At 48.5% G+C, this 45,092-nt stretch carries 41 protein-coding genes, 1 tRNA gene and 1 rRNA gene; 31 read left to right on the forward strand and 12 right to left on the reverse strand.

What is annotated here, in order from left to right; all coding sequences use genetic code 11:
• From F452_RS0107330 to F452_RS0107350, 5 genes are all read left to right on the forward strand, one after another.
• Positions 1-549, forward strand: a 549-nt coding sequence (locus tag F452_RS0107330; protein ID WP_018965568.1) for a PepSY-like domain-containing protein, incomplete at its 5' end; no start/stop codon positions are given.
• Positions 550-941: 392 nt separating this feature from the next.
• On the forward strand, positions 942-1,862 hold the full coding sequence (locus F452_RS0107335) for a magnesium transporter CorA family protein (RefSeq protein ID WP_018965569.1): 921 nt from the start codon (positions 942-944) through the stop codon (positions 1,860-1,862).
• Positions 1,863-1,866: 4 nt separating this feature from the next.
• On the forward strand, positions 1,867-2,613 hold the full coding sequence (locus F452_RS0107340; protein WP_018965570.1) for a copper homeostasis protein CutC: 747 nt from the start codon (positions 1,867-1,869) through the stop codon (positions 2,611-2,613).
• Positions 2,614-2,788: 175 nt separating this feature from the next.
• A complete protein-coding gene (locus F452_RS0107345; RefSeq protein WP_018965571.1) occupies positions 2,789-3,385 on the forward strand; it encodes an anthranilate synthase component II in 597 nt (198 codons plus the stop codon).
• 21 nt (positions 3,386-3,406) lie between these two features.
• Positions 3,407-3,754 (forward strand): PAS domain-containing protein, encoded by a 348-nt coding sequence (locus F452_RS0107350; protein ID WP_018965572.1) that lies wholly within the window; start codon positions 3,407-3,409, stop codon positions 3,752-3,754.
• Positions 3,755-3,878: 124 nt separating this feature from the next.
• On the opposite strand, the gene F452_RS11130 is transcribed toward F452_RS0107350, so the two are convergent.
• Together F452_RS11130 and F452_RS10830 are read right to left on the reverse strand one after the other, a co-directional pair.
• Positions 3,879-6,071: a S8 family serine peptidase gene (locus F452_RS11130; protein WP_080637708.1), complete on the reverse strand. Its 2,193-nt coding sequence runs from the start codon at positions 6,069-6,071 to the stop codon at positions 3,879-3,881.
• Positions 6,072-6,929: 858 nt separating this feature from the next.
• Positions 6,930-9,260: a thiol protease/hemagglutinin PrtT gene (locus F452_RS10830; protein ID WP_018965574.1), complete on the reverse strand. Its 2,331-nt coding sequence runs from the start codon at positions 9,258-9,260 to the stop codon at positions 6,930-6,932.
• 322 nt (positions 9,261-9,582) lie between these two features.
• Between F452_RS10830 and F452_RS0107365 the strand changes: the two genes are divergently transcribed.
• The 4 genes from F452_RS0107365 (at position 9,583) to F452_RS0107380 (ending at position 14,530) form a co-directional block, all read left to right on the forward strand.
• Positions 9,583-10,170, forward strand: coding sequence for an FKBP-type peptidyl-prolyl cis-trans isomerase (locus F452_RS0107365; protein WP_018965575.1), 588 nt, complete (start codon positions 9,583-9,585; stop codon positions 10,168-10,170).
• Between the two features lie 17 nt (positions 10,171-10,187).
• Positions 10,188-10,961 carry an FKBP-type peptidyl-prolyl cis-trans isomerase gene (locus tag F452_RS0107370; RefSeq protein ID WP_018965576.1) on the forward strand — a complete coding sequence of 258 codons (774 nt, stop codon included), beginning with the start codon at positions 10,188-10,190 and terminating at the stop codon, positions 10,959-10,961.
• Positions 10,962-10,986: 25 nt separating this feature from the next.
• The gene (locus F452_RS0107375; protein WP_026292289.1) at positions 10,987-11,817 is read left to right on the forward strand and encodes an FKBP-type peptidyl-prolyl cis-trans isomerase; all 831 of its coding nucleotides are present in this window, start codon (positions 10,987-10,989) and stop codon (positions 11,815-11,817) included.
• Between the two features lie 166 nt (positions 11,818-11,983).
• Entirely contained in the window at positions 11,984-14,530 is a 2,547-nt protein-coding gene (locus F452_RS0107380; protein WP_018965578.1) for a TonB-dependent receptor, read from the forward strand.
• A gap of 245 nt (positions 14,531-14,775) precedes the next feature.
• On the opposite strand, the gene F452_RS0107385 is transcribed toward F452_RS0107380, so the two are convergent.
• From F452_RS0107385 to cobU, 6 genes are all read right to left on the reverse strand, one after another.
• The gene (locus tag F452_RS0107385; RefSeq protein WP_018965579.1) at positions 14,776-15,207 is read right to left on the reverse strand and encodes an META domain-containing protein; all 432 of its coding nucleotides are present in this window, start codon (positions 15,205-15,207) and stop codon (positions 14,776-14,778) included.
• A gap of 17 nt (positions 15,208-15,224) precedes the next feature.
• Entirely contained in the window at positions 15,225-16,049 is an 825-nt protein-coding gene (murI, locus tag F452_RS0107390; protein ID WP_018965580.1) for a glutamate racemase, read from the reverse strand.
• Positions 16,050-16,110: 61 nt separating this feature from the next.
• Positions 16,111-16,650 (reverse strand): alpha-ribazole phosphatase, encoded by a 540-nt coding sequence (gene cobC / locus F452_RS0107395; protein WP_018965581.1) that lies wholly within the window; start codon positions 16,648-16,650, stop codon positions 16,111-16,113.
• Between the two features lies 1 nt (position 16,651).
• Positions 16,652-17,434, reverse strand: coding sequence for an adenosylcobinamide-GDP ribazoletransferase (locus tag F452_RS0107400; protein ID WP_018965582.1), 783 nt, complete (start codon positions 17,432-17,434; stop codon positions 16,652-16,654).
• A 6-nt stretch (positions 17,435-17,440) separates the two neighbouring features.
• On the reverse strand, positions 17,441-18,478 hold the full coding sequence (gene cobT, locus F452_RS0107405; protein WP_018965583.1) for a nicotinate-nucleotide--dimethylbenzimidazole phosphoribosyltransferase: 1,038 nt from the start codon (positions 18,476-18,478) through the stop codon (positions 17,441-17,443).
• A gap of 53 nt (positions 18,479-18,531) precedes the next feature.
• Positions 18,532-19,068, reverse strand: coding sequence for a bifunctional adenosylcobinamide kinase/adenosylcobinamide-phosphate guanylyltransferase (cobU, locus tag F452_RS0107410; protein ID WP_018965584.1), 537 nt, complete (start codon positions 19,066-19,068; stop codon positions 18,532-18,534).
• A gap of 280 nt (positions 19,069-19,348) precedes the next feature.
• Here cobU and F452_RS13380 point away from each other — a divergent pair, with 280 nt between their 5' ends.
• The 5 genes from F452_RS13380 to F452_RS0107430 all read left to right on the forward strand — a co-directional run bounded on the left by F452_RS13380 (position 19,349) and on the right by F452_RS0107430 (position 25,042).
• Complete coding sequence (locus F452_RS13380) at positions 19,349-19,546, forward strand: DUF1661 domain-containing protein (RefSeq protein WP_152567105.1); 198 nt, start codon at positions 19,349-19,351, stop codon at positions 19,544-19,546.
• 164 nt (positions 19,547-19,710) lie between these two features.
• Positions 19,711-23,124: an isoleucine--tRNA ligase gene (gene ileS / locus F452_RS0107415; RefSeq protein WP_018965585.1), complete on the forward strand. Its 3,414-nt coding sequence runs from the start codon at positions 19,711-19,713 to the stop codon at positions 23,122-23,124.
• A gap of 68 nt (positions 23,125-23,192) precedes the next feature.
• Positions 23,193-23,573: a TraR/DksA family transcriptional regulator gene (locus F452_RS0107420; RefSeq protein WP_004584055.1), complete on the forward strand. Its 381-nt coding sequence runs from the start codon at positions 23,193-23,195 to the stop codon at positions 23,571-23,573.
• Between the two features lie 3 nt (positions 23,574-23,576).
• A complete protein-coding gene (locus F452_RS0107425) occupies positions 23,577-24,257 on the forward strand; it encodes a lipoprotein signal peptidase (protein ID WP_018965586.1) in 681 nt (226 codons plus the stop codon).
• Positions 24,254-25,042, forward strand: coding sequence for a DUF4296 domain-containing protein (locus F452_RS0107430; RefSeq protein WP_018965587.1), 789 nt, complete (start codon positions 24,254-24,256; stop codon positions 25,040-25,042). Before F452_RS0107425 ends, F452_RS0107430 begins: the two co-directional genes overlap by 4 nt.
• A gap of 36 nt (positions 25,043-25,078) precedes the next feature.
• Here F452_RS0107430 and F452_RS0107435 read toward each other — a convergent pair whose 3' ends face one another.
• The 3 genes from F452_RS0107435 to F452_RS0107445 are packed head-to-tail and all read right to left on the reverse strand — an operon-like array spanning position 25,079 to position 27,263.
• Entirely contained in the window at positions 25,079-26,104 is a 1,026-nt protein-coding gene (locus F452_RS0107435) for an acyltransferase family protein (protein WP_018965588.1), read from the reverse strand.
• Between the two features lie 33 nt (positions 26,105-26,137).
• Positions 26,138-26,911: a biotin--[acetyl-CoA-carboxylase] ligase gene (locus tag F452_RS0107440; RefSeq protein WP_018965589.1), complete on the reverse strand. Its 774-nt coding sequence runs from the start codon at positions 26,909-26,911 to the stop codon at positions 26,138-26,140.
• Positions 26,883-27,263, reverse strand: a complete 381-nt coding sequence (locus F452_RS0107445; RefSeq protein ID WP_018965590.1) for an MmcQ/YjbR family DNA-binding protein — start codon at positions 27,261-27,263, stop codon at positions 26,883-26,885. The genes F452_RS0107440 and F452_RS0107445 overlap by 29 nt, the downstream gene beginning before the upstream one ends.
• A gap of 70 nt (positions 27,264-27,333) precedes the next feature.
• Here F452_RS0107445 and F452_RS0107450 point away from each other — a divergent pair, with 70 nt between their 5' ends.
• The 17 genes from F452_RS0107450 to F452_RS0107530 all read left to right on the forward strand — a co-directional run bounded on the left by F452_RS0107450 (position 27,334) and on the right by F452_RS0107530 (position 44,797).
• A complete protein-coding gene (locus F452_RS0107450; RefSeq protein ID WP_018965591.1) occupies positions 27,334-27,918 on the forward strand; it encodes a non-canonical purine NTP diphosphatase in 585 nt (194 codons plus the stop codon).
• Complete coding sequence (gene porZ, locus F452_RS0107455; protein ID WP_018965592.1) at positions 27,906-30,236, forward strand: type IX secretion system anionic LPS delivery protein PorZ; 2,331 nt, start codon at positions 27,906-27,908, stop codon at positions 30,234-30,236. Before F452_RS0107450 ends, porZ begins: the two co-directional genes overlap by 13 nt.
• 51 nt (positions 30,237-30,287) lie before the next feature.
• Complete coding sequence (locus F452_RS0107460; RefSeq protein WP_018965593.1) at positions 30,288-31,688, forward strand: C1 family peptidase; 1,401 nt, start codon at positions 30,288-30,290, stop codon at positions 31,686-31,688.
• 290 nt (positions 31,689-31,978) lie between these two features.
• On the forward strand, positions 31,979-32,671 hold the full coding sequence (locus F452_RS0107465) for an energy transducer TonB (RefSeq protein ID WP_018965594.1): 693 nt from the start codon (positions 31,979-31,981) through the stop codon (positions 32,669-32,671).
• 171 nt (positions 32,672-32,842) lie between these two features.
• Positions 32,843-33,820: a polyprenyl synthetase family protein gene (locus F452_RS0107470; protein WP_018965595.1), complete on the forward strand. Its 978-nt coding sequence runs from the start codon at positions 32,843-32,845 to the stop codon at positions 33,818-33,820.
• Positions 33,821-33,889: 69 nt separating this feature from the next.
• Positions 33,890-34,693, forward strand: a complete 804-nt coding sequence (locus F452_RS0107475) for a TatD family hydrolase (protein ID WP_033317166.1) — start codon at positions 33,890-33,892, stop codon at positions 34,691-34,693.
• A 192-nt stretch (positions 34,694-34,885) separates the two neighbouring features.
• Positions 34,886-34,973 (forward strand) — tRNA-Ser (locus tag F452_RS0107480).
• Between the two features lie 64 nt (positions 34,974-35,037).
• Positions 35,038-35,850, forward strand: coding sequence for a MotA/TolQ/ExbB proton channel family protein (locus F452_RS0107485; protein ID WP_026292290.1), 813 nt, complete (start codon positions 35,038-35,040; stop codon positions 35,848-35,850).
• 8 nt (positions 35,851-35,858) lie between these two features.
• Positions 35,859-36,329: a hypothetical protein gene (locus F452_RS0107490; protein ID WP_018965598.1), complete on the forward strand. Its 471-nt coding sequence runs from the start codon at positions 35,859-35,861 to the stop codon at positions 36,327-36,329.
• Positions 36,330-36,365: 36 nt separating this feature from the next.
• Entirely contained in the window at positions 36,366-36,980 is a 615-nt protein-coding gene (locus F452_RS0107495; protein WP_026292291.1) for an ExbD/TolR family protein, read from the forward strand.
• A gap of 15 nt (positions 36,981-36,995) precedes the next feature.
• Positions 36,996-37,469 carry an ExbD/TolR family protein gene (locus F452_RS0107500; protein WP_026292292.1) on the forward strand — a complete coding sequence of 158 codons (474 nt, stop codon included), beginning with the start codon at positions 36,996-36,998 and terminating at the stop codon, positions 37,467-37,469.
• 232 nt (positions 37,470-37,701) lie between these two features.
• Positions 37,702-38,421: a tRNA (adenosine(37)-N6)-threonylcarbamoyltransferase complex dimerization subunit type 1 TsaB gene (gene tsaB, locus F452_RS0107505; protein WP_018965601.1), complete on the forward strand. Its 720-nt coding sequence runs from the start codon at positions 37,702-37,704 to the stop codon at positions 38,419-38,421.
• Between the two features lie 85 nt (positions 38,422-38,506).
• The gene (locus tag F452_RS0107510) at positions 38,507-39,373 is read left to right on the forward strand and encodes an electron transfer flavoprotein subunit beta/FixA family protein (RefSeq protein WP_018965602.1); all 867 of its coding nucleotides are present in this window, start codon (positions 38,507-38,509) and stop codon (positions 39,371-39,373) included.
• An 8-nt stretch (positions 39,374-39,381) separates the two neighbouring features.
• Positions 39,382-40,401 (forward strand): electron transfer flavoprotein subunit alpha/FixB family protein, encoded by a 1,020-nt coding sequence (locus F452_RS0107515; protein ID WP_018965603.1) that lies wholly within the window; start codon positions 39,382-39,384, stop codon positions 40,399-40,401.
• An 11-nt stretch (positions 40,402-40,412) separates the two neighbouring features.
• Entirely contained in the window at positions 40,413-42,134 is a 1,722-nt protein-coding gene (locus F452_RS0107520; protein ID WP_018965604.1) for an acyl-CoA dehydrogenase family protein, read from the forward strand.
• Between the two features lie 275 nt (positions 42,135-42,409).
• Positions 42,410-42,517: a DUF1661 domain-containing protein gene (locus F452_RS12840; RefSeq protein WP_235317520.1), complete on the forward strand. Its 108-nt coding sequence runs from the start codon at positions 42,410-42,412 to the stop codon at positions 42,515-42,517.
• A 150-nt stretch (positions 42,518-42,667) separates the two neighbouring features.
• Positions 42,668-44,797 (forward strand): RecQ family ATP-dependent DNA helicase, encoded by a 2,130-nt coding sequence (locus tag F452_RS0107530; RefSeq protein WP_018965606.1) that lies wholly within the window; start codon positions 42,668-42,670, stop codon positions 44,795-44,797.
• A gap of 131 nt (positions 44,798-44,928) precedes the next feature.
• On the opposite strand, the gene rrf is transcribed toward F452_RS0107530, so the two are convergent.
• Positions 44,929-45,039 (reverse strand): 5S ribosomal RNA (rrf, locus tag F452_RS0107535).
• Positions 45,040-45,092 lie beyond the last annotated feature (53 nt).

Here is a 45,092-nt window from a genome sequence, read left to right on the forward strand (position 1 = left end):
TATCCCGGTGCCTTTATCAAAGACATAGAAAGAAAGTCCAACGGCACATACAAGGCAGAGATCGTCTACAACAACAAGGAGTATGACTTGCTGTTCGATGCTCAGGGTAACTTCGTGAGCGGAAATGTAGATAATCAGGATGATGACGACAATATCCCTGCTCACATCAAGGCTAAGATCGTAAATTACATCAAGCAGAACTATCCCGGTGCCTTTATCAAAGACATAGAAAGAAAGTCCAACGGCACATACAAGGCAGAGATCGTCTACAACAATACTGAGTACGACCTGCTGTTCAATGCTCAGGGTAACTTTGTAAGCGCACACATCGATGGTTATGAGGATGATGATGACAACATTCCTGCTCACATCAAGGCTAAGATCATCAATTACATTAACCAGAACTATCCCGGTGCCATTATTAAGGACATCGAAAGAAAGTCCAATGGCAGATACGAGGCAGAGATTGTCTACAACAACAGGGAGTATGACCTGCTGTTCAACGCACAAGGCAATTTCATCAGTGCGAGTCTGGATGACAAAAAATAAAGTTATATGATCTCTGACGACGCTTCTTTCAGTGGCCGACAGCCCTGAACGAGGTTAGCATAAAGAACAGAGGGTGATCCAAATTATTCTTGGGTCGCCCTCTTCTTTTTGGCAGGATGAGTACACTTGCCGATAGCTTCAGCGCAAAAACAGTGGTCTCTGAAGGCAAAGCATCTTTTTCGTTTGCGTGATAATCTTACCTTTGTGGAGTCATTTTTCCGGCATTACCGATCGGTTGGCCGGATTTTAATTTCATCAAATCATAGTCAATGGAAGACCCATTCCCTCCGTCGAGCCGTAGAAAGATTAACTGACAGGCATTGCTGTGCTACCCGATAGACGGAGGTGGTACGGCGCAATGCCGTAACACATAAAGAAGAGGAAGTACAGCAATGAGAAAATACCTTTTCGCCGAACAGGGTTTTGTGGAAAAGCCCGATTTCGGAACAGACTGCTGGGTATGTGTCGAAACTCCCGATGCAGAGGATATGAAGTTTCTGATCGACACGCTCAATGTTCCCGAAGATTTTTTGTCCGATATAGCCGATGCTGATGAACGCCCTCGCGTAGAGCATGATGGCGACTGGCATCTGACGATCCTGCGGATTCCTATCGAAAGTCGCCTGAGCGGTGTGCCTTACGTTACCGTACCGATGGGGATAGCTACCCGATCGGATATAACGGTGAGCGTATGTTACCATCGTGCTCCCATGCTTGCCGACTTTCTACTTCATACCCGACGCAAACGAATCAAAGTCCTCAACCGGACAGAACTGGTACTAAGGCTCATCTATTCTTCTGCCGTTTGGTTCCTCAAGTACCTGAAACAGATCAACAATGAGGTGACCATCTCGGAGCGAGAACTCGAACGCAGTATTCGCAATGAAGACCTCATTCACCTGATGATGCTTCAGAAGACTCTCGTATACTTCAGCACTTCCATTCGCGGCAATGAAGCAGTACTCGGCAAAATAAGGGCTTCGGGAGAAAATCGGATCGACGAAGAGCTGGTGGAAGATGTACGAATAGAGCTGCGACAGGCCTATAATACGGTGAATATCTATAGCGACATCCTTTCCGGAACGACGGAAGCTCTGAGCGGAGTGATTTCGAATAACCTGAATACAATCATGAAGCGCATGACTACGATTTCCATCGTACTGATGCTCCCTACGCTGATCGCCAGTTTCTATGGGATGAATGTGCCTATTGCAGGCAGTGGGTTTCAGTATTCTTTTTTCATCATTGTGGGCGTGTCCGTCCTGCTTTCGATAATAGCCTTTGTCGTTTTCAGAAAAATAAAATGGTTCTAACAATATGGCGATGCAATTAGAAATTTGTGCCAATTCGGCTGCCAGCTGTCGGCAGGCTGAGTTGGGTGGGGCTACTCGTGTAGAGCTTTGTGCCGGTATTCCTGAGGGCGGTACTACGCCTTCGGCCGGAGAGATGGCCGTGGCTCGCAGTCTGATAGCCATTCCTATCCATGTCATAATACGTCCGCGTGCAGGGGATTTTGTTTACTCTTCGGAGGAAATAGAAGCCATGTGCTACGACATTCGTGTAGCTCGTAGTCTCGGTATGGAAGGCGTTGTCTTTGGATGTCTCACACCGGAGGGGGACTATGATGAGGAAGCAAATTCACGTCTTTTGAAAGAGGCGCAAGGGATGCAGCTCACTTTTCATCGAGCTTTCGATGTCTGTGCTGCTCCGTCTGATATGCTCGAAAAGCTGATTGCCGCAGGCTTCCACCGTGTACTTACGTCCGGCTGTGCCCCTACGGCATTGGAGGGTAAGGACATGATCGGAGCACTAAACAGACAAGCTGCCGGTCGAATCGGCATCATGGCCGGCTGCGGTATACGATTGGGCAATATAGAAGCGTTGGCTCGCCATACCGGAATCACCCAATTCCACAGCTCCTTGCGCCATGATATTCCGAGTAGCATGCGATTTCGGCGGCCTGAAGTCAGTATGGGCAGTATAGTGAAAATAGATGAATACAGCCGTCCCGAGACATCGGCCGACATGGTTCGTCAGGCTGTCGAGATATTACACGGAATATAAATACCTTATAAAAGAGAAATACCCCCTCTCAAGCCTGTAAAAAGGGTCAAAAAAGAATTCGGACGTCGTTTGCGCTGTGTAAATCAAACCAAAAACGGATTTTGAGCCTACGCACTTGGCCAAAGCCTTATCCTTGGGATGTCTCTGCAAGGACAAATGAATACCTTTGCCCCCGATGTTACGAGTATTAGTTCTTGACAACCGCGATTCGTTCGTTTACAATCTGGTACAGCTGCTTCGAGAATCTCCGAACTGTCGGTTCGATGTAGTCCGAGGAGACGCTATCCCTTGGGACAATTTGTCGGATTATCAAGGTATCCTGTTAAGCCCCGGGCCGGGGTTGCCTTCCGAAGCTTGCGGCCAAATGGAGCTGATCCAATCCGCAGCAAGCACCCACTCCATCTTGGGTGTCTGCTTGGGACATCAGGCTCTGGCAGAGTTTTTCGGCGGCCGACTACGGCGAATCGAACATCCTTTCCACGGGCATGACTCCCGAATACGACTGACCGAGCCGGACGAGCCTTTTTGGAAAGGTGTACCGAACAATGCCATTGTCGGGCGTTATCATAGCTGGGCGGTGCAGGATACCGACTTGCCGGACTGCCTGACCCCCACGGCTTGGAGCGATGATGACGGTGTGCTGATGGCCATGCGCCACAAGCTACTGCCGCACTATGGCGTTCAGTTCCATCCCGAAAGCATTATATCCGATTGTGGAGAACGACTGATCCGGAACTGGCTGGACATAGTGGCAGAAATCCGAAAAACATAATCCTATCACATAATCCGAAAAATGAAGTATTTCCAAGAGGCAGATATTGCCGTGACCGTTTGTGACAAAACGGGCAAAATCATTGATATGAACGAACAGTCCCGTCAGGTAAACCTCAAGCCAGGTCAGGAGCTGATCGGCTCGAATGTATTGGACTGTCATCCCGAACCGGCTCGCTCCATGCTCGAAGAGATGATGCGTCAGGAGCGAAAGCACGTCTATACGATAGAGAAGAATGGGCGAAAGAAGCTGATCTATCAGATCCCCTGGTATGAAAAGGGGGAATATATGGGCTTCTTGGAGCTGTCGATGGTGATCCCTTTCGAAATGGATCACAAGATTCGTACACCGAAGCCGGCAAACGATTGAGATCCCTTATTTATAGAGAGCATTACTCATTTCCGATAAAAGCCAAGAGGGTGTTGCAACTTTTTTCTTGCAACACCCTCTTCATTTCCTATGGATCATGGCCATAGGCCAAACAGATGAGCCACTACTCTTTCACGACTTTCTTTACTACTTCTCCTGCATTGGTTTTTATTCTTAAGAAGTAAATTCCGGCCGGCAGGTGAGACAGGTTGATCACTCTCTCGAGTGCGGGGCCGTTAGGCTTTGAAGCATTAGCTCCTGCATCTTTACCGGAGAAATCGAAAAGCTCAAGAGTTTTGCCATGGACATCGAGAAGTTCAGCCCGATTTACACTCAGGTCGCCACTCTTAATTTTCAATTCGCCGTTCGTCGGATTAGGATAGAGGGCTATACTTTGCGCCAATACTTCTGCTATGCCGGTGTCTTCTGCTGTGCTGAATACAGCCTCAGGGCTTGCCGGCGAAGCAAAATGGGTGGACGTTTCGGCTTTACGCTGCCTGAAAGTGTACGATGTATTTGCCGTCAGGCCTTCAAACGTTGGAGACGCCTGCCATGCTCCTCCGTTGATATTGTATTCGCATCCTGCCAAGGCTGCAAGGGTAATACTGGAAACAGTATTGCTCTCCATGACAGGAGCAGCAGGTGCTGTTTGGTCGGCTTTTACAACCGGTTGCGTATCAGGAGAAGTGATCGTACCCGTACAGTTGGTAGCCGTTACTTGGACATTGATCACCTGATTGATGTCAGCTTCTACCAAAGAATAAGTGGCGGAAACGGCTCCTTCGATATTTGCGGTACCGCGTCTCCATTGATAGCTAAGCTGTCCCAAGTCCGAAACAACCGGTGTAGAGGTCAATCCCGTAGTATTAGCCGTTAATGTCTGTCCGAAGACGGCATTGCCTTCGATCTGGACAGTACCGCCCAATACGGGTTTCGGATTATTCTCGAGCACTGTTTTTATCGCGCCATAGGCATTCAATCTTCTGCCCGAAGCCACGAGGCCATTGAGAGAAGAGAGATTGTCCGCACCATCGAGCAAAGATTTTTTCACCATCAAAGCAAATTCGGCGGGGTCTTCCTTGCAAGACTGTATCATCTCCTTAGGCATAGAGGCATACATCAGTGCAATGACGCCTGCCACCTGAGGCGTTGCCATGGACGTGCCGGTCATATACTGATAGGTGTTGTTCGGCGTCGTAGAATAAATAGCTGTACCGGGTGCACCGATATCTATATTATTGATGCCATAGCCCGCGCCCGGATTTTTTATGTCCGCCTGTGTAGTGTTGGTGACGCCGATCAAATAGTTGCTCGGACAGGTGGAAGGAACATCTCCTACGTTGTCCACATTTACATTCATATTGGGGCCGGCTCCGCAACTCAGGATCCCCACCTTGCCCATCTCATCGTACATCGAACACCAGATGGGATAGTTGTTGGGATTGCCATAATCAATACCGAAGGACGAATTGGTAGCTACGACAAAAGCTCCTTTCGCTCCATTCGTTTCGTTGTAAAGTGCCCGCATCTCCATAGCGTAGGAATAGGCTTCTACGACTATCGCTTCAGATCCGGAGCTGCCACGAATGGGCATTACTTTGACATTCCAGTTCACCCCACATACTCCTTTGGCATTATTTCCGACTGCGCCTACTATGCCACTGACGTGAGTCCCATGCGGATCCGAGTTGATATTGCCGTTATGCAAGAACGCATTCCAACCATTGTAATCGTCTTTATAGCCATTACCGTCATCATCTATTCCATTATTTGGGATTTCGTGAGTGTTTTTGAAAAAACTTAGATCTTCATGGTTCAGGAAAGCTCCGCCGTCGATAACGGCCACCACAATAGCATCGTTCATTGCAGTATTGCCGCCGGTGGAGTACTCGTCCCATGCTTTCGGAAGCGATATTTTGGCCGGCGCCCACTGCTTATTATAATGAGTGTCATTGGGTGTAATGTCTCGCAACGTAACGTTGGTATGGTTGTTTTGGATATGCCTGATATCTCCATTCCGGGAGAGATTGGCCATGATCATAGACCTTTTCTCTACATTGTCCTTGATCTCGAAGAGCCAGATATTCAATCTCTTGGACAAAAGGCGTTTCGGCACGACAGGCTCGTTACAATCGACTGCAAATACTGCGGCATCTACCCCTTGATTCAACCATATTATAAATTCATTTTCCACATAAGAGGCCTGTTTTTCGGCAGGTACATTTCCTGTTTCCCCTTTTGGTTCTTGACCATAGGCGAGCATTGTAAAGAAGAACAATGCCAAAATAATTCTTACTGTTTTAGCTAACTCTTTCATCTTGATTCTTTTTTGATTGTTGTTTTATATATTGGACTACAGCCTTTCAGATCCGGCCGCATCTCTTGCTCGCCAATAAAATCCGTCCTAAATATACAAAACAATCAATCCGACAACAAAAACATATTAACAATTTGCAGGTTTGGCCGGCTGAATAGATAAAACAGAACCACGAGACTTCATAAACATCTCTTGACCCGATACTATCGGGAAACGGCTCCTCAAACGACAGTTAGTATTCAGATACAACTGTATCCATTACGCATGATCAGATATTTACAGGCAGAAACCACGACGAAAATCACAAATAAAATTTGATTGGGATTGAGGGATACCGGCATAAAGGGGAAGGAGTATGATCACGAGTCTATACACCCTTGAGATAGCAAGCATTAAGGTTCGACCGATGTACTTTGGGATAAAAGAAAGTTTGTAACCCAATCTTGCGTATTCAACAAAGACTTCTCCGGAAGGCTTGCCGTGATAGAGATTTTGTAAGGTTTACAAAGGGCAAAACCAAAGTATATAGTTTGGTTTCATCAAAGTATATAGTTTGGTTCGACCAAAGTATATAGTTTAGTTTGACCAAACTATATAGTTTAGTTTGACCAAAGTATATAGTTTGGTTCGGGGGTTGTTTTGCCTCTTTTTTTGAAAAATATAACTACCTGTAAATAAGCGCATTGAATTGATACTGCCATTCGTGTGATTAGGGTGCAGATATGATACGAAAGGCTTGGAAATAAAAAACTGTTCGGGAGCAGCCCCAAACAGTTTTTTATTTTCCATCCTTTCGTTTTCAATGATTCGGAAGCATCCTTTGTACAGGCCTCTCTTCCGAAAAACAGAGCTTCGGGGTCAGCGTTTTTCGACTTTCAGTACGAATCGGCCTACTCTGAGGAGATAGGTACCCACAGGAACTGTGCCGATATGGATACAATCCGTCGTCGCCTGTAGCCGGTGAGATAGGATGACCTTTCCGGCCAAATCGCATAGTCGGGCCGTCTGTCCGACCATTTCCTCCGGTACTTCTATCGTCAGTCCGGATGTCGTGGGATTAGGATAGACTTTGTATGATGCCGCAGAAGGTACTGCGCAGCAGTGACCGGCTTTTACTTTCATCAGTGCACTGACCACACTTTGGGCCTCCAACGTGAAGATATACGGCTGGCTCAGTTCGTGCCCGTTTACGGTTACCCGATCTACCTCGTAGCCGGTATCCGGCAAGGGTACTACTGTGATGGAAGTGCCGTAGCCCAGTTCTTCGCCGCTGCTTATGCCCTGTCCGTTAGCGATGAGCGAAAGGCTTCCGTTAGCCGGCTGATCGAACGAGACCGTATAGGCCACGGGGATCATGGAAGCTGCCACGGTCGTATTGTCATCCAAAGAGAAGTATGCTTCGATCGGGATGCTTTCTCCATTGACCGTCAGTTCATTTAGTTGATAATTTTCGTGAGGTTGGACTTTTATTCGCAGGATCGTTCCCTGCCGGAGCGTTGTGTTCGAGGCCACGGGTGTACCCTCGGGCGTGAATATGCTCAGACTGCCGTTGGCGGGTTGTTCATACTTTAATGTATAGGTGATGTGCTCTGCTTTTTCGGTATAAGCGCGGATATAGAAATTGTAATTTACATCTACGAGATTGACAAGGGACTCGAATGCCTGATCATTATAACCAACCAAATTCCCCTTGCCGGCATTGGCCGGCCCATCGTCGCATCCGAGTGGATAGCCGTACTGAGCATCCTCTACTTTATAACCGATATAGAGATCCTCTCCGAATGGGATTGTGAACGGTTCGTCCAAGACAATACGATTAGGAATACCCGGTTGGAAATTCGCCACAGCCTGCTGCATCAGCAAATGCTTTCGCTCTTTGTCCCTCCAAATACAGAGCGTGTACTTGCCTTGTTCGGCACCGGGGGCAAATTCTATGCTACGGATACTATTGCCTCCCATCAATGAGAGTTCGCTTGGGGCGAAATGATGTGCCGCATACAATACGGCAGAGCCATTGATCCCAACGAAATGCGTGGGCGATGGAGTACCGCTCCACGTAAGGATGTCTTCGGGCAGGAAGGTGTCGTATGGTTCTATGCCTGCGAGCATCATGTGCTCGAAGTTGAACCCATCGGGACTGATCTCTTCATCATCGGGGTTAAAAGCACCGAAAGCAAAGAAGCCGTCGCAGTAGCCATCCCATCCCCAGTTGATATGCACCATCCCTGCTTCGTCATTGCCGTCGAGCAGGAAGAAATGTCCTCCGTTGTCGGCACTCTGAGCTAAATAGAGGATCGGGCGAAGAGCCTGCAATTCTTCGTAAATCCGAGACATCCATTCCTCATTGTCGTAAGGGTGCCAATAATCATCCTTGACGATCAGCTCACAATCGTACTGAAAATGCCGGTGAAGAGCTATTTTCACGTCGTCTATATATGCACCGCTTCCATCTAATCCGTAGTCCATCTTCATGGCCAAGCCGCAGGCTCGCATCAGTTCGGCTACAGCGGTGGCTTCCTCCGCGGTGTAAGATAAGGTGTAGTCATCTTTGAGATGGTCATAGTCCAACGTAATACTGGCCAGATTCTCCTCCAAATGCAGGTTTGTGGTGTAGGTGGTGTAAGAGACGCTACCTGTTGCTCTTTTCGGATGCCGGTAGTACTTTACCAGCTGTGCCATAGCTGTAGCTCCGCATCCGGTCCATGTGGGCTGGCCGTCTATTTGCGGTATTGTCTGGTTGTAAGGTTTCCCTTGCCCCCACTTGGTGGTCAGGATCGGGGCTACGGTTTTATAGGTTCCGGGAAGCAACGGAGCCGTTTCGGAGGCATTGGACTTGAGAGTCAGAAGCAATGCTTTCAGGGCAGGAGGCATACGATTATAATCGAATCTGCCGCTCGTACTATATCCTATGACAGGTATATCGGCTCCTTCACTTTTGGAGACGAGCACAAAACCGTTATCCTCTCCTATATTAAATACATGAACACCATATTCCTCAGGCATATCGGTTCGATAGAGTCCGGGCAAAGGCCGGTCACTAAAACGCGAAACAAGAAAATCCCAAGCCAACCGTTCGGCCTTTTGGGGGGAAATTTGTGCATGCGCCAACATGGGAATCAGCCATACAATAAACGAAAGGATAAACCGGAGACACGTCCGATGTCTGTAATAAGCTGTATCGATATTCATATTTTTGAGTATTGAAAAAGGTGGGTTTCATTTAAGCCTTATAAAAGTAAGAAGAATCCAAAATTCGGCAAACGGATCTCAATTTAAGTGGGCAAATTTCGACACCTGTTGGAATCGGGACTATTCGCTTTGCATGTTTTCAAGGACGTATCAAGAGAGTGTAAGGAGGAAAAGTTTCGGTTCGATGCGCTTCAGATTATCTTTCAAGATAAACATCTGGCAAACCTCTCCCCAAAGGCAAAAGATATGCGGTACGGTTGTATGAGGAATCGGAGTAAAATTTATATTTTTGCGCGCATATTAAGAACTAAGTAAGAGTTACATGGACAAAGTAAGCTATGCTCTGGGATTGAGCATCGGTAATAATTTTAAGTCTTCGGGCATCGACAGCGTCGTTATGGATGATTTCATGCAAGGTCTGTCTGATGTGCTGGAAGAAAAAGCCCCTCAGCTCTCGTATGACGAGGCCAAGCGCGAAATAGAGGCGTATTTCATGGATTTGCAGCAGAGAGCTGTCAAACTGAACAAAGAGGCCGGCGAAGAATTTCTCAAGATAAATGCGCACAAGGAAGGCGTAATGACCTTACCGAGTGGCTTGCAATACGAAGTCATTAAGATGGGAGAGGGCCCGAAACCTACCCTTTCGGACACGGTGACCTGTCATTATCATGGTACGCTCATCAACGGTGTCGTCTTCGATAGCTCTATGGACAGGGGAGAACCGGCCAGCTTCCCTCTAAAAGGAGTTATAGCCGGCTGGACGGAGATTCTCCAACTGATGCCGGTAGGATCCAAGTGGAAAGTAACCATACCGAGCGATCTGGCGTATGGAGATCGTGGTGCCGGCGAGCATATCAAACCGGGTAGTACGCTCATTTTTATAATCGAATTATTGGGTATCAACAAATAATCAGAAGACAAATCACTATGAAGAGAGTAATGATCATTGCCGGCTTGGCTTTTTTAGTGGCCGGATTATCTGCCTTTGCAAAAAAACCACCCAAAAAGGGTGAGGTGCAAACCGTGAAGCCTATCGTGACTTCTGCTGACTCTGTGGCATACGCTTTCGGTATAAGCGGTGCAGTAAATTTCAATGACTATACCGGACGGATGCCGGGCGATTCGCTGGATCGTGCCCTGATTCTCCGAGCATTCGAAGAGATACTCACCGGAAAAAGCACAGCGATCTCTCCCCAAGATGCGGACGAAATGATCAAGAAATACTTCAAGGAAGTACAGGACAGACTCAAAGCCGAGAACTTGGCAGCAGGCAGGACCTATCAGGAAGAATACCGCAAGCAGCCGGGCGTTAAGGCTACCGAAAGCGGCTTGTTGTATCGTGTCTTGAAGGAAGGGGAAGGACCTCGTCCGACAGTTCAGGATACGGTCGTTGTTCATTATGTAGGAAAGAACATCGAAGGGAAAGAGTTCGACAGTTCTTATTCTCGCAACGAGCCGGCGAAATTCAGTCTCCTGCAAGTGATCCCGGGATGGACTGAGGGAGTTTGTCTGATGCAAAAGGGTGCCAAGTACGAATTTGTTATCCCGACCGAACTGGGATATGGCGAGCGCAGTATGGGCGAACTTCTCAAGCCGAACTCTACGCTCTTCTTCGAAGTAGAACTACTCGAAATCAAACCTTTCGTAGAGAAGCAGGCAAAACCTGTTCCGGCAAAGCCTGCTCCAAAGAAGAAAAACTAACGACAAAAAAATAAGGTAAACTCCAATGAAAAAAACAATTGCAATTATCGCCTCAGCCCTCTTGGCTTTAGGAGCTGTCGGCTGTAAGAAAAGTGCTGACACTACCGCTGTCAGTGAAAAGGATAGCTTATCCTTGTCCATGGGTATTCTGTATGGACAGGATTTTGCCAATCAGTTCGAGATGTCCCGCTTGCAAGGTCAGCCTATCGACTCAGTAGCCTTCCTGGATGGCTTCAAATATGGTATGGACACTACGCGCTTCTCATACAACCTTGGTGCTATCTATGCTTCCAATATAGCTCGTCAGTTGGCTCATGACACCATAGCGATGGACAAATTCTATGCCGCTATGCGTGCCTCTTTGCTGAAGGATACTATGTCAGTATCCTTGAAACTTGCAGAAGCTCAGGCTTTCATGCAACGCTTCCAAGCCAAGAAACAGCGTGAAAACAATATGAAGCAGTTCGGCAAGAATATAGAAAAGGGTAACGAATACATCGATACCTTTAAGAAAGAAGACGGCGTGACTGTTACGACAAGTGGCCTGGCATACAAAACTCTTCAGGAAGGTACGGGAGCTACTCCCTCTTTGACCGATACCGTACGTGTCAAGTATGTGGGGACTCTGGTTGATGGTAAGGAGTTCGACAAAAACGAAGAAGGAATCGAATTTGCCGTTACCGGTGTGATTAAAGGTTGGACAGAGATGCTCCAACTCATGAAAGTCGGTCAGAAAGTTCGTGTGGTAATCCCACAGGAGTTGGCTTATGGAGAGACCGGTAACTATAGCATCGAACCGTTCTCTACCCTGACATTCGAGATGGAACTTATCGGGATCAAGCCCGGCAAAAAGTAAGAGAAAATACGAAAGAATAAACTAAGAATACGAAGAGAGGCGAACAATATGAGTGTCGCCTCTCTTTTATATGATGAGCAGATTCTATTCGAGATACTCTTTTCCTTTTTGACGGAATCGGAAGAAACGCTTTAGGGAAACTATTCCCACCTTATACAATAAAAACATGATCAGTAAAAAATTCTTTTTCGCCCTGCTTGCGCTCATTGCGTTTAGCGGGCTGAACGCAGCGACAGACACTGAGTTCAAGTACCCGACCGATGCCAATATCATCGGTCACGTCAAAGACAGCAAGACGGGTGAACACCTTGTCGGTATCACTATTGCTATCAAAGGTACGACCTTCGGCACTTCTACAGATGCAACCGGACACTATTATCTTCGCAACCTGCGTCCGGGTGAGATCACTTTGATTATGCGTGGCATGGGCTATAAGAGCCAAGAGCGCGTAGTCCGCGTAGAAAAGGACAAGACTATCGAAGTGAATTTCGAAGCGGAAGAGGATGCCATCAATCTGGACGAAGTCGTGATTTCGGCTAACCGCGAACTGACGCTTCGCCGCCTTGCTCCTACTCTTGTAAATGTACTGAACGAAAAGGTTTTCTCGCAAGTCAATGCTTCTAACCTCGCTCAAGGCTTGTCATTCCAGCCGGGAGTTCGTGTAGAGAACAACTGTCAGAACTGTGGTTTCAATCAGGTGCGAATCAATGGTTTGGATGGCCGTTATGCACAGATTCTTATCGACAGCCGCCCCATTATGAGTGCTCTTGCCGGTGTCTACGGTCTGGAGCAGATCCCTGCCAATATGATCGAACGCGTGGAGGTAGTACGTGGTGGAGGATCGGCCTTGTATGGTTCTTCTGCTATTGCCGGAGTAGTGAATATCATTACCAAGGAACCTTCTCGCAATTCCTTTACTTTCAATGAGTCCCTGAGTTTTACAGACTTCAGTAAGATAGACAACAACACGAACTTCAATGCCTCCATCGTCAGCGATGACAACCGTGCCGGTGCCATGGTATTCGGACAGGCTCGCTATCGCAACCCTTGGGATGCTAACGATGACGGCTATTCTGAATTGGGCAAAATAGATGCTCGCTCGCTGGGAGCCCATTCTTATTTGCGCTTGAGCGACTACAGCAAGCTGACGGGAGAGTTTCACACGATCAATGAATTCCGCCGCGGTGGTGATCGTATCGATTTGCCTCCTCATGTAGTAGGTGTAGCTGAACAGACTGACCATAGCGTATTTAGCGGAAACTTGAAATACGATCTCTTCTCTTCCAACTATAAACACCACTTCCAGGCTTATACCTCCGGACAGATCGTAAATCGCAAGAGCTATTATGGAGGTATCGGAGAGATTGACATCAATGGCCACCCCGGTGGTACGGAAGGCTACCCTATTCCTCAAGACCAGTACGGCAATAATTATGGTGTGACCAAAGGCAAGACATACATGGGCGGTATCCAGTACAGCTACGACTTGGACAAATTCCTCTTCATGCCTTCGCAGCTTTTGTTCGGTGCCGAATATACGCGTGACGAACTCAATGACGTGATGCCCATCCTTTCATGGCAGACCGGCGAGGATGCCAATGGGAATACCATTCCCCTTTATCCAGAATTGGATCAGAACATCAACAACTACAGCCTGTTTGGTCAGAACGAATGGAAAAATGACAAATGGAGCATCTTGCTTGGTGCCCGTCTGGACAAGCATAGCGAAGTTAAGGACATGATCCTCAGCCCGCGTACTACACTGCGTTTCAATGTGAATCCGGACATCAACCTGCGCGCCACCTATGCAAAAGGGTTCCGTGCACCGCAGGTATTCGATGAAGACTTACACGTAGGAGTTGTAGGCGGTGAGGCGCAGAAAGTATTCAACGATCCGAACCTGAAGCCTGAAATTTCTCATGCATTCAGTTTGAGTGCTGATATGTATCATCGTTTCGGTAGCGTCCAGACCAACTTCCTTGTGGAAGGTTTCTATACTCGTTTGCTGGATGTATTCACCAACGAGGAGCAACCAGATCAACACGATGGCATCAAACGTTACACGCGTATCAACGGTAGTGGAGCCAAAGTATTCGGTCTCAATCTGGAAGGTAAAGTCGCATACAAGTCTTTCCAGCTCCAAGCCGGTCTTACTCTGGCCAGCAACAAATACGATGAAGCACAGGAGTGGGGTCTGAATACGGTGAAAGATACGAACGGAGCTTTCGTTACCGAAGCCAATGCAGATGGACAACAGGAGTACAAGAACGAATCCATGACGGATACGCAGATCACCCGTACCCCCAGCGTATACGGTTACTTCACGCTGGCTTACAACCCCACACACTCATGGAGCGTAGCTCTTACGGGAGCATATACCGGTCAGATGTATGTACCTCACGCCATCGAATATGGGGTGAAGTCAGCCGAACTGGATATTATGCAGAACAACCCTGAGATCACCGACGAAACAGGCATGGCTCCTCGTATCGATGAGCTGAAGAAGACACCTGCATTCTTCGACTTGGGCTTGAAGGTGGGTTATGACTTCCACGTATTCCAAGCTACCGAGGTTCAACTCTATGTAGGTATGAACAATATCTTCAACTCCTTCCAAAAAGACTTCGATCGCGGTGCTGCACGTGACAGCGGATATATCTATGGTCCTACGCAGCCGCGTACAGGCTATATGGGCTTGGTGGTGAAGTTCTAATCAAATAGCAGGAACTCTTTAACCAAGATATTTCTAAGAGAGAGGCCGAATGGCTCTTCATCCGTTTTGGGTGAGAAGCATTCGGCCTCTCTGTTTTTCCTTCACCATATCCTTTCGTCCTTCAGGTAAGCAATATCAGGGTATATCAGTGTCCGACAAACAGACGCGGAGGCTATATCGACCGAATGTGTCAGATATAGCCTCCGCCATTTAAGAAAAGAATAACGAAAATGTTTGTCTTACGTCTATCGACGAATGAGGATGAGGAGAGGTATCTCTCCTTCTTCTCCATAGAGATAGCACTTGCCGTCTTTCATTTGGAAACGCCTAACCTCGGGAAGACGATCGAACAATGCCCTCTCATAAGCCATATTGTCACAGGCAGCAAGCGTGGACGTAACATCGCTGAGGCGTATCTTTCCTTCGGCTGAATTCAGAGCTTCAATATCCCCTCCATACATATTACAGATGCCTTTGCCCCCGAACCGTTTTTCGGAAAGATTAAATTCCAATGTCATTTTCAAATCTTCAGCCGAAGCATTGTCTTCTGATTCTGAAAGCTTCACCTCCCACTTACCGTCAAGATTCTCCTGATGTTCTTGGGTATTGTTTTTGACGCCACAAGCCGAAAAGATGGCGGCTATGACTAATGCTATAAGATACTGTCCTCTATTCATAATGTTGCTGTTATGGTTTAATCGATGGTTACATGCTCGGCCTCCACTTCTTCCCTGAGGAAAAGAGAAGCCAATTCTCCAAATTTGTCCGGACTCTCCGTCGTGTAATAGGACATTTTGCCGTCTTTATCAATGCGTCTATCCATTTCGGGGTGGCGTCTGAGATAGTCCTTCAAAGAATGCGCCACGAGTTCGCCCTGTGCTATAAGCTTGATAGTAGGAGTAAGCAAACGTTTCATCTTGGGACGCAATAGAGGATAGTGTGTACACGCCAATATAATCGTATCGATGGTATCGTCCTTGGCAATGATACTATCCAGATGCTTGCGGATGAAATAGTCAGCCCCCGGGCTATCGCTTTCACCCGTTTCTACGAGTGGCACCCACATCGGACAGGCCTCTTCAGTAACTGATATTTCGGGGAACAACTTCGCTATTTCAAGCTGGTAGCTATGCGAACTGACCGTACCCTGTGTAGCCAAAACTCCTACGTGCTTGGTGCGTGTAATCTCATCTACGGCTTCAACCGTAGGACGAATGATACCGAGCACACGACGAGTGGGATCCTCCATATTGGGCAGATCACGCTGCTGAATGGTTCGCAAGGCTTTGGCTGATGCCGTATTACAAGCGAGAATAACCAGCGGACAGCCGAGTTCGAAGAGCTTCCTCACTGCCTGAAGCGTGAATTTGTAGACCACTTCATAAGAGCGGTTGCCATAGGGAGAGCGGGCATTATCGCCCAAGTAAACAAAGTTATACTCCGGCATGAGTTTGCGGATCTCACTCAGGATGGTAAGTCCTCCATAACCGGAGTCGAATATGCCGATGGATGTGTTCATGTTGATGCTTTTACTGGAGGTAAAGGTACCAATAATTGGGCCACCAGTACATTCCACTCCGTTATTTTTTATCAGAAACGACCAGCGTAACGACACCTCCGTACGGAGTTTGGTGCTCGAAGCAAGTCTCAAGCTCGTATAAGCCCGCATGAACCTGAGCACAGAGGATAGTCCCTCCATGCGTGAAGATGGCTATATGCCCGAATGGCATGGCCGTTACTTCTTCCAGAAAATTGCTTACACGTTCCAGTTGCATGACGAAACTCTCGCCTCCCGTTGCAGGCGTTCGCAAATAATCCGCGTAATAATCTTGAAGACGAGGATCTACTATATTTTCATATCGCTGCATCTCCCACACCCCGAAATTGATCTCCATCAGCCGTTTGTCCTGTATGGCATCAGGATAACCGCAAAAATGTGCCAAACGGGTACAGCGGCTGAGCGGACTCGTATAGACAGCATCGAATGCCATGCCCGATAGCCGGCGGCGTACGACCTCGGCCTCTTCTTCAAAGGAAGCACGCAGGGGTACATCGGATTGCCCGTAGCATGTGCCGACAGGAACATCCGGAGTCGTGTGGCGGACGAGAGTAATCTGCATCTTACGATCCTATAATCCTATCCACAATAAGTATCCCTACCCAGAAAGACAGCTCGCACAAGAGGAAAGTAGCTCCGCAGCAATCCCCCGTATAGCCACCTATTTTCCACTTCATCAGGCTGTGCAACAGGAGAAATGCCAAAATCGGAAGCGAAACAGCCGGCCAATAAGAGAGTGGAAGAAAGAGGACTAAGGGCAAAGCTCCGGCAGCCAGTGAGATCATGAAGGTCAAGGCACCCATCGGACTGTATATGGCCTGCACCTTGCTGTCGCCTTCGGAACGCGCATACGGGAGTGTATTGATGAGTTGGGAGGCCACCATTTTGCACAGGGGATCGCCCACAGCCAATGCAAGAAGCGTCAGGCTCGGCGGGAGAGAAGACAGAGAATAGATACCTATCAGGAAGTAAAAGATAAAGGACAGGATACCATAAGTACCCACATGCGAATCCTTCATAATAGCCAAAATGCGCTCCTTGGTTCGTCCGGCCCCGAATCCATCGATAAAGTCCCCCAGCCCGTCCTCATGGAAAGCCCCGGTCAGGAGAATGCGCGAGAGCAATGCAAAAGAAACGGCAATAACAGCAGGAAGATCGATCAACAGACACAACCAATAGACCAAGGCCATCAGTCCTGCCGTGATCCACCCCACCAGACTCCAATAATCGGTGGCACGCTTAAAGGCCATATTGGGCACGCAGACTACGCGCCATAGCGGCAAACGTGTCAGCAACATGAATGCCGCCAATACGCGCTGGTATGCTTTAGTCTGCTCTTTACCCATACACTTTCAGAAGTATTTGGTTACTGCTGCTTGAGCAAATGTATACATTTCGTTGATCATGCTGACGGCCGATACGATGATAGGATATGAGCATACCGCTCCGGAGCCTTCACCCAAGCGAAGTCCCAAGTTCAGGAGAGGCTTGGCCTGCATATACTTCAGCAAGCGAGCATGCCCGGCTTCGTCGCCACAATGTCCGAATACGGCGTAGTCGCGGACTTCGGGGTAGAATTGCGATGCCGCGAGGAGACAATTGGTCATGATAAATCCGTCAACGATGATCAGCATCCCTAACTGTGCCGCCTGAAGCATTCCCCCGACGGCCATGAGCATCTCCAGCCCCCCGAAATAAGTGATGATGTCCTCGGCCGATCCATTGCCGGTATAGTTTTCCTTGGCACGTCGCAGGACGTTGTACTTATGTCTGACTCCCTCCGAATCCAATCCGCTGCCGGCACCCACACAATCCTTCAGGTCGATTCCCGTGAAGAAGCTCATCCACATGGAAGAGGTAGAAGTATTGGCCACGCCCATCTCACCGAAGCTCACCACATTGCAGCCTCGGTGGTGACAGTCGCGAACGACTTCCGCTCCGGCTGTCACAGCTTGCTCCATCTCTTCTTCGGTCAGTGCCGCTTCGTACAGGTAGTTCCGCGTACCTTTCCGCACCTTACGATCGATGATATCCAATCCTTCGGGAAAATCGAAGTCAATACCTCCATCCACCAGCACCAGTTCGAATCCATGCTGACGGCACAGGAAGTTGATACCGGCACCACCACCCAGAAAATTATTGATTACCTGCCAAGTGACTTCCTTGGGAGAGAAGCTGACACCTTCGTCCGCAATGCCATGATCGGCAGCAAAGATTATGTTGTGAGGATTATGAAGCTGCGGAGAGAGGGTTTGCTGTATAAGCCCTATCTGTAGGGCAAGTTCTTCGAGCATCCCCAACGAACCTTTAGGCTTCGCGAGGTTGTTGATCCGATCGATCAGGTCTTGGCCAATTGCTTGATCGGGGCGTTTGATATTGAATGTTTTCATCCGGCAGTATCGTTTCCTTTCCTTATTAAATTATTCTCGGCAGACACAGCTTTTTAGTCTACTTTGATGAACATGGGAATGCCGCTGATCATCAAGACTACACGATCGGCTCGCGCAGCTACATACTGATTGAGCCGTCCCAGCAGATCGGCAAAATGTCTCTGGACAGTATTCTCCGCCACTCCGCCCAGTCCGATCTCGTTGGTAACGAAGATGAACGTACCCGAATACGATGTGAAGGAGTCGAACTCCGCACAGAGAGCCGCATATGCAAGCTCCACATCGGAGTCGTTGTCAAAGAAAAAATTGGTAGCCCACAGCGTCAGACAATCGATCAGGATCACTTCGCCCTGCGGATCGTGGCGGCTCAGCACCTTCTCTTCCTCTATATTGATCCACTCCGAGCCACGTCTCTCACGGTGCACAGCCACGCGCCGAGCGAACTCATCATCCCAAATCCGCGCCGTAGCCAAATAGATAGGATGAGCAGAGAGCGCAAGTGCCATCTGCTCGGCATAGAGACTTTTGCCCGAGCGTTGTCCGCCGGTAATGAGGATGATTCTCCGATCATTTGTCGATTTTTGGCTCATATCTCTGTCCGAAAATAGTTTCGTAATAAGAACAAAAGTAAAGTATATGGTTCAAACTTGCTGACCCAGTCGATTGCCCGATGGATATAGATTGGCGAGACTGACAGGAAAATCGGCGGAGTGCTCTGTGCCAACGCTGGATTTCTGCAAATAAGATAGGAAGACACAGATAGACGAATCTTCTAATTCGAAGGAGTCTGGGAAAAATAGATTTACGAACCAAAAATGATGAAATTGTCGTTCCTAAAAACAGAAAAAGTCAGGCGTATTTTTTTTCGTTTTGGTTCGAAAAAAAATAATTTTCCGAACCAAAACAAAAACTTTCTCACGCCACGTTTTGCAGACTGCAAAACGAGAAAATTCCGGAACCACACAACCGAATAGAACTTCCTTCCCCCACACTATTAAGCTACAATTGGTCATCAGAGAGATCCATTACACTTGTGATTGGAATTTGGACACCAAGAAAGAAACTTGAATATCCCCCCTTTCGAATGCTTCTTGCTAAATTTGCCTTAGTGCTGCACTTATAACCGGAATCTGCAAGTTATAGTCGAGCGGAGCTCGTTGAACAATGTTTCGGGCGGAAAGATTATCTTTGCTCCCATTCTTATAGATACTCTGTTAGCGAAGTTGAAATTTATGAGTCGCAGATTTGCCGAATACGAGAGCTTGGATTTGTCCCGTGTCAATGAGGAGGTGTTGGCCGATTGGATGCAACACCGTCTTTTTGAAGAAAGTCTGAAAAGTCGCGAGGGTGCCCCCTCGTTCGTTTTTTATGAGGGACCTCCCTCTGCCAATGGGATGCCCGGCATCCACCACGTAATGGCTCGTGCCATCAAGGACACTATTTGTCGCTACAAGACGATGAAAGGTTTCCGAGTGGACAGGAAAGCCGGCTGGGATACTCACGGCCTGCCCGTAGAGCTGGGAGTGGAAAAAAGTCTGGGCATAACGAAAGAGGACATCGGCAAATCGATCTCCGTGGAGGAGTACAATGCTGCCTGCCGGCGCGATGTGATGAAGTTCACCAAAGAGTGGGAAGACCTCACGCACAAGATGGGCTACTGGGTAGATATGGAGCACCCCTACATCACGTACGACAACCGCTATATCGAGACGCTTTGGTGGCTACTGGCCGAGCTATACAAGAAAGGCCTGCTCTACAAAGGCTATACGATCCAGCCCTATTCGCCTGCAGCAGGTACCGGTCTGAGCACGCACGAGCTGAATCAGCCGGGTTGCTATCGCGATGTGAAAGATACGACCTGCGTAGCCCAGTTCAAGATCGTGGATCCTAAGCCGGAAATGCAGTTGCACGGCGATGCCTTCTTCCTTGCATGGACTACCACGCCGTGGACACTTCCCTCCAATACAGCCCTTTGCGTGGGACCTGAAATCGAGTACTTGGCTGTACAGACATTCAATCCTTATAACGGTATTCCCATCACAGTCGTATTGGGCAAGCCACTACTCCACACCCTCTTCAACCCGAAGGGCGAATGCGAGGAGATACCCGCTTCTTACGATCCGGCGCAGAAGCTGCTCCCCTACAAGGTGATTGCATCATGGAAAGGGAAGGAGTTGGAAGGTATGCGGTACGAACAGCTGATACCGTGGGTGAATCCGGGCGAAGGTGCTTTCCGGGTGATCACGGGCGATTTCGTGACTACGGAAGACGGTACCGGCATCGTGCACATAGCACCTACGTTCGGTGCGGACGACGACCGCGTGGCCAAGAAAAACGGCGTACCTCCCTTGATGCTTCGTGACAAAGAGGGGAATATGCGCCCTATGGTGGATCTGGCCGGCCGCTATTTCCCAACGACGGATTTGGATCCTGTCTTTGTAGAGAAGCACATGGATCTGCCTCTCTATGACGTATATGCCGGCCGCTACGTGAAGAATGCGTACGATGCCGGAAAGACGGAGAAAGACGAGACTCTCGACGTCGAACTCTGCGTGATGCTGAAGATGCAGAATCGCGTTTTCCGCATCGAAAAGATGACACACAACTACCCACACTGTTGGAGGACGGACAAGCCCGTTCTTTACTATCCGCTCGATAGCTGGTTTATCCGCACGACAGCCTGCAAAGAGGAGATGATAGCCAACAATGGTAAGATATATTGGAAACCCGAAAGCACCGGCACGGGACGCTTCGGCAAATGGCTGGAGAATCTTCAAGATTGGAACCTTTCTCGCAGTCGCTACTGGGGAACACCATTGCCCATTTGGCGCACGGAGGATGGTTCCGAAGAGATCTGTATCGGCTCGGTCGAAGAGCTATACAACGAGATCGAGAAGGCCGTCAAAGCCGGTATGATGGAGCGTAATCCCTGGGCCGGCTTCAAGCCCGGTGTCTACACTGAGGAGAACTATGCCAAGATCGATCTGCATCGACCTTTCGTGGACGACATCACGCTCTGCTCACCTTCGGGTCAGCCCATGCACCGCGAACTGGATTTGATCGATGTGTGGTTCGACTCAGGGGCTATGCCTTATGCCCAGATGCACTATCCTTTCGAGAATCGCGAGCGAGTGGAGGACGGTTCCGTCTTCCCGGCCGACTTCATAGCCGAAGGGGTAGATCAGACGCGTGGATGGTTCTTCACCCTTCACGCCATAGCCACGATGATATCGGGAACGAGTTCGTTCAAAGCTGTAGTATCCAATGGCTTGGTACTGGACAAGAAAGGCAATAAGATGAGCAAGCGTCTCGGCAATGCCATAGATCCTTTCGAAACCATCAAGAAATACGGTTCTGATCCTCTTCGCTGGTATATGATCACCAATTCTTCACCGTGGGACAATCTCAAATTCGACACGGACGGAGTGGAAGAGGTACGGAGGAAATTCTTCGGCACCTTATATAATACGTATCAGTTCTTTGCCCTCTATGCCAATTTGGACGGCTTTACGGGAACAGAGGAGCATGTACCTTTCAGCAAAAGACCGGAGATAGACCGCTGGATACTTTCCGAACTGAATACATTGATCCGCGAGGTGGACGAGCAACTGACCGACTACGAGCCTACGCGTGCCGGTCGTGCTATCAGCGATTTTGTCTCTGAGAATCTGAGCAACTGGTATGTGCGTCTCAGCCGCCGTCGCTTCTGGGCAGGAGATATGACCGAAGATAAGCTCTCAGCCTACCAGACGCTTTATACCTGCTTGCTTACCGTGGCCCGGCTGATGGCTCCGATCAGTCCTTTCTATGCTGACCGACTGTACCGAGATCTGACGGGCAAAGACGAAAGCGTGCACTTAGCACTCTTCCCTCAGCCGGATCAAAGTCAGGTGGACAGAGCACTGGAGCAAAGCATGCAAATGGCTCAGCACATTTCGTCAATGGTACTGGCACTTCGCCGCAGAGTGAATCTGAAAGTACGCCAGCCATTGGCTACACTGATGATACCGGCTATAGACGATGAGCAGCGCAGGTGTATCGAATCCGTGCAGCCGCTGATCCTTAGTGAAGTGAATGTGAAGGAGCTTCGGTTTGTGGATGACAGCATGGGTATTCTGGTAAAACGAATCAAACCCGACTTCAAGCGACTCGGCCCACGCTACGGCAAAGTAATGAAGGCTTTGGCAGAAGCTGTAACGGCTATGACGCAGGAAGAGATACGCTCTCTCGAGAAGGCCGGCACTTTCCGGATGGAAGTGGCAGGGACTTCGGTAGAGCTTGAATTGGCCGATGTGGAGATCGTCTCGGAAGATATTCCGGGATGGCTCGTAGCCAACGAAGGCAATCTGACCGTAGCCCTCGATATTACAGTGACGGATGAGCTTCGCTCCGAAGGATTGGCTCGCGAACTTGTGAATCGTGTGCAGAATATCCGCAAGCAAAGCGGTTTCGAAGTGTCGGACAAGGTGGATGTCCTCCTCTTGTCTAACGATATTATGGATAAAGTGGTGGCAGAACACCATGACTATATCGCCCAACAAATCCAGGCCGAATCGTTGGAAATCAGCGACGCTGTCAGCGATGGAGCGGAGCTGGATTTCGATGATTTTGTCCTTAGCATACAAGTTGTTAAACATCAGGGATAGAGTTCCGAGGCAGAGATGAATTTTCTATCTGCCGAGAATCCGTCCCGCTAACGATTATTTAGATACAAATGGTAGAAAAAACACGCTACACCGACGAGGAGTTGGAAGAATTCAAGCAAATAATTCTGGCCAAATTGGATCAGGCTCGCAAGGACTACGAGCAGTTGCGTGCGGGCGTCAGCAATTCAGAGGGTAATGATGTGTCGGATACCTCTCCTACGTTCAAGGTACTGGAGGAGGGTGCAGCCACACTGTCGAAAGAGGAATCCGGACGTTTGGCACAGCGACTGATGAAGTTTATCCAGAACTTGCAGGCTGCTCTGATACGTATCGAGAATAAGACTTATGGTGTTTGCCGCGAAACGGGCAAACTTATTCCCAAAGAACGACTTCGCGCCGTACCTCATGCTACGCTGAGCATAGAGGCCAAAATGAACGAGAAGAAATAGTAGATGGCTTCTTTTCTCTCCCGTCTGTCTCAGGGAAAAGTAGTCGCAGCTCTCATTGTCTTGCTTCTGGTCGTAGATCAGGTGATCAAGATATGGGTGAAGACGACTATGGTACTGGGGCAGTCGCACGTTGTCGCCCCGTGGTTTCAGATTCATTTCGTCGAAAACCCGGGGATGGCTTTCGGAATAGAGTTGGGGAGCAAACTCTTCCTGAGTCTCTTTCGCATCGTTGCCATGGGCTTTTGTATCTATTTATTAGCCAAATTGGTACGAAAGCGAGAGCATACACTCGCATTTCTCTCTTGTTTGTCTCTGATCATCGCCGGCGGTATCGGGAATATTATCGATTCTATTTTCTATGGAGTCATCTTTTCCGACAGCCACGGCCAGATTGCACAGCTATTTCCTTCAGGAGGTGGCTATGAGACGTGGTTTCACGGTCGAGTAGTGGATATGTTTTACTTCCCTTTGATAGAGGGAGTCTTTCCTTCGTGGCTTCCTTTCTGGGGTGGCGAAGATTTTGTCTTTTTCCATCCGGTCTTCAACTTTGCCGATTCCTGCATTTCCGTCGGGTTGATACTGCTGCTGGCGTGTTATCCGCGTACGTTGAGCGTCCTACTCGATGGGAAAAAGACGCGAGCTGACGGTGCCACTGACGATTCCGAGCCAACCAAAAGCGAATGAGACGTTTGCACGTCATATTGATTGTCGGCTTGGCCTCCCTTGCACTACTGGGAGGCTGTAGCCGAAACGACTATAAAAAGATCCCCAAAAAGCGATTGAGAGATCTGATGGTCGAGCTTTATGTGGCTGATGGTTACTTCGCCAATATATATGATCCGACCTTGACCGACAGCGTTCGTGAAGCCGTTTACACCAATCTGTTTGCCAAGTACGGCACCACTCGCAGGGATTACGACAGCACGCTGATATGGTATGGCCGCCATGATTTGGAAGAATATATCACCATCTGCCAGAGCGTTCGGGATGAACTGGAAAAGCAGCGAATCGATCTGGACAAGCAGATTACGATGGAGCGTGAGAAGAAAGGGATGGCTATGCTCGATGGTTCCTTCTACGAGTTGGATTCGATCAATATGCTGGCCGGAGATAGTGCCTGCTTCTACCGACCGGATATACCATTCCTGAACAGGTCTTTCGTCATCACACCGGGTGCAGCTTATAAGGAAGGCACCCGATTGGAATTTGTTACGAGGCTGAGAGGTCTACAGCTTCGTCCTAATGCAACGATGGAGATGTACCTCCAATTGGTTTGCACCGACAATACCATCCTTACGGTCAGCCGACCTGTGAATCCGGGGATAAACATGCTGACGACTTCGGTGCCGGACTCTGCGGACGTGAGCCGTGTCTACGGCTATTTGCGAGGTCTCCCCGATTCGACGGGAATCATGTCGTCAAGTCCGTTCGTTATCGACAGTTTTTCCCTTCGCAAGTTCGAACACTAGCTTTCTTTCCTTCTGGCGCAGTTCCTCTGCGTCTGCTTACAATCCGACCAACGGCTTCAGTGAAACCGGAAGCTTCCTGTCCAAGAACTTGGACAGGTAGAGTGGTATGAACAAACCGGCTATGAAACTGACTGCAATGGCTCCATTGATCATCATGGTGTTCAGCTCATAGCGGTCATAAAGGACTATTCTCAATGCGACCAGAACGAACCATGAAAAAATGAATATGGGATAGCTGTACAACCCTATACCGTGAAGCAATGGAGCGGGCATCACCTTGTCTCCGATTTTTACCGATACACCATAAAGTACAACGATGAAGAGGGTATAATATGTCCAGTTCAACACCCCCAAGAACGACGACTGCTCGGGCATAAAGAAACGAGAGAAAAGTACCACATGGAAGGCGATAAGCAGAATTACCGATACCCGTCGGGAAACTATATGATCGGAATAGCGGTATAGCACCATACCCAGGACAAAGTAGTGAAGATTGTTAAGGGCTGCTATAATACAGAAAGGATCATCCTCGAATGCCACAGGGACGTATTCGGTGATTATATGCAGAAGGCAGGCGATGAGGTAAGCCCCGAAAATCTTCGGGCCCTCCATCCACTTCCGAGGATAAAAAACAATCAGGCAAAAGAGACTGAACAAGCAGGGCAAAAACCACAGAAAGCGAATAGCATTCGTTGCCGGAAAAAGAAAGCTGCTGACATATCCGGAGAGGGAGGCCTCCATCGGATGGTATGTGTAGGCACTCAGTAGGACTTTAGGCAGAAACGCCACCGTCCCCATGAAGAAGTATGGAAGGAGCAGACGCTTGGCTTTTTTTCTGATCACCTGAAAAGCGGTTTTCCCGACCCTCTTTCTTTCTCCCAAAGCCCACAGAAAACCGGAAATAAAAAAGAAGAGGGGAACTCTCATATAGAAATGCTCTATGTAGAAAGGGAACCACGACGGTAAGTTGTCCAGCTGGCGAGGAGCTGCATGGCACAACACGAGAGAGGTAACAGCTACGAGTTGCAGAAAGAGTATGTCGAGACGATCGGATTTTCTCATAAGGAAGTCAGAAACAGGTAATGGGAAATCTAATCAACAAAGGATATAGGCAATTTCTTTGAAAGCATATGAGGACTTTCGGCCATCGGCACGCACCAATAACAGCTCTCCCGAAGCCAATACATCGGCAATCATGGCATCGAAACGCCCTTCCTTGTCTTGGAAGGGGTGGTACCCTACCCTCCTGTAAAGACACTGCATATAACGAGAGTGAAGCCGGTCGGCAGTATGCTCCTCAATGTGCCTGTAGAGCAAACGCATCTCCTGCATGAAAGAGCGGAATATCTCCATACGATCTACCGGATGCCCCAGAATGATCCGAACCGATGTAGGATTGGGGAGATAGCTCGGATAGTCGCTTTCGTTGATATTGAGACCGACTCCCAAAATACTGTAGTCGAGGTTGCTGCCCGTCAGGCTATGTTCGATCAGTATGCCTGCTATTTTCCTGTCTCCATAGTATATATCGTTCGGCCATTTGATGCTGAGCATCTCGGCAGAGGGAAGTATGTCGGCGAGTGTATGGAGTGCGGAGAGCGCACACAGTCGGGAGAGATCGAATTGCTGCTGTGCATGGACCATGGTCGGCCTCAGCAGAACGGAAAAGGTCAGGTTCAAGCCCGGAGAAGCGAACCAGCTATTACCCTGCTGTCCTCGTCCCGCAGTCTGATTGTCTGTCATGACCACCGTCCACGCAGGCAGGTCGGGATCCTGCACCAAAAGATCGGACAGATAGGAGTTGGTGCTGGCCGTTTCGGGCAGATGGATCAGATACTCTTCAGACCAGCTGTTCTTCTTGGACTCCATCGAAAGGCGGTTGTGTGCGGATGTATTTGGGCAGTTTGGATACGACCAGAGCATACGAATGCCGGATGAGCCGTGCAATCAGATCGGCAGGGACATCCGAATCCAAAGCTACGCTGTTCCAATGCCGTTTGTTCATATGGAAAGCCCCCATGATACCCTCATAGTGCATCCTCAAATGTTCGGACTTATCGGGATCGCATTTGAGCGCGATGATTTTCTTTTCGGAATCAAGGGGTAACAGAGCGAACATTTTGCCGGCTACTTTCATAACCAACGTAACATCATCGAACGGGAAACTCTCCTCCACCTGCGGCAGCGACAAGCATAGCTCTCGAGCTTGCTCTATGTCCATATATTATTTTATTTTTGCTACGTTATGAATTTCGCTCCACTTTTGCTTGGGGCACGGTCTAACAAAAATAATGGAAAAACTCATTTTTGCCACAAACAATCCACATAAGCTCAACGAGATTCGTCATATTCTTGAGGGAAAGGTGGAGATTGTCGGATTGGATGAAATAGGTTGTCGGGAGGATATTCCCGAAACGGCCGACACACTACAGGGAAATGCTTTGCTCAAAGCAGAATTTGTTCACAAACGATATGGTTTACCTTGCTTTGCCGACGACACGGGCTTGGAAGTAGAAGCTATCGACGGAGCACCCGGCGTCCACTCTGCACGGTACGCAGGAGAACCGACCAATGCCGATGCCAATGTAAGGAAACTACTCGAAGCATTGAGCAGTGTACCACATCCCAGAAAAGCATGCTTCCGTACGGTGATCGCCCTGATCGATGATCATGGAAAACACTTTTTCGAAGGTAAGATCGAAGGCACCATAGCATCCGAACGCCGAGGATCGGGTGGCTTCGGCTATGACCCCATTTTCATCCCGGAGGGACACACGCTCAGCTTTGCAGAAATGGGAGAAGAAACCAAAAATCAAATCAGCCATCGTGCTTTGGCAGTGGCACAGCTCCGCGACTTTTTATTATGTGCAAAATAAGGTTCAACCTCTTACAGGCCCTTGTCGCCTGCTTATTGTTCTCCTCTTTTTCTCTCCAAGCCCAAGAGGAAGGCATTTGGAATACCCTCTTGGCTATCCACAAGACAGAAAAAGCCGTAGAAACACCCAAGAAAGTCTTTGCCGTAGCCAACGGAGTACTTTACTCGGTGGGCAAAGAAGCACCCCATGAGGTAAAGATCTTCGACCGTATCAGCGGACTCAGCGATACATCGGTGAGCAGCATAGCCTACTCCGAGCAGCTGAGATCCTTGGTCATATACTATGCATCGGGCAATATCGACATCATGGACGAAGCAGGCCGTGTGACCAACGTACCTGCACTGAAAGACAATATCGATCTGATAGACAAAACGCTCAATCGCCTTTTGATCGTAGGCAACAGGGCTTATTTGGCAGGAGGATTCGGCCTCTCCGTTCTGGATGTCGCCGAGGCCCGCATACCGGCTACCTACGCCAAGGGGACGAAGGTGACCGATGTGGCTAAGCTGGACAATGATCGCTTGCTGATGCTAAAAGAAGGGCAGCTCTTCATCGGAAAGGAGACCGATAACCTGCAAGATCCGGCCGCATGGATAGCCCTGTCTTTGGATTTGCCGATGGCTTCGGTCACCGGTTTGGGTATTGTCGGGGAAGACATCTGTTTCCTGTTTGCCGATGGCCGAGTATATGTCGCTGCAAACCAGTCGTTAGAGCCGGAGCTATTGCTCTCCTCCTCTGCCAACTCGCGACTGCATGTGACGGATCGCGGTCTGTTCGTCTCTGCTGAAAATCGGATTTATTTCATAGAAAAAGGTCGTAAAACGACACAATTTCCTATAGCCAACGTCCTGAGTGTCGGTGCCATGGGCGAAAGCAATACGGCATACATAGCATTGGGAGAAGAAGGCTTGGCTTCACTTCTTCTCACAGAAGGAAGCACAGCCGAAGCTATGCCTGTAACATTCGACGGACCGGGGGACAATGACTTCTACGAGATGCGGTTTCGTCATGGACGCCTGTACGCGGCTAGCGGACTATGGGGGACGAACCTGATGGGACATGCCGGTATGGTGAAGTTATACGACGGCAACCGATGGACCAACTTCGACAAGGAGACCGTACAGGAGCAGTTAGGCGGCGGATTCAATTTCAATGATGCCGTCGATATAGCTGTTTCCAGCGGAGATCCCAATCACTTTTTTGTCGGTACATGGGGAAACGGTCTGTTCGAATTCAAGGATAGTAAAGTGATAGCTCGCTATTCGGGAAACGAAACCGCTATCGCAGAATGTAATCCCGGAGATGCCCGTGTGAAAGCGATTGCCTTCGACAACAAGGGCAACCTCTGGGGGACACTCGGTGCCGTAGGCAAGAACATCTTCATGTACGATCCGCAGAGTAGCACGTGGCATTCTTTCAGCTATCCGGATGTAGCCAATTTGGCCTCATTCGGCAATATGATTATCCTTCCCAACGGAGACAAATGGGTAAACATCCTCCACCGCAGTGGCGGATCCACGCGCAAAGGTGTCCTCATCTTCAACGATCGGGGTACGCCGGAAACGACTTCGGACGACAGCCATCTTTACGTCGAGCAGTTTGTCAATCGCCTCGGGGCTGCCATAGGACATAAGACCATCTATGCAATGGCCGTCGATCATAACGGCTCTGTCTGGATGGGATCGGATATAGGTATTTTCGGCGTCTACAATGCAGCCGGAGCCTTATCTTCGAATTCTACCCCTATCGCTGTTCGACCGGTCGGAGGAGAAGAACCCAATTTGTACTATGTCCTGGACAAGGTGACGGTGACGGACATCGTCGTGGACAAACTCAATCACAAATGGGTCGCCACCCAAGGGACAGGACTCTATCTCCTTTCGGAAGATTGTAGTAAGATCCTCGCGCAATATACCGTAGAAAACAGTCCTTTGCTTTCTAACAATATCCTCTCTATCGCCCTGAATGACGATAACGGACTGCTGTACATCGGTACGGCGGACGGACTGATGACGTTCCAAACCGGAACAGGAAGCGGATCAGCTTCCGAACTGGACGGCGTCTATGTATACCCCAATCCGCTAAGACCGGAATATCCCGATGGCGTCACCATTGCCGGACTGCAAGCCGGCTGTAGTGTCAAAATCACCGATACCACCGGCAGACTGCTATACCAGACTGAGAGTGTAACTACCGAAGTCAAATGGAATGCTCGAGGTGCTGATGGCAACAGAGTGGCTTCGGGCATATATGCCGTTGCAGTATACGATCCGGCATCGAAGAAGTCCAAGCTGATCCGCTTTGCCGTGATTAGCTAACACACAGCCTTTTTCACTCGCAAACAACATTTTAATCCAAACTAATAGGTAATGAACAAAAAGATTTTTGTTGCATCGCTTGCGTTTGCTGCTTCCGTAGCAGGATCGATGCAGGCTCAGAATGCAAAAGGAGCTCTCACGCCCAAAGTGCTCGAAGAGATCCGCTCATCTTATGCCGGCACACCGGCCGATAGAGCTTTGCGCAATGCGGTCATCGCTAACGGTATGACCTTTACAAACAGTGCCAAGACGGATTTTCCCGATGCTCAGTTTAGCCATCGCGTCCAAAGCAAAGGCATATCCGATCAGCAGCAAAGCGGCCGTTGCTGGCTCTTCACCGGCATGAACGTACTGCGTGCAAGGATGATAACGGACAACAATATGGGTTCTTTCTTCTTCTCCCACAACTATTCGTTCTTTTGGGATCAATTGGAGAAATCCAACCTCTTCTTGCAAGGAATCATCGACACCAGAAACAAACCGATGGACGACAAAATGGTGGAATGGCTCTTCAAAAATCCGATCGGCGACGGCGGACAATACACCGGCGTATCGGAGAATCTGATGAAGTACGGCCTCGTACCTGCCGAAGTGATGCCTGAGACTCGCAATAGCAACAACACTACAGCCCTCAACCGCATCCTCACCAAAGTACTGCGCCAAGGCGGTATTCGCTTGCGTCAGGCAGCCGAAAAGGGAGCCAACGAAGCCAAGCTGGAAACACAGAAGAAAGACATCCTCAAGCGTGTCTATCGCCTGCTCGTCATGAACCTCGGAGAGCCTCCTACGGAATTTACCTGGAGCATGCGCGATGCATCCGGCAAGGTGATCTCTACACAGAAATATACACCGCAGAGCTTCTTCAAACAGTTTGTGCACGAAGATATGCGCGAGGATTACGTCATGATCATGAACGATCCCAGTCGTCCTTTCTACAAACTCTTTGAGATCGACTATGACCGCCACAACTACGACGGCAAGAACTGGACATACGTGAATGTACCGATGGAAGACCTCAAGCAGATGGCTATCGCATCCATCAAGGACAGCACCATGATGTACTACTCCTGCGATGTTGGCAAGGAGCTGGATCGTACTCGCGGCATATTGGCTATGGACAATAACGACTATGCCTCACTGCTCGGCGAAGAGTTCACGCTCAACAAGAAGGAACGCATACAGACATTCGATAGCGGTTCTACGCATGCCATGACACTTATGGCTGTGGATCTGGATGCAAACGGTAAGCCCACCAAGTGGATGGTAGAGAACAGTTGGGGAGTCAACAACGGTGCACAGGGTCACCTGATCATCACCGACGAATGGTTCGATGCTTATACATTCCGTTTGGTTGTAAACAAGAGGTACGTACCGGCCAAGGTGCTCGACATCCTGAAGACCACGCCCATACGCCTACCCGCATGGGATCCCATGTTTGCCCCCGAGCAATAAGCTCTCCCCCTACAAAAGCATTCTTGTCCTTAGGACAATTAAAACAAATCCCTCAGCAGGTCGGCCTTGCTGAGGGATTTGTTTATCCACTAATATCGCTTAACTTATGCTTGCAACGACCCACTACACGTGGATCTTCTACCTTAGAAAAATAACCTTGTACATCCATAACCCGAAGATAACTCTATTTTGATGCGATTGCCCTGATTTTTTCTCTCAAAGCGAATCGGGGATAAAAAAACTTTGTATTTTTGCCCCAAAGCAAGAAATCAAAAACAATACTATCGAATATGGAAATCAAAAAATCGCCTAAGGCCGACTTGGAAAAAGGAAAAGGCTTAAACTTCCTTTTGGGCCTTGTCGTAGCACTCGCGATCGTGTATGTTGCTTTGGAATATCGTACCTACGATAAGATAGAGACTTATACACGTGATAAAGTGGATATTGCAGACATGGAGGAAACCATCCTGCTGGAAGAAAATGAACCGGAGCCCGAACAACCGGAACCGGAACAGCCACAACAACAGGAAGTGCAGCTGCCTGAAGAATTCAAAGTAGTGGACAATACACAGAAAGTAGAGAAAATTGCTTTGGTTTCTGTCGATGAAAGCAAGCCTTTGCCTCCGCCTACGCAAGTTGCCCCTGTAAAGGTTGAAGAAGAAGAAGACAAAATCCACGAAGTGGTAGAAAGTCCGGCAGAGTTTCCGGGTGGTAGTTCAGCTCTTTATAAATGGCTTGGCAAGAATTTGGTCTATCCCGAGCAGGCTGCCGAAATGGGCGTCCAAGGTAAGGTGATCGTTCGTTTCGTAGTCGAAAAGGATGGTTCTATTAGTCAGGCTACTGTCGTTAAGGGCATCGACCCCGCACTTGACAAGGAAGCCCTTCGCGTGATACAGGCTATGCCCAAGTGGAAGCCCGGTATGCAGCAGGGGCGAGCAGTCCGTATGCGCTGTACCCAGCCCGTCCAATTCAAGCTGCAATAAGCACGCTCCGATCTTTCTGTGCTCAAGCGAAGAAGACGTAAAAGTGGGCTTTTATCCTTGTAGCCAAATCATTTCTTAGAGAATACAAAAGGCTCCCTGTCCTTGCTCTTAGGACAGGAAGTTTTTTTTTATTTTTGTTCTCCCATAATCATCCTACTAATTTACAGCACTATGCATACTTTCGAAGACCTGAGAGAAATAATCGAACAGGAGATAGCGTCACAACCCTATGATCAGAGAAAACCCGATGGCCTCTTCCAACCTATATCCTATATTTTGAGGCTCGGAGGCAAGCGAGTCCGCCCTACCCTCGCATGTATCGCCTGCGAGATGTTCGGTGGTGATTATAAGCCTGCCCTCGAAGTGGCCATGGCTATTGAAACTTACCATAACTTCACCTTACTGCATGACGATCTCATGGACAAATCTTCCATGAGAAGAGGCAAAGAAACCGTTCATCATCGGTGGGGGGATAATACAGCTATTCTCTCCGGCGATGCCATGACCATTGCCGCCTACGAGCATTTGGCCAAAGTAGATAGTCGGCTACTGCCTGTCCTTTTGCCCTTGTTCAATCGTATGGCTATGGAGATTTGCCAAGGACAACAGTACGATATGGACTTCGAACGGCGGGACTTTGTAGCCGAGGACGAGTACCTGGAGATGATTCGTTTGAAGACGGCAGTTCTCTTGGCTACAGCTCTCAAGATGGGGGCTATAGCAGGAGGAGCAGATATCGAGAAAGCAGATATTCTCTATCGCTATGGCATACATATCGGCTTGTCTTTCCAATTGGAGGACGACCTCCTCGATGTGTATGGCGATCCCATTATCCTCGGCAAGAAAATCGGCGATGATATAGCTTGTAATAAAAAGACGATGCTTCTGATCAAAACCCTTGAGATGGCTCAGGGAGAGGAGCTGAATCTCCTCAGAGAATCTCTTTTGATGCCGGATGCGCAACGAGAAGAAAAGATCCGGGCCGTGACAGGTATTTATAATCGTTTGGGGATTCGCCCGATCGTGGAAGACCTGATTGATTATCACAACTGTTTGGCCGAAAAAGCTCTTGACGAACTGGGTCTTGATGAGAGCACAACCAAGCCATTGAGAGAACTGATCGGTACCCTCCGTAACAGAAAATCATAAGAAATAGCCCCCTTTGTAACAATACATCGGAGTATGTAAAGAAGATTGCTTCTTATTCGCTCTCGCTCTATGATGCTCATCGATACCCATACGCATGTCTATGAACCCCAGTTCGACGATGATGTCGAGCAAGTAATTCTTGCTGCCAAGGAAGCCGGTCTCATTCATCTCATCATGCCGAATATCGATGTAGAAAGTATCGCGCGTATGCAGGGAGTCCTCTCTCGGCATCCAGGTTATGTATCCGAGGCCATGGGCCTACATCCAACTTCGGTGCGAGATGATTTTCGGGAACAACTCACCCTCATTCGGCGCGAACTGCATACCCGTTCATTTGTAGCTATAGGAGAAATCGGTATCGATTTGTATTGGGATAAGACATTCGAAGCGGAGCAGGTCGAGGCCTTTCTTGCTCAGATGGAGTGGAGTATGGCTTATGACTTGCCTATTATTATACATTCTCGCGAGGCATGGGATGTGGTATTTGCCTGTTTGGACAGATTTCCATCCGATAAGATCCGAGGTGTTTTTCATAGTTTTTCGGGTGATGAAGTCGATCTTCGACGAGCATTGTCATATCCTCATTTCTATATAGGTATCAATGGCACTGTAACATTCAAAAAAAATACACTCCCGGTCTTATTGCCTCAGATACCTCTCGATCGGCTTCTGCTCGAAACGGATTCGCCTTACTTGGCACCCATCCCGAAAAGAGGTCGCCGCAATGAACCTGCTTATTTGGTGCATACAGCTACTTTCATTGCGCATATCCTCGGATTGGATCCGGATATTTTGGCTGAAAAAACGACCCGAAATGCATGTCGTTTTTTCGGGTTTCGGCTTGAAGAGGGAAAAGTTATTCGTCCGATTTAAGTGTTCCGACAGAAAAATGTGCTCGAAAATAGGGATGGAATGATGAAAAAAACATAGTTTTGCGGATGAATCCGATAACTACATTGTAGTGATCGATAATCCTCCCACCCATAATTCGAGGTTATGAGGCTGATGCATAAGGCTATAGCCACGCCCAAGTTCATGGGGAGGGAGTTTTTGCTGGAATGACAAGGAGAGGTGCTCGAGTGGTTGAAGAGGCACGCCTGGAAAGTGTGTAAACGCCGAAAGCGTTTCGCGGGTTCGAATCCCGCTCTCTCCGCACAGAAGATCAATAAGTAACAAACAATAAAAACGAAAAGTACTAATCTAAACAAAGACTCGCGATGAAAAAGTTATTTGCAACAATTGCATGTGTGGCCTTTATGTCAGTAGGCTTCATGACTCAAGCTTTCGCTCAAGATGCAGCAGCTGATTCGGTCACTTCAGCAGCTATAGAGACTGCTGCAGTAGAAGAGGAAGCTCCTGCAGTTGAAACACTCCCTGCAGCTGAAGAAGCTTCTTTCCACCAAGCATTGAAGAAAAAATTTATCGAAGGTGGCCCCGAGTTTATGTCCACTGTAGCAATTGCTCTTATTCTTGGTTTGGCTATTTGCCTTGAGCGTATTATCTATCTGAATTTGGCTGATACCAACAACGAAAAACTGCTTGCTGATATTGACAAAGCTCTTGAGCGCGGTGATGTAGAAGGAGCCAAGACGATTGCTCGTGATACTCGCGGTCCTGTAGCATCAATCGCTTACCAAGGTCTGATGCGTATCGATCAGGGAGTAGATATTGTAGAACGCTCTATCGTTTCTTATGGTGGTGTTCAGAGTGGTTTGCTCGAAAAGAATCTCTCTTGGATTACTCTCTTTATCGCCATGGCTCCTTCACTTGGATTCTTGGGTACGGTAGTAGGTATGGTGATGGCATTCGACAAGATCGAGCGCGTAGGTGATATCAGCCCGACGGTTGTAGCCGGTGGTATGAAAGTGGCTTTGATCACTACTATCGGTGGTCTTATCGTAGCTTTGATCCTTCAAGTATTCTACAACTATATCCTTTCTAAGGTAGAAACTATCCTCAACAAGATGGAAGATGCATCTATCACATTGCTCGACTCCATCATCAAGTACAACGTGAAATTCAAAAAATAATAACAGATATGGCTGTTACTAAAATAAGAAAAGTATCCAGCTGGACTCTCATTTCCATTGTGACCATCAGCGTTATCGTTGTTTTGGCATTCTTCTTTGGAGGAAATCACGTGGAGGGAGAGAGGACGATCTATCACCAGACCGGCATGCTGCTTACTTGGTCATATATTCTATTCGGGGCTGCCGTATTGGCCACTTTGTTCTTTTCCTTTGGCTCTTTTGCAAAGGGCTTCAAGAACAACCCCAAGAGAGCTATGATGTCACTTGCATCTTTCATTCTCTTGGTTGTCGTGTTGCTTATCGGCTATGCAGCGGGTAGTACTGAGGCTATGACCAGCCTCAATGCAGATTCTGCCCAATACAACACACCGGGTTGGTTGAAGGTTACGGATATGTGGCTTTACACCATCTACACCTTAGGTATTCTTGTAATTTTGGCAACAATTTGGGGTGCAGCCCGCAAGTCACTGAAGCGTTGATCGTGTAATCAATTATAAAAGAAAACAGAAAGCACTATGGCAAGAAAGAAAAGAAAAACGCCCGGCATTAACGGATCATCATCGGCCGATATCGCTTTTATGTTGCTTATCTTCTTTTTGATTACCACATCAATGGATACGGATATGGGGCTTACTCGTCGTTTGCCACCGCTCTCTCCCAACAAAGAAAAACAACCCGACATCGAGATCAATGACCGCAATATCATGCGTATATTGGTCAATAAGAATGACGAGATCATATTGTTGAAAAAGGGAGCTACGGGATCACAGGATCAGATTATCCCCGTAAAGCTGAATGATTTAAGACGGATTACCAAAGAGTTCATTGCCAACCCTTCTAACCGTGCCGATCTTCCTGAAAAGGAAATGCGCGAAGTGACAGGACTTGGAACAATGGAGCTGGTTACTTCATCTTATGCTATTTCAATCAAAAACCAGATTGAAACTAGCTATCAGATGTACATCAGTGTACAAAACGAACTCATTGCTGCATATAATGAGGTATGGGACGAATTTGCGCAGAAGCATTTCCGCAAGCCATACAAGGAGCTTACTCCTTCCAAGCAGAAAGCTGTTTTAGAAGCATATCCGTTGCACATTTCAGAAATGCCGTTGTCTAATCTCAAGTAAAGAATAAGGAACAAAATGGGAAAGTTTAATAAGTCCGGCGGGCGCGAGATGCCCGAACTCAATACCTCGTCACTACCTGACTTGGTGTTCGCGTTCCTCTTCTTTATCATGATGGTAACGACGATTCGTGAGGTGACGCCCAAGGTGTCGTACAGCAACCTCCCCAAAGCGACTGAATTGACAAAGCTCGAAGAAAAGTCATTGGTTACATTCGTATATATCGGTAAACCTAATGAGGCCTATCAGGCTATGTACGGAACCAAGCCTTGTATTCAGCTGAATGATCAGATTACGCAGGATCCAGGTGCTGTGTACACATACGTTAAGCAAGAGGAAAGCAAGATTAAAGATGAGCGCAAGAAACTTATGACGATATCCATCAAGGGAGACAGAGATACCAAGATGCATATCTTCGAACAAGTAAAATATGAGCTTCGCCGCGCTGATGCTTTGAATATCAACTATTCGGCTCGTAAGGATACCAAATAGGACCTTCGTAGAAGAATAAACACCTTTATAAAAAGGCTGTGTCATGTGAGGAAACTTACGACACAGCCTTTTTCTTTACCTCTCTGTCATAAAGTTTCTTAGCAAGTGTAAGAATGTTTTTCAGACTCTGGCGAACAAAAAAATACACGAAAACGGGTTTTTTGTGCAAAAATCAGCCCGAAAATTTGTTGTGTAACGCAAAAGCGGATAACTTTGGCACAGAAAAAGGCTTATGACAGATATCCATCCGCCCCTCCTCCTCATCGATACCTCCACGCGTGTTTGCTCAGTGGCGGTCGCTGCCACAGGTGCTATCATCTCACAACGGGTTAGCCATGTGGGGAATGCGCACGCTGCTAATATCGGTGTATTCGTACAGGAGGTTTTGACAGAGGCAGCAGGCTTAGGTGTAAAGCCTTCCATAGTGGCCCTAAGTTCGGGCCCGGGATCCTACACCGGCCTACGCATAGGATCGTCCATTGCCAAGGGAATATGCTTCGGCATGGGAATACCCCTCGTCTCTGTTCCTACTCTGGAGTTGATAGCAGAGGCTGCGCGCCCAGTATCTCAATCCGATTGGTTGATTTGCCCAATGATCGATGCCAGACGCATGGAGGTTTACACGGCTCTTTTCGACTCGAGTGGCAAAGCACTTACCGATACCCAGCCTCTGGTGATAGATAAAAACTCTTTTTCCCAAGAACTCCAACAGCGCAATATCCTATTCGTCGGAGATGGAGCAGAAAAGTGTCGTCCTATTCTTTCACATCCTAACGCTCATTTCACGGAAGAGGTCATCCATCCTCTCGCCTCACATATGCTTCGTCCGGCATTATTACGTATCGGGGCATCGGCTTATGAGGATGTAGCCTATTGGCAGCCCTTCTACTTGAAAGAGTTTGTGGCCACCGTAGCTAAAAACAAAGTAATCCCGACTACTGAAACATTATAAAGCCTATCAAGAAAGATCATACAGAATAGCGAAAGGCTACAATCAAACTAGATAATACTCAAACTCAAAACGAAAATAAACACTCATGAAGATTATCGTTCTTGCTAAACAGGTGCCTGATACCCGTAATGTGGGTAAGGATGCCATGAAAGCCGACGGTACCGTAAATCGTTCCGTCTTGCCGGCTATCTTCAATCCCGAAGACCTCAATGCTTTGGAACAGGCTCTGCGTGTCAAGGAAGCCATGCCTGGTACGACCGTTCATATTCTCACGATGGGACCTCCTCGTGCAGCAGACATCATACGCGAAGCCATGTATCGTGGTGCCGATGGTGGCTACTTGCTTACAGACAGAGCTTTTGCCGGTGCCGATACTTTGGCTACCAGCTATGCCCTTGCTACAGCTATTCGCCATATCGGATCACCCGATCTGATCATCTCCGGCCGTCAGGCTATCGATGGCGATACAGCCCAAGTGGGACCACAGGTGGCAGAGAAGCTCGGACTTCCGCAAGTGACCTATGCTGAAGATATTCTGAAAGTAGACGCCAAGAGCATCGAAATCAAGCGCCGTCTTGAGCGTGGTGTAGAGACCGTTGTCGCTTCAATGCCTTTGGTCGTAACGGTAAACGGCTCCTCAGCTCCGTGTCGTCCGCGCAATGCCAAGTTGCTCCAACGATATAAATATGCGCGTACAGCCTCCGAATCCAAAGATGCGACAGAGGAAATCAAAGCTCTCTTAGACAAACGTGCAGGCTTGCATATTGTAGAGTTGAGTGCAGCGGAAGTAGGGGCAGACCTTTCTCAATGCGGTCTGTCAGGTTCGCCCACGAAGGTGAAACATATTGAGAGTGTTGTGTTCCAAGCCAAAGAGGCCAAACGAATGCTCCCCGAAGATGGAGAGATCGAGGCCCTGATGCAGGAACTTATTGCTAATCATACAATCGGATAAGATAGATCATGAACAATCTTTTTGTATATCTCGAAATAGAGGCAGGCATCGTTCAAGACGTAAGCCTCGAATTGCTGACCAAAGGCCGCTCATTGGCTTCTACCTTAGGCCGCCAACTGGAAGCCATTGCTATCGGCCAGTGTGTCGATGGCGTTGCCGAACAGGTATTTCCTTACGGAGTGGACAAACTGCATGTGTTCGAAGATGATCGTTTGGAACATTATATGACACTCCCTTTTACTTCTATCGTAACGAAGTTCTTCGAAGAGGAAAAACCTCAAATCGCTTTGATGGGTGCCACTTCCGTTGGACGTGACCTCGGACCCCGTGTTTCATCTGCGTTGGGTAGCGGTCTGACAGCCGACTGTACCTCCCTTGAAATAGGCGATCACGAAGACAAGAAAGAAGGAAAGGTCTACAAAAACCTGCTCTATCAAATCCGTCCCGCATTCGGTGGAAATATCGTAGCCACTATCATCAATCCCGATTGCCGTCCTCAGATGGCTACGGTACGGGAAGGTGTAATGAAGAAAGAAATTCTTTCGGCAGACTACAAAGGCGAAGTTGTTCGCCATTCTGTAGCTGATTATGTCAAAGCCGAAGACTTCGCTGTAAGCATCATCGAGCGTCATATAGAAGCAAGCAAATCCAACCTCAAGGCTTCACCCATTGTCGTTGCCGGTGGTTACGGAGTGGGAAGCAAAGAAAACTTTGCTCTTTTACAGGATCTGGCAGCCGTTTTAGGAGGTGAAGTAGGAGCCTCACGTGCAGCTGTAGATGCCGGTTTTGCCGATCATGACATGCAAATCGGACAAACGGGTATTACCGTACGTCCCAAACTCTATATCGCTTGCGGCATCAGCGGACAGATCCAGCACATCGCCGGTATGCAGGAAAGTTCTATCATCATTGCGATCAACAATGACCCCAATGCTCCTATCAACGCTATTGCCGACTACGTGATTACGGGAAGCATCGAAGAAGTGATTCCCAAAATGATTACTTATTACAAGAAGAACAGCAAGTAACAGAGAAGATTATGGCTAATTATTATACAGACACCCCGCAGCTCAGGTACCACCTGAATCACCCGCTGATGCGTCGCATCGTGGAGTTGAAAGAGAGAGGCTATACGCAGAAAGAAGAGTTCGACTACGCTCCGCTCAATTTCGAAGATGCCATGGACAGCTACGAGCAGGTGCTCGAAATCGTTGGCGAGATATGTGGCGATATCATCGCGCCCAACGCTGAAAGCGTAGATCGCGAAGGCCCTACGCTCCATGATGGCCGCGTTACATATGCAGCCGGCACAAAGCAGAATCTCAAGGCCATCACAGATGCGGGCCTCATGGGTATCTCCATGCCTCGCCGTTATGGCGGTCTCAATTTCCCCATCACCCCTTATATCATGGCTGCAGACATCGTATCACGTGCCGACGCAGGCTTTGAAAATATCTGGGGATTGCAGGACTGTGCTGAGACACTCTATGAATTCGGGAATGAAGATCAGCGCGAGCGTTTCATTCCTCGTGTTTGTGCCGGTGAGACCATGTCAATGGACCTGACCGAGCCGGATGCCGGATCCGACCTGCAAGCCGTCATGCTGAAAGCCACCTATTCCGAAGCAGACGGATGCTGGTATCTGAACGGGGTAAAGCGCTTCATCACCAATGGCGACTCACACATCCACCTCGTATTGGCACGAAGCGAAGACGGCACCACGGATGCCCGCGGTCTCTCTATGTTCATTTACGACCATGGTGATGGCGGAGTGACCGTACGTCGTACCGAAAACAAAATGGGTATCAAGGGTGCCCCTACTTGCGAACTTGTCTTCAAGAATGCCAAAGCAGAGCTTTGCGGAGACCGTAAGATGGGGCTTATCAAGTACGTAATGGCGCTGATGAATGGTGCTCGTCTGGGTATCATGGCACAGTCGGTAGGTCTGTCGGAAGCAGCTTTCCGTGAAGCCCACTCCTATGCCCTCGATCGCAAGCAGTTCGGCAAGCCTATCATTGCTTTTGCTCCCGTTTACGAGATGCTTTCTCTCATCCGTGCCAAAGCCGATGCTTCGCGTGCCATGCTATACGAAACCAGCCGCTTCGTCGATATGTACAAGGTGCTGGAGGATATCAGCCGTGAGCGCAAATTGACTCCCGAAGAGCGTACGGAAATGAAGCACTTCAGTCGTCTGGCAGATGCCTATACCCCTATGGGCAAGGGTATGACCTCCGAGTTTGCCAATCAGAACGTATACGACTGTGTTCAGATCCACGGTGGTAGCGGCTTCATGAAGGACTACACCTGCGAGCGTCTCTACCGCGATGTACGTATCACGAACATCTATGAAGGTACCACACAGTTGCAGGTCGTAGCAGCTATTCGCCATATTACGACAGGCACTTACATCGCTCGTATCCGTGAAGAGTACCAGCAGACAGAGGTTAAGCCCGAATTGCAACCGATGAAAGAAGCTCTGGCTCGTATGACCGACCGTGCCGAAGCACTGATAGCATTCGTAACAGAACAGAAAGATCAGGAGCTGCTCGATTTCCAGGCACGTCGGCTTGTAGAGATGACTGCCCACGCAGTCTTCGGTCATCTGCTGATGTTGGCTGCCAATGACGATGATTCATTCCGTCAGTCAGCAGAGGTATATCTTCGTTATGGTCAGGCTGAGCAAGAGAAGATCGATAGCTACGTACGCGCTTTCCGTCCGGAAGAACTCACGTTCTATAGCCGTTGCTCTCGTCCCGAATAATCAGAAACACAATATACTGAGCCTAAAGAGGCTGCCCCCTAACTCTATGGGGACAGCCTCTTTTGTTTATACTCCGAGGATTTTGAGTATAAAAGGATCCTTCATACAGTTTCCTCTCTCCTATACAGAGACTCTCGCACGGTATTCCCCCGACGAGACCTTTGCAAAACACTGTAATTTGAATCTCGATCCAAACCTATCCCTGTATCAACTTTTTCAGTACACGTCACGACGATTTACCGCCCCGAAAAACGTGGGGCGTAAAAGTTTTTCTTTTGGTTCGGGAGAAAAAAAAATATCGAGCCAGAACGAAAAAGTTCTCACTCCACTTTTCACAAAAACACGAAAAACAATCGCAGCTTTTATCGTTCCAAAATTCCTGAAAGCAACCTTACGGAAAGAGACGAACAGTGGGCTTATTATTCGTATTTTCGTGCATGAATTTCGTGTGCTCTGTCGGGACATGATCCGAGGGATAGACCGCAGACCCTTAATTGGACAAAGGAAGTAGCAATAGGAATAGGAAAAGAAAGATGAAAGAAGAGCTGCAGCATTTGCCTCAAGACGAAGATCTCCACCCGTTCCTCCCTGACGATACGGAGGGAACATCCGAACGTTATTGGCAAGGGGAGGTATACGACCATGAGTGTAGCTACGAAATCCAAGAAGGCGACGATGAAGTTCTCCTTCCTCCGATGCCGGAGGATCTTTCTAATGAGACCGATATACCATCCCTACATACACCGGAGGCGATCCTACAGCACTATTGGGGCTATGCTTCGTTCAGACCGATGCAGCTCCCGATCATCGAATCCGTTCTGGCAGGGCAAGACACTCTGGGACTACTACCCACGGGGGGCGGCAAGAGCATCACGTTTCAGGTACCCGGGTTGCTACTGCCGGGGCTGGCTCTCGTGGTAACTCCTCTGATCGCACTGATGCGGGATCAGGTCATGGGACTGCGCCAAAAGGGTATCAAGGCAGCGGCCGTGCATGCAGGAATGACACGGGAGAAGATCATCACTACGCTCGACAATTGTATTTATGGTCGCTACAAGTTCCTATACGTATCACCCGAACGTCTGAACTCGGATCTTTTCCTCAGTCGACTGCATGCTCTCAGGGTGAGTCTGCTGGTTGTAGATGAATGCCACTGCATATCACAGTGGGGATACGACTTCCGTCCGGCTTACCTCACGATAGCGGATATCAGGACGGCTTTGCCGGAAGTTCCCGTTTTGGCACTGACTGCCACAGCGACACTGCCGGTGATCGAGGATATACAGCGCATCCTTCAATTTCCGGAGTCGAATGTGCTGAGGAAAAGTTTTTTCCGTCCCAACCTCTCATACTCCATCCGCAGGACAGCCGACAAAGAGACAATGCTCCTCCATATCCTGAGCCGCGTGGACGGTTCGGCTATTGTCTACTGTCGGAATCGCGACAAAACGCGCGATTTAGCTCGCTTCCTCTGTGAAAACGGATTTTCGGCTGACTTCTATCACGCCGGTCTGAACCACGTAACACGAGAGATCCGGCAAAAGAGTTGGATGGAGGGAGAAACGCGCATCATCGTCTGCACGAATGCTTTCGGGATGGGTATAGACAAGCCCGATGTTAGATTGGTAGTTCACACAGAGATGCCTTCTTCTCTCGAAGAGTATTTCCAAGAGGCAGGCCGAGCCGGTCGCGATGGGGAGAGGGCTTATGCCGTGTTATTGGCCGGGGATGACGATTTGTTCAACCTGAAAAGACGAGTGAGCAACGAGTTTCCTCCGAGGGAATATATCTCCACTGTGTATAATCGGATTTGCAACTATCTGCATGTGGGAGAAGGGGAAGGCTTCGAGCGGTCTTTCGACTTCGACATCGATGCTTTTTGTAGGAATTTCAAGATGTTTCCGACACAGGTTTTGGCTGCGATTCGTATCCTCGATGTAGCCGGAATTTGGGAATATAAGGAGGAAAAATCGCGCTCACGCCTGACCATGCAGGTTCGGCGCGATGAACTGTACCGAATGAGAAGCGAACAGGTGTCGGACAGCATACTGGCAGCCCTGATGAGGACATACGACGGGCTGTTTGCAGATTATGTTTCCATAGTGGAAAGCGAATTGGCCGAGAAGACTGGGCTTAGTGTGGATCAGGTCTACCAGCAACTCCTCATTCTGAACAAAGCCGGTATAGTGAACTATATTCCACAGAAGAATCTGCCACGGATTTATTTCCTCACAAGACGTGAGGATGCAGAATTGCTTCGAATACCTCGTTCGGCTTACGAAGAGCGTCGCGATCGGCTCAAAGCGCGGATCGATCAATCGCTCCGCTACATAGAGGAAGAAAACACTTGCCGCAGCCGAATGCTTTTGGCCTACTTCGGAGAGGAACAATCTCACAACTGCAAGCTATGCGACGTATGTCTAAGGAGGAAAGAGGGGGAACTACACCACTACGAAGTGGACGACTTACTACACTTCCTCGAGGAACGCCTGACAGAAAGCAACCCCTACGTACTAATTGCAGACATCTGCCAAAAGCTGCAGCACCATCCGGATGTAATACTGAAGGCAATACGTTTCATCATGAAAGAGTCCTGGCAATACTCCACCGACGGCGATGCCGTCTTCCTAACTCACAAGCTCCCAGGCGGCCTCAAGCTCTAAACTCTGCCGCACACTTCTTCGCCAGGAGAAAAATAATCAGTCGAAAACAGGGAACCAAAAAAGGAGAGAGTCTCTGTATGTTAGAGACTCTCTCCTTGACTCGGGGAAATAATACCCCTCTTCTTCTTAAAAAACGGCGGCGTCCTACTCTCCCACTATTACGCAGTACCATCGGCACCGTTGGGCTTAACTTCTCTGTTCGGAATGGGAAGAGGTGGATCCCCAACGTTATAACCACCTGAATACCTCTAAAAAAGGCAATCGACATATCGAAAGACTAAGAAATAAAATCATC

Source organism: Porphyromonas gulae DSM 15663 (assembly GCF_000378065.1).
GTDB lineage: Bacteria > Bacteroidota > Bacteroidia > Bacteroidales > Porphyromonadaceae > Porphyromonas > Porphyromonas gulae.

What these genes read in the sequence shown, in the direction of transcription:
- F452_RS0107420 (WP_004584055.1), top strand. Translation starts at nt 23,193, where the DNA reads ATGGTAGAAAAAACACGCTACACCGACGAGGAGTTGGAAGAATTCAAG.
- F452_RS0107530 (WP_018965606.1), top strand. Translation starts at nt 42,668, where the DNA reads ATGAAAGAAGAGCTGCAGCATTTGCCTCAAGACGAAGATCTCCACCCG.
- F452_RS0107445 (WP_018965590.1), bottom strand. Translation starts at nt 27,263, where the DNA reads ATGGACATAGAGCAAGCTCGAGAGCTATGCTTGTCGCTGCCGCAGGTG.
- F452_RS0107335 (WP_018965569.1), top strand. Translation starts at nt 942, where the DNA reads ATGAGAAAATACCTTTTCGCCGAACAGGGTTTTGTGGAAAAGCCCGAT.
- F452_RS0107450 (WP_018965591.1), top strand. Translation starts at nt 27,334, where the DNA reads ATGGAAAAACTCATTTTTGCCACAAACAATCCACATAAGCTCAACGAG.
- cobU (WP_018965584.1), bottom strand. Translation starts at nt 19,068, where the DNA reads ATGAGCCAAAAATCGACAAATGATCGGAGAATCATCCTCATTACCGGC.
- F452_RS0107350 (WP_018965572.1), top strand. Translation starts at nt 3,407, where the DNA reads ATGAAGTATTTCCAAGAGGCAGATATTGCCGTGACCGTTTGTGACAAA.
- F452_RS0107500 (WP_026292292.1), top strand. Translation starts at nt 36,996, where the DNA reads ATGGGAAAGTTTAATAAGTCCGGCGGGCGCGAGATGCCCGAACTCAAT.
- F452_RS0107365 (WP_018965575.1), top strand. Translation starts at nt 9,583, where the DNA reads ATGGACAAAGTAAGCTATGCTCTGGGATTGAGCATCGGTAATAATTTT.
- F452_RS0107380 (WP_018965578.1), top strand. Translation starts at nt 11,984, where the DNA reads ATGATCAGTAAAAAATTCTTTTTCGCCCTGCTTGCGCTCATTGCGTTT.
- tsaB (WP_018965601.1), top strand. Translation starts at nt 37,702, where the DNA reads ATGACAGATATCCATCCGCCCCTCCTCCTCATCGATACCTCCACGCGT.
- F452_RS0107460 (WP_018965593.1), top strand. Translation starts at nt 30,288, where the DNA reads ATGAACAAAAAGATTTTTGTTGCATCGCTTGCGTTTGCTGCTTCCGTA.
- F452_RS0107495 (WP_026292291.1), top strand. Translation starts at nt 36,366, where the DNA reads ATGGCAAGAAAGAAAAGAAAAACGCCCGGCATTAACGGATCATCATCG.
- F452_RS0107340 (WP_018965570.1), top strand. Translation starts at nt 1,867, where the DNA reads ATGGCGATGCAATTAGAAATTTGTGCCAATTCGGCTGCCAGCTGTCGG.
- F452_RS0107475 (WP_033317166.1), top strand. Translation starts at nt 33,890, where the DNA reads ATGATGCTCATCGATACCCATACGCATGTCTATGAACCCCAGTTCGAC.
- F452_RS0107430 (WP_018965587.1), top strand. Translation starts at nt 24,254, where the DNA reads ATGAGACGTTTGCACGTCATATTGATTGTCGGCTTGGCCTCCCTTGCA.
- cobC (WP_018965581.1), bottom strand. Translation starts at nt 16,650, where the DNA reads ATGCAGATTACTCTCGTCCGCCACACGACTCCGGATGTTCCTGTCGGC.
- F452_RS0107375 (WP_026292289.1), top strand. Translation starts at nt 10,987, where the DNA reads ATGAAAAAAACAATTGCAATTATCGCCTCAGCCCTCTTGGCTTTAGGA.
- F452_RS0107490 (WP_018965598.1), top strand. Translation starts at nt 35,859, where the DNA reads ATGGCTGTTACTAAAATAAGAAAAGTATCCAGCTGGACTCTCATTTCC.
- F452_RS10830 (WP_018965574.1), bottom strand. Translation starts at nt 9,260, where the DNA reads ATGAATATCGATACAGCTTATTACAGACATCGGACGTGTCTCCGGTTT.
- F452_RS0107470 (WP_018965595.1), top strand. Translation starts at nt 32,843, where the DNA reads ATGCATACTTTCGAAGACCTGAGAGAAATAATCGAACAGGAGATAGCG.
- F452_RS0107510 (WP_018965602.1), top strand. Translation starts at nt 38,507, where the DNA reads ATGAAGATTATCGTTCTTGCTAAACAGGTGCCTGATACCCGTAATGTG.
- ileS (WP_018965585.1), top strand. Translation starts at nt 19,711, where the DNA reads ATGAGTCGCAGATTTGCCGAATACGAGAGCTTGGATTTGTCCCGTGTC.
- F452_RS0107425 (WP_018965586.1), top strand. Translation starts at nt 23,577, where the DNA reads ATGGCTTCTTTTCTCTCCCGTCTGTCTCAGGGAAAAGTAGTCGCAGCT.
- F452_RS0107440 (WP_018965589.1), bottom strand. Translation starts at nt 26,911, where the DNA reads ATGGAGTCCAAGAAGAACAGCTGGTCTGAAGAGTATCTGATCCATCTG.
- F452_RS0107345 (WP_018965571.1), top strand. Translation starts at nt 2,789, where the DNA reads ATGTTACGAGTATTAGTTCTTGACAACCGCGATTCGTTCGTTTACAAT.
- cobT (WP_018965583.1), bottom strand. Translation starts at nt 18,478, where the DNA reads ATGAAAACATTCAATATCAAACGCCCCGATCAAGCAATTGGCCAAGAC.
- F452_RS0107385 (WP_018965579.1), bottom strand. Translation starts at nt 15,207, where the DNA reads ATGAATAGAGGACAGTATCTTATAGCATTAGTCATAGCCGCCATCTTT.
- F452_RS0107465 (WP_018965594.1), top strand. Translation starts at nt 31,979, where the DNA reads ATGGAAATCAAAAAATCGCCTAAGGCCGACTTGGAAAAAGGAAAAGGC.
- murI (WP_018965580.1), bottom strand. Translation starts at nt 16,049, where the DNA reads ATGAACACATCCATCGGCATATTCGACTCCGGTTATGGAGGACTTACC.
- F452_RS11130 (WP_080637708.1), bottom strand. Translation starts at nt 6,071, where the DNA reads ATGAAAGAGTTAGCTAAAACAGTAAGAATTATTTTGGCATTGTTCTTC.
- F452_RS0107370 (WP_018965576.1), top strand. Translation starts at nt 10,188, where the DNA reads ATGAAGAGAGTAATGATCATTGCCGGCTTGGCTTTTTTAGTGGCCGGA.
- F452_RS0107435 (WP_018965588.1), bottom strand. Translation starts at nt 26,104, where the DNA reads ATGAGAAAATCCGATCGTCTCGACATACTCTTTCTGCAACTCGTAGCT.
- F452_RS0107400 (WP_018965582.1), bottom strand. Translation starts at nt 17,434, where the DNA reads ATGGGTAAAGAGCAGACTAAAGCATACCAGCGCGTATTGGCGGCATTC.
- F452_RS0107485 (WP_026292290.1), top strand. Translation starts at nt 35,038, where the DNA reads ATGAAAAAGTTATTTGCAACAATTGCATGTGTGGCCTTTATGTCAGTA.
- F452_RS0107515 (WP_018965603.1), top strand. Translation starts at nt 39,382, where the DNA reads ATGAACAATCTTTTTGTATATCTCGAAATAGAGGCAGGCATCGTTCAA.
- porZ (WP_018965592.1), top strand. Translation starts at nt 27,906, where the DNA reads ATGTGCAAAATAAGGTTCAACCTCTTACAGGCCCTTGTCGCCTGCTTA.
- F452_RS0107520 (WP_018965604.1), top strand. Translation starts at nt 40,413, where the DNA reads ATGGCTAATTATTATACAGACACCCCGCAGCTCAGGTACCACCTGAAT.